This window comes from Pseudomonas sp. GW821-FHT03E01 (assembly GCF_059420765.1).
Genome location: NZ_JBWKUI010000001.1, coordinates 340,522 through 398,192 on the forward strand (window position 1 = coordinate 340,522; position 57,671 = coordinate 398,192).

At 58.1% G+C, this 57,671-nt stretch carries 43 protein-coding genes, 1 tRNA gene and 1 pseudogene (2 of these 45 only partly in view); 15 read left to right on the forward strand and 30 right to left on the reverse strand.

Annotation, left to right across the window (positions count from 1 at the left end; all coding sequences use genetic code 11):
- Window positions 1-496 carry the 3' portion of a LysR family transcriptional regulator gene (locus AC07VO_RS01650; RefSeq protein ID WP_495007466.1) on the forward strand. It extends 419 nt beyond the left edge of the window, so the window shows 496 of its 915 coding nt (coding positions 420-915); its start codon lies off the left edge, out of view; it ends in the stop codon at window positions 494-496.
- Between the two features lie 67 nt (window positions 497-563).
- On the opposite strand, the gene AC07VO_RS01655 is transcribed toward AC07VO_RS01650, so the two are convergent.
- The 4 genes from AC07VO_RS01655 to AC07VO_RS01670 form a co-directional block, all read right to left on the reverse strand.
- Window positions 564-1,865, reverse strand: coding sequence for a carbohydrate porin (locus AC07VO_RS01655; RefSeq protein ID WP_192350508.1), 1,302 nt, complete (start codon window positions 1,863-1,865; stop codon window positions 564-566).
- Between the two features lie 68 nt (window positions 1,866-1,933).
- Complete coding sequence (iaaH, locus tag AC07VO_RS01660; protein ID WP_018925931.1) at window positions 1,934-3,445, reverse strand: indoleacetamide hydrolase; 1,512 nt, start codon at window positions 3,443-3,445, stop codon at window positions 1,934-1,936.
- 98 nt (window positions 3,446-3,543) lie between these two features.
- Entirely contained in the window at window positions 3,544-4,263 is a 720-nt protein-coding gene (locus AC07VO_RS01665) for a helix-turn-helix transcriptional regulator (RefSeq protein WP_018925932.1), read from the reverse strand.
- A 700-nt stretch (window positions 4,264-4,963) separates the two neighbouring features.
- Window positions 4,964-5,881, reverse strand: coding sequence for a ketopantoate reductase family protein (locus AC07VO_RS01670; RefSeq protein ID WP_192350510.1), 918 nt, complete (start codon window positions 5,879-5,881; stop codon window positions 4,964-4,966).
- Window positions 5,882-6,299: 418 nt separating this feature from the next.
- Here AC07VO_RS01670 and AC07VO_RS01675 point away from each other — a divergent pair.
- The 3 genes and pseudogenes from AC07VO_RS01675 (at window position 6,300) to AC07VO_RS01685 (ending at window position 9,856) form a co-directional block, all read left to right on the forward strand.
- Window positions 6,300-6,778, forward strand: a pseudogene (locus AC07VO_RS01675) (hypothetical protein).
- 102 nt (window positions 6,779-6,880) lie between these two features.
- Window positions 6,881-8,434 carry a sensor domain-containing diguanylate cyclase gene (locus AC07VO_RS01680; RefSeq protein WP_225609190.1) on the forward strand — a complete coding sequence of 518 codons (1,554 nt, stop codon included), beginning with the start codon at window positions 6,881-6,883 and terminating at the stop codon, window positions 8,432-8,434.
- A gap of 555 nt (window positions 8,435-8,989) precedes the next feature.
- Window positions 8,990-9,856, forward strand: a complete 867-nt coding sequence (locus tag AC07VO_RS01685; RefSeq protein WP_086944291.1) for a patatin-like phospholipase family protein — start codon at window positions 8,990-8,992, stop codon at window positions 9,854-9,856.
- Window positions 9,857-9,932: 76 nt separating this feature from the next.
- Here the strand turns inward: AC07VO_RS01685 and AC07VO_RS01690 are convergent, their stop codons facing one another.
- From AC07VO_RS01690 to AC07VO_RS01720, 7 genes are all read right to left on the reverse strand, one after another.
- Window positions 9,933-11,351: an aldehyde dehydrogenase family protein gene (locus AC07VO_RS01690; RefSeq protein ID WP_018925937.1), complete on the reverse strand. Its 1,419-nt coding sequence runs from the start codon at window positions 11,349-11,351 to the stop codon at window positions 9,933-9,935.
- A gap of 12 nt (window positions 11,352-11,363) precedes the next feature.
- Window positions 11,364-12,404 (reverse strand): homoserine dehydrogenase, encoded by a 1,041-nt coding sequence (locus AC07VO_RS01695; RefSeq protein ID WP_018925938.1) that lies wholly within the window; start codon window positions 12,402-12,404, stop codon window positions 11,364-11,366.
- A gap of 115 nt (window positions 12,405-12,519) precedes the next feature.
- Window positions 12,520-12,957, reverse strand: coding sequence for an Lrp/AsnC family transcriptional regulator (locus AC07VO_RS01700; protein WP_018925939.1), 438 nt, complete (start codon window positions 12,955-12,957; stop codon window positions 12,520-12,522).
- On the reverse strand, window positions 12,954-14,342 hold the full coding sequence (thrC, locus tag AC07VO_RS01705; protein WP_192350512.1) for a threonine synthase: 1,389 nt from the start codon (window positions 14,340-14,342) through the stop codon (window positions 12,954-12,956). The genes AC07VO_RS01700 and thrC overlap by 4 nt, the downstream gene beginning before the upstream one ends.
- Before the next feature lie 18 nt (window positions 14,343-14,360).
- Complete coding sequence (locus AC07VO_RS01710; RefSeq protein ID WP_064617928.1) at window positions 14,361-15,251, reverse strand: LysR substrate-binding domain-containing protein; 891 nt, start codon at window positions 15,249-15,251, stop codon at window positions 14,361-14,363.
- 51 nt (window positions 15,252-15,302) lie between these two features.
- Window positions 15,303-16,739, reverse strand: coding sequence for an amino acid permease (locus AC07VO_RS01715; protein ID WP_086944287.1), 1,437 nt, complete (start codon window positions 16,737-16,739; stop codon window positions 15,303-15,305).
- 137 nt (window positions 16,740-16,876) lie between these two features.
- Entirely contained in the window at window positions 16,877-18,145 is a 1,269-nt protein-coding gene (locus AC07VO_RS01720; protein WP_192350514.1) for a cystathionine gamma-synthase family protein, read from the reverse strand.
- Between the two features lie 456 nt (window positions 18,146-18,601).
- Between AC07VO_RS01720 and wrbA the strand changes: the two genes are divergently transcribed.
- Both wrbA and AC07VO_RS01730 read left to right on the forward strand, forming a co-directional pair.
- Window positions 18,602-19,204 (forward strand): NAD(P)H:quinone oxidoreductase, encoded by a 603-nt coding sequence (wrbA, locus tag AC07VO_RS01725; RefSeq protein WP_064617932.1) that lies wholly within the window; start codon window positions 18,602-18,604, stop codon window positions 19,202-19,204.
- Window positions 19,205-19,726: 522 nt separating this feature from the next.
- Window positions 19,727-24,541: a M10 family metallopeptidase C-terminal domain-containing protein gene (locus AC07VO_RS01730; protein ID WP_310392285.1), complete on the forward strand. Its 4,815-nt coding sequence runs from the start codon at window positions 19,727-19,729 to the stop codon at window positions 24,539-24,541.
- Between the two features lie 180 nt (window positions 24,542-24,721).
- Here AC07VO_RS01730 and AC07VO_RS01735 read toward each other — a convergent pair whose 3' ends face one another.
- A complete protein-coding gene (locus AC07VO_RS01735; protein ID WP_018925946.1) occupies window positions 24,722-25,222 on the reverse strand; it encodes an Lrp/AsnC family transcriptional regulator in 501 nt (166 codons plus the stop codon).
- A 119-nt stretch (window positions 25,223-25,341) separates the two neighbouring features.
- Here AC07VO_RS01735 and AC07VO_RS01740 point away from each other — a divergent pair, with 119 nt between their 5' ends.
- From AC07VO_RS01740 to AC07VO_RS01755, 4 genes are all read left to right on the forward strand, one after another.
- Complete coding sequence (locus AC07VO_RS01740) at window positions 25,342-26,376, forward strand: histone deacetylase family protein (RefSeq protein ID WP_192350518.1); 1,035 nt, start codon at window positions 25,342-25,344, stop codon at window positions 26,374-26,376.
- A gap of 50 nt (window positions 26,377-26,426) precedes the next feature.
- Window positions 26,427-27,479, forward strand: a complete 1,053-nt coding sequence (gene ocd, locus AC07VO_RS01745) for an ornithine cyclodeaminase (protein WP_026286401.1) — start codon at window positions 26,427-26,429, stop codon at window positions 27,477-27,479.
- Window positions 27,480-27,654: 175 nt separating this feature from the next.
- Window positions 27,655-29,070 (forward strand): amino acid permease, encoded by a 1,416-nt coding sequence (locus AC07VO_RS01750; protein WP_064617938.1) that lies wholly within the window; start codon window positions 27,655-27,657, stop codon window positions 29,068-29,070.
- Between the two features lie 261 nt (window positions 29,071-29,331).
- Entirely contained in the window at window positions 29,332-29,982 is a 651-nt protein-coding gene (locus AC07VO_RS01755) for an MliC family protein (RefSeq protein ID WP_192350520.1), read from the forward strand.
- 141 nt (window positions 29,983-30,123) lie between these two features.
- Here the strand turns inward: AC07VO_RS01755 and AC07VO_RS01760 are convergent, their stop codons facing one another.
- From AC07VO_RS01760 to AC07VO_RS01770, 3 genes are all read right to left on the reverse strand, one after another.
- Complete coding sequence (locus AC07VO_RS01760; RefSeq protein WP_192350522.1) at window positions 30,124-30,465, reverse strand: YajG family lipoprotein; 342 nt, start codon at window positions 30,463-30,465, stop codon at window positions 30,124-30,126.
- A gap of 75 nt (window positions 30,466-30,540) precedes the next feature.
- Window positions 30,541-31,185 carry an ATPase gene (locus tag AC07VO_RS01765; protein WP_192350524.1) on the reverse strand — a complete coding sequence of 215 codons (645 nt, stop codon included), beginning with the start codon at window positions 31,183-31,185 and terminating at the stop codon, window positions 30,541-30,543.
- Between the two features lie 153 nt (window positions 31,186-31,338).
- Window positions 31,339-32,841, reverse strand: coding sequence for a sensor domain-containing diguanylate cyclase (locus AC07VO_RS01770; RefSeq protein ID WP_225609191.1), 1,503 nt, complete (start codon window positions 32,839-32,841; stop codon window positions 31,339-31,341).
- A 228-nt stretch (window positions 32,842-33,069) separates the two neighbouring features.
- Here AC07VO_RS01770 and AC07VO_RS01775 point away from each other — a divergent pair, with 228 nt between their 5' ends.
- The 3 genes from AC07VO_RS01775 (at window position 33,070) to AC07VO_RS01785 (ending at window position 36,035) form a co-directional block, all read left to right on the forward strand.
- A complete protein-coding gene (locus tag AC07VO_RS01775) occupies window positions 33,070-33,501 on the forward strand; it encodes a nuclear transport factor 2 family protein (protein WP_086944282.1) in 432 nt (143 codons plus the stop codon).
- A gap of 478 nt (window positions 33,502-33,979) precedes the next feature.
- The gene (locus AC07VO_RS01780; RefSeq protein ID WP_018925962.1) at window positions 33,980-34,633 is read left to right on the forward strand and encodes a hydrolase; all 654 of its coding nucleotides are present in this window, start codon (window positions 33,980-33,982) and stop codon (window positions 34,631-34,633) included.
- Between the two features lie 49 nt (window positions 34,634-34,682).
- Entirely contained in the window at window positions 34,683-36,035 is a 1,353-nt protein-coding gene (locus AC07VO_RS01785; protein ID WP_086944280.1) for an OprD family porin, read from the forward strand.
- Between the two features lie 18 nt (window positions 36,036-36,053).
- On the opposite strand, the gene AC07VO_RS01790 is transcribed toward AC07VO_RS01785, so the two are convergent.
- The 7 genes from AC07VO_RS01790 to fdnG all read right to left on the reverse strand — a co-directional run bounded on the left by AC07VO_RS01790 (window position 36,054) and on the right by fdnG (window position 45,184).
- Window positions 36,054-36,149, reverse strand: a tRNA-Sec gene (locus tag AC07VO_RS01790).
- A 6-nt stretch (window positions 36,150-36,155) separates the two neighbouring features.
- The gene (selB, locus tag AC07VO_RS01795) at window positions 36,156-38,075 is read right to left on the reverse strand and encodes a selenocysteine-specific translation elongation factor (RefSeq protein ID WP_192350526.1); all 1,920 of its coding nucleotides are present in this window, start codon (window positions 38,073-38,075) and stop codon (window positions 36,156-36,158) included.
- Window positions 38,072-39,520, reverse strand: a complete 1,449-nt coding sequence (gene selA, locus AC07VO_RS01800) for an L-seryl-tRNA(Sec) selenium transferase (protein ID WP_192350528.1) — start codon at window positions 39,518-39,520, stop codon at window positions 38,072-38,074. Before selA ends, selB begins: the two co-directional genes overlap by 4 nt.
- A 60-nt stretch (window positions 39,521-39,580) precedes the next feature.
- A complete protein-coding gene (gene fdhE / locus AC07VO_RS01805) occupies window positions 39,581-40,519 on the reverse strand; it encodes a formate dehydrogenase accessory protein FdhE (RefSeq protein WP_192350530.1) in 939 nt (312 codons plus the stop codon).
- A 4-nt stretch (window positions 40,520-40,523) separates the two neighbouring features.
- Window positions 40,524-41,177 carry a formate dehydrogenase subunit gamma gene (locus tag AC07VO_RS01810; RefSeq protein WP_310392306.1) on the reverse strand — a complete coding sequence of 218 codons (654 nt, stop codon included), beginning with the start codon at window positions 41,175-41,177 and terminating at the stop codon, window positions 40,524-40,526.
- On the reverse strand, window positions 41,174-42,118 hold the full coding sequence (gene fdxH / locus AC07VO_RS01815; protein ID WP_192350532.1) for a formate dehydrogenase subunit beta: 945 nt from the start codon (window positions 42,116-42,118) through the stop codon (window positions 41,174-41,176). The genes AC07VO_RS01810 and fdxH overlap by 4 nt, the downstream gene beginning before the upstream one ends.
- Window positions 42,119-45,184, reverse strand: coding sequence for a formate dehydrogenase-N subunit alpha (gene fdnG, locus AC07VO_RS01820; RefSeq protein ID WP_140393609.1), 3,066 nt, complete (start codon window positions 45,182-45,184; stop codon window positions 42,119-42,121).
- Window positions 45,185-45,419: 235 nt separating this feature from the next.
- Here fdnG and AC07VO_RS01825 point away from each other — a divergent pair, with 235 nt between their 5' ends.
- Window positions 45,420-46,568 (forward strand): MalY/PatB family protein, encoded by a 1,149-nt coding sequence (locus AC07VO_RS01825; protein WP_192350533.1) that lies wholly within the window; start codon window positions 45,420-45,422, stop codon window positions 46,566-46,568.
- A gap of 52 nt (window positions 46,569-46,620) precedes the next feature.
- Here AC07VO_RS01825 and AC07VO_RS01830 read toward each other — a convergent pair whose 3' ends face one another.
- From AC07VO_RS01830 to AC07VO_RS01840, 3 genes are all read right to left on the reverse strand, one after another.
- A complete protein-coding gene (locus AC07VO_RS01830) occupies window positions 46,621-47,529 on the reverse strand; it encodes a zeta toxin family protein (RefSeq protein ID WP_192350534.1) in 909 nt (302 codons plus the stop codon).
- A 128-nt stretch (window positions 47,530-47,657) separates the two neighbouring features.
- Window positions 47,658-49,937, reverse strand: a complete 2,280-nt coding sequence (locus tag AC07VO_RS01835; protein ID WP_192350535.1) for an ATP-dependent DNA helicase — start codon at window positions 49,935-49,937, stop codon at window positions 47,658-47,660.
- Window positions 49,934-51,601, reverse strand: coding sequence for a VRR-NUC domain-containing protein (locus AC07VO_RS01840; RefSeq protein WP_192350536.1), 1,668 nt, complete (start codon window positions 51,599-51,601; stop codon window positions 49,934-49,936). Before AC07VO_RS01840 ends, AC07VO_RS01835 begins: the two co-directional genes overlap by 4 nt.
- A 207-nt stretch (window positions 51,602-51,808) precedes the next feature.
- Between AC07VO_RS01840 and AC07VO_RS01845 the strand changes: the two genes are divergently transcribed.
- Window positions 51,809-52,033: a YgdI/YgdR family lipoprotein gene (locus AC07VO_RS01845; RefSeq protein ID WP_018925975.1), complete on the forward strand. Its 225-nt coding sequence runs from the start codon at window positions 51,809-51,811 to the stop codon at window positions 52,031-52,033.
- 68 nt (window positions 52,034-52,101) lie between these two features.
- On the opposite strand, the gene AC07VO_RS01850 is transcribed toward AC07VO_RS01845, so the two are convergent.
- The 5 genes from AC07VO_RS01850 to AC07VO_RS01870 form a co-directional block, all read right to left on the reverse strand.
- Window positions 52,102-53,181: a tartrate dehydrogenase gene (locus AC07VO_RS01850; RefSeq protein WP_192350537.1), complete on the reverse strand. Its 1,080-nt coding sequence runs from the start codon at window positions 53,179-53,181 to the stop codon at window positions 52,102-52,104.
- 24 nt (window positions 53,182-53,205) lie between these two features.
- Window positions 53,206-54,663 carry an NAD-dependent succinate-semialdehyde dehydrogenase gene (locus AC07VO_RS01855; RefSeq protein WP_192350539.1) on the reverse strand — a complete coding sequence of 486 codons (1,458 nt, stop codon included), beginning with the start codon at window positions 54,661-54,663 and terminating at the stop codon, window positions 53,206-53,208.
- 149 nt (window positions 54,664-54,812) lie between these two features.
- The gene (gene argE / locus AC07VO_RS01860; RefSeq protein WP_019578987.1) at window positions 54,813-55,970 is read right to left on the reverse strand and encodes an acetylornithine deacetylase; all 1,158 of its coding nucleotides are present in this window, start codon (window positions 55,968-55,970) and stop codon (window positions 54,813-54,815) included.
- Entirely contained in the window at window positions 55,967-57,136 is a 1,170-nt protein-coding gene (locus AC07VO_RS01865) for an NAD(P)/FAD-dependent oxidoreductase (RefSeq protein WP_018925979.1), read from the reverse strand. The genes argE and AC07VO_RS01865 overlap by 4 nt, the downstream gene beginning before the upstream one ends.
- A protein-coding gene (locus AC07VO_RS01870; RefSeq protein WP_064617981.1) for an FAD/NAD(P)-dependent oxidoreductase crosses the window boundary here: on the reverse strand, window positions 57,133-57,671 show its 3' portion. 853 nt of this gene lie beyond the right edge of the window; the window shows 539 of its 1,392 coding nt (coding positions 854-1,392); its start codon lies off the right edge, out of view — the gene reads right to left on this strand; the stop codon is at window positions 57,133-57,135. The genes AC07VO_RS01865 and AC07VO_RS01870 overlap by 4 nt, the downstream gene beginning before the upstream one ends.

The window sequence follows — 57,671 nt, forward strand, 5'->3', positions numbered from 1 at the left end:
GAACGACGGTCACATCGACGCGGCCATCTGCAGCCGGGTCATCAGCGGATCTGGGCTTGCATTCAAGAAGCTCGTCAGCGAGCGATACGTTTGCTTGATGGACGCGGATCATCCTCGGATTGGTTCAGAGCTGACAATGGAACAGTTTCTCGTAGAGCCGCACGTCTTGGTCACAAGGACATCGGGGCATGGCATGGCCGAAGACGTGCTTCAAAAACTCGGGGTCAAGCGAAGGATCAAGCTCAGGATTCCTCACTTTTCAGTCCTTCCAAAGGTAATACCGGGCACAGAATTGCTGGTGATTCTGCCGTCCCAGATCGCGGACAGCTTTTGTGAAATGCCACTGGCCAAGCCGCTTAAAATGCTTGAACTGCCCTTCGATGTACCGTCCTTCGAAGTGACGCTCCACTGGCACTCCCGGAGCACTCAATCAACGGGGCTTAACTGGTTCTTCGAACAAATTCAGGCCACGCTAGGCGAGCCCGGCGTGGCCTGACGGATCAAGCTGCTGTCGATGTCCGACCCCGAGCGGCTGAGATCTGATCATCGCCCAAGGCGAGCACTTAAAGGCCGAGTTGAGCGCCCAAGTTATAAACTATCTGCAATCCGACGACGGCTCCATCGCTGCTGACCTCGGCCTGTGGATTGTAGAAGTTGCTGGGGTTGAACACGTACTGCACGCTTGGCTGAAGTGCCAGATAAGGCGTCGCCTGCCACACCATATTGAGCTCTACTCGCGACTCTCCTTTTGACATTCCTTGGTCAACACCGGTGGCCAGCAGTCGCTGATCGTGCTGATATTGAACTTGCTTGTCCCCCAAACGCAGGTAGCTCGCTTTCAAGCTGACTGAATCCTGAGGGCGCCCGAATGGGCCAACGCGAGTTATACCTGCTTCCACGAAGTGTTCGAAAGGCTGCAGATCGTCAGCACTCCAAGTCCACGCGCCGAATACTTGCCACGCTTTGTCTGGGTTTCCGGCAGAGGAACCGCCTTCGCGAGATAGCGTTTGCATAAAGCGGTAGATTAAGCCGCTGCTACCACGCCGGGTCGAGCCATCCAATATGTCTGTCTGTTCGGAGGTATTGTAAAAACCATTAAGCTCGTAGTGATAGGCCAAGGGCGTCTGCGCGAAGCTTTTTTGAGCACCAACGCCTGCCAACCAAGTGATACCACTCGCGTCACCCGGATCCCAGTTCCAACCCTTGGTGCGTTTGATGTAATGGGCAGGATTGGACTCGAAAGCGCCAGCATGTATGTACTGACCGTTGTCGAATGAGTAACGCGAGTAACCGCCCCAGCTTCCGTATGGGTAAGGCAATATTCCGGTGGTGTTTTCAATGATGGGGTCATTGCAGGTAACCCAGTTCTCGCAGTTCATCATGTAGAAATGCTGCTTAGCATTGCTACGGCCAACGTCGAGCTCAAGATGGTTATCCAACAGCATTTGCCGATATTCAAACTTCGACAGATATCCCTTGTCGATGTCGTTATGCATAGGTGCGCCACCTAGCGCGCTACCTGTGGCTCCTTGCCAGGCGCCAGCAGTTGGCTGACCTTCATTGCGCATCCACGGGAAAAATGTGTATTCAAACTGGAACGTGCCGCCTGGCAACCCCATGAGCTTGGACATGTCAAAATCGGCGCCGGCGAAAATTGCGCCAGCGTTGGCGAATGTATGGGGACGAGGGCCAGTGTTAAGGTTCTCCAGCATCAGATCGGTAACGATCAGGTGCGCCTTGACTGGACTACTGTCTGTGGGCGCCGAATCGGCCCATGCCGAGCTCGCCATACTACCCAAAGCCACAACAGCGGTTACATAAAATCGGCGCGCAGAAGTACCTGCGACGAGTGGGATCGCGTTCATTCATTTAATCCGAGAAAGGTTTTTATTCGCGCAACCAGTGCAGCTGCGCTTAAGGTAAGAACGGCCGATCAGCGTGCGATGGGCGAAAGTGGGCCCGGCCCCCAGATCGACTCAAGCGTGCGACCGATTGCCAGAAGTTGGTCGTCCGTTCCAGGCAATCCGTCAATCTCCATACCTATAGGAAGTCCGGACTCTTTCCCAACACCTACGGGAATACTGAGACCCGGCATCCTCACGTTGCTGCTCGGGTCGGTGTTTCGAATAATCCGACCAAATTTTTGAGGCGTTCCGGCGTCAGGGCCGGTCTTGATTGCCACCTCTGGAACCGTGGGGAACAGAAGAGCATCGAGCTTGTTGTCCGCGAATGTCTTCTGATAGAGAGCTAGCAAGGCTGGGACACCCGTCTTGATCGCTTGCGCATAAGCCGGGCCGCCAGGAATCATCTTTCCATCAGCCCCTGGGACATTACCAGGCACGACCATGGCCGAGAAAATACCTTGGACGTCGGGACTCGAAATTTTGGCGGCCAGGGTTTCGAATGACACTCCGGTGGATTGTGATTTCAGGTAATCAGTCAGGGCCTTGCGCGCTTCCATGATCGCGACTGGCGTTGCCACAGCTGATGCCAATTGACCGATACCCGGCATGCTGACTGAGACGACCTCAACTCCTGAACTGCGGAGCTTCTCTACCGCGGCTTTGGCCTGTGTCGAGACTTCCGGCTCCAGATCTGCCCAGAAAAAATCTGGAATGCCCAGTCGAATTTGGTGGGCCGGTATTGGCTTCAGAGGCGAGACACCGCTAAGAATCGAATCCAGCAGCACGACATCTCCAACAGTATTGGCCATTGGGCCTGCCGTATCGCGACTGGTCGAAATGGGTGTGATGCCTACACCGCTATATCGACCAACCGTTGGGCGAAAACCAACACAGCCATTTAGCGCGCAAGGCTCACGGCTAGAGCCACCTGTATCTGTCCCCATAGCGATTGGAATCAAGCGAGCCCCCAGAGCGGCGGCACTCCCTGACGACGAACCACCGGCAATGCGAGAGTTGTCAAAGGCATTGCGCACACCGACCAGCTGTGGAAGATGAAAGGCGGTGTTGTAGCCGGTAGCGCCAAACGCGAGCTCATGCATATTGGTCTTGCCGACCACAATGGCGCCTGCGGCCTGGAGCCTATCGATAATCGGCGCATTGGCTTTCGGAAAGAAATTAGCGAGAGCTGGCGTGCCTGCTGTGTTCGTGAAACCAACGACCTGAATGTTGTCCTTGATTGCTATAGGGACGCCGCCCAAGGGAAGGCACTGCTCACCCTTAGCGAGGCGCGCGTCTGCAGCACGAGCTTCGCCCAAGGCTCTCTTTGGGTCTATAGAAATGAAGGCATTAAGCTCAGGATGCGTTTCAATACGGGCCAGCCAATAGCTGACAACCGATTCACTGGAAACCTTCTTTTCGCAGATGGCTTGTGCCATCTGCTCAGCACTCATCAAGTAGAAGTCTTTCGGTACGTTCGACGCCGATGCGCCAGCGCTTGCTGCCAAAAGGCCAATCGCTAAGCAGGAGAGTCTGGTCTTCACGGATATTCCTTGAGAATCAGTCGATCCCCACTGCAGGTCTCGATGATTCATTTACGCACATGGAAATATCCGGCAAACATCCTCATTAATGAGGAGGTTTAGTGTATTCCCACCCGCATGGCGAGCTCGGTTCGATTGCTCGAATTGGTCTTGGCCATGGCGTTTTTTAGATGGGTACGTACCGTTGTGAAGCCAATGGACATGAGGCGCGCGATCTCCTTGTCACTGCGCCCGGCCGCTACGAGCTCGACAACAGCACGCTCTCGCGGACTCAGGGCACCATTTAGAGGCAGCTCAACCGAGAGCGCGTGCTGGAAGTACGGTGTGAGGGCGTTCAGCAGAGTGAGCTCCCTGGGGCCAAACGCAGGTTGGTCAGCGCTGCGCCATATGCGTAGATCCCCCACATCCCGTCCCTGGTTGAAGAAGAAAACGTTCACTCCATGGTGCATCCCACACGGTCTGAGGAACTCGGCGTAATGCTCACTGCGCTCCAAGGTAGGCCGACTGATAACATCATCCACACAAGCAGCTTGCCGCTGGGCTCTTAACACCGGTGTTACGGTATCGTGCATGTGAATCTGCTCATCGTATTGCCGCAGCATACGTGCATCAATATTGACTGCAGCGCAACGCGTGGATCGCCCCCTTGAGCTATCCCAGAGGTAAGAGGCTCCGAAGTCAGATCGAAGCAGCTGGGTAACATCACCGAGCACCTGCTGACGAACTTCATCCCCCGCACCACCCGTGCGGAGTCGCCAGACGATCTGAGCAAAAAGGCCAAGCTCAGAATTCGTCATGTCCATTTGATTGATATGCATAGGCATGCTCCCGGTTTTCACGCGAGTCTCCGAGCAATTTCCGGGCCTGAATTCGGTGGTTTGTTCTGTTAAACGCCTCAAAAATACTGGTATCTATCGCTAAAAGTCGTTCAGAGGCAGGTGCTAGAGCACTCGAGATAGTGAACCTGTTCAGATAAAAAATCCGTCCGAGGTACTCTCTGCCAGGTACCAGATTGGTTGGTACCTCTACTAGATGGGTCGAATATTCACGGTGAGTATCGTAAAGACATTAGGGGCATGACTGAATCTGTAGCCGGGTCATCAGCGGCCCAAGACTAGCCTCCAAGAGACTTGTGAGCGAACGCTATGTTTGCCTGCTAGACGCAGGTCACCCTCGGATTCAAGATGATTTGTCGATGGAAAACTTCCTTGCGGAACCTCATGTCCTAGTCACAAGAACATCGGGGCATGGAATGGCCGAAGACGTACTCCAAAAGCTCGGTGCCAAGCGTCGAATCAAGCTCAGGCTTCCACACTTTTCCATGTACCAGCGTTTGAAGGCACCCTTCACTGGCACTCCAGAAGCATTCAATCAACTGGCCTCAGCTGGTTCTTCGAACAAACTCAAGCCACTCTAGGTGAGCCTGGAGTGACCTGATTTGATATGGCGATATTTATGGCGCCACGGCGGGTCAGTGCTTTACCTTCCGATCTTCTCGAGGTGATGATTTACCACTATTCAGAGATACGCGCCCTCAATGAGCTTGACCAAGCTGTGCAGCGATGAAAGCACAGGGGTGTCGATCCCTTGCTCGTTGGCTCGCTCAACAACGGCGCCATTGATGAAGTCGATTTCAGTTTTTCGCTTTGCCTCGACATCCTGCAACATCGACGGCTTGTGCTGATGATGATTGGCAAAGGCGTGATTAACGGCATGCTCTACCCGACTGGCTTGAGCATCCACTCCGAGAGCATTCGCGACCTCTACCGTTTCTCGGATAACACCTGCGGTCAAACTCCTACCATGCTCAGAATCCCCAACGCCTCCCACGGTTTGGCGTGTAATCGCGCAGACCGAGTTCAAGGCAGCGTTGAAAGCTACCTTCTCCCAGATGGCAATTTGAACCTCTGGGTCGGCCCGACACGGTAACCCGGCTTGCTGGAAGGTCTCTGCGATATCCCGTGCTACCGACTTATCCTCACCATTCCATGGCCAAAGATTTATATGGCCATCACCATGGCTGTGGACGACACCTGGTTCAACCAGATCAGCAGGCAGATTGGTCATACCCACAATAATGCGCTCTGCAGGTACGACTTTGGAGATCAGCTCGGCGTTGCCCAAGCCATTTTGAACAGATAGCGCCCAGGTCGTAGGCCCGACAAGATGTCGCACCGACTCAATAGCAATATCCGTGTGAAAGCCCTTAGTAAAAATAACTACCAGATCGAAGGTTCCAGCGAAATCCTTCGCCCGCCCAATAGGCACCATCACGCGCTCCGTTGCCGAAGGCGTCACGAGCTGCAGGCCCTTGCGCTGGATGGCCGCGATAGTGGCTTCAGAGGCTTCAACAAAGGAGACCTCTTGCCCACTCAGCGCTAGGCGCGCACCAAAAAGCCCTCCCATTGCACCAGCGCCGACAATTGCGATTTTCATGATTAATCCTCGACTAATAGCTGGTAACTGTAGAAAAAGGGCCAGCAATCACACAAATAGATACCAAGCCTACTCAAGATAAACGCCTTCTATGTTGGTGACATTCACATCAGTTGTGCTGACTGCTGACCTGCACGATGAAGAGGATAAAGATATGCATATGGATTGGTCAGACGCGCTTTGAGGATTGCGAGGTGGCGCGCTCGCAACTAACGGTTCGAATCAAGCAATCGATGTCGCGTCGAGCAGAATCTTTTTGTGTGCCAGGTAAGGTGACTGGGGGCATCAACAGGTTATCACTGGAGTCTATGCAGTCTAGCAATCACACCTGAAATTGTGGGTTACGTGTAGAAGACGCCACAATTTTCGCCCGCGCTGGCCACATCGAGCAGGGTCTAGCGCGGCGTAAAAAGCTCCCATGATGCAGCCGCTCTTTGATTTTGACCTCAAACGCGCCTCCCGCGAAAACTACATTACAGGGAAAGCCGCCATCAATTTCCCACATCCAGGAAGCACCACGGGTGGGTGGCATTTCCTTTCATATTTTGATCGGGAATCCGGCGTGGCCAACGTATCATTGGCAGGCATCCATTATCCTGACACCACCGACTACTTTGGCGACCTGGGCATCAGACTTCACTGATCAGCTAGTTGGCCGTGGCTGGGCTGTTGAAGGACGACGTCTGTACATGGCGGATCACTAAAGGGCTGCAGCGGACATGATCGTGAGATGGGCATTGAGCGAGTCCATACACTGCAGCGTTGAAATTGATGATTGGTTTCCCTCCCGAATAGAAAAAATAGCGACTGCTTGAGGTTTTAGATCTAGCAAAGTCAAAGCTTCTCGAGATTGGCAGATTGCAAAAAGTGGAAGCTTGGCTACGTACGCAAACCTGAAGATTGAGTAGATAGGTATCCGGGTCGCATAGCCTATAAAGATGTCGTCGGAAGTGCCGATAATTCGAAAGAATACTAGATGACCGCGCGTCGATTTTGGCGATGAGCAAGGAACAGGAAATGATGTCTTCTCGTCAGAACGCATTCAAAGCATCAGATGTGAGCCTCTGCGCTCTGGTGTTCCTAGCTGGTGTCGCCGTCACGGTCTTGGTACTGATTCTTTTCGTTGGGTCAGAGCAGCGCACCGTCAACGTTGCGTTCCAACTGGAGGTCGACGAACGATTCAGTCGCCTGCAACGACGCTTTAATACGCAGGTCTTAAAACTAGACGTTGTGAAGCGTTTCTTTATCAATGCCGACGATGTCACTGAAAAGGAGTTTCTGGGATTCGTCACACCTCTAGTTGGAGAGGACGAAGCCTATAGCTGGGTACCGAGGATTCTTGAGAAGGATCTACAGTCGTTTCGCGCGAAGGCGCTCCTCAACGGTACAAGTGATTTTTCATATCATGAAATTAATCCAGTCACCGGCGAAAAAATCCCCCTCTCCAGCAGGCCGGAACACTGGATATTGCTCTACCTATTGAAGCTCGATGACGTGAAGATCGTTCCTGGCATGGATGTCATGGCTCGCCCGGGTCGCCAGGTCTTGATGAGCAAGGCGAGAGAAACACATCAAATAGTCGTGTCGGAACCATTGAAAATGACTAATGGGCAGTCCGGGATTTTCTTCGTCGCACCCGTATTCCAGGACTACCTTAAGGTTCCATCTAAAGATGATGGTTTGCAGGGTTTCGTTGTCTCCACCGTACGCCTGGCGTCTTTGATGGAACAAGGCATTCCATCACCCAGTCTGCAACGGCTGAACGTGAGACTTTCACTTTTCGACACGCAGCATCAAGGGGAAACCATTTATCAGAGCCAGGCCCCCGCTGCCCCGTCAGAGCTGTACGCACAACGGCTGTTGAAAGTGGCCGACCAGAATTACCTGATGCAGTTTCGGCCCAGCTCAACTTTTCTGGTCGCCAACAGCAACGTCCTGTCCGTCAGTTTGATTGCAGTATTCGGAGTAGGATTGACGCTGCTGCTGACCTTGATGGTGTACTTGCTGATCACACAGCGCGCCCGCGCCCTCTCGCTGGTTGATGAGCGCACGCAAGACTTGCGTTTATTGAACATTACCGATCACCTGACCGGTGTCTATAACCGCCGGTATTTCGAAGATTTGATGGAGCGCCTGCTCATCGAGGCTGACGAGCACGACAAGCCTCTATCGCTGATCCTGTTCGACGTCGATCACTTCAAATGCATCAACGACCGCTGGGGGCATCAGTGTGGTGATAACGTTCTTAAGTCGTTGTGCGCACGAATACGTTCGGCAACACGCAATACCGATTTGCTGTGCCGAACGGGCGGAGAAGAGTTCGCATTGATCTGCCCGGACAGCGAATCGAACGATACGAGCCGGCTGGCAGAAAAGCTTAGAGTGCTGATAAGCGCCCTCCCATTTGACGAGGCAGGAGAGGTTACTTGTAGCTTCGGCGTTGCAACGTGGGTTCCATCGGAATCGTTTGACGCCTTCATTCGGCGTGCCGATACCGCTATGTACAGTGCTAAATCAAGTGGTCGTGATCAAGTCCAACTTGCGAATCCGTAACAAACTGACTATCGAGTTGTCACTACACAAGATTGTCAGTCCCCGCCACAAAACCACATGACGTACCCATTGCCATACATTAAGAAAATGTCTGGCCTGGCGTTCGGAAGCTGTGTTGTAACAGTACCGGGAACGCACCTTCCAAACTCCGAAGTCCAAGATTGATCACGGAAACGTTCACAGCGCCGACTAGCTGAGCGCTGGCCCCCTGCTTTTCTCAAGACAGTGATACTCATCAACTATGCCAGCCCCTGAGGCCTATAGGCATTTAACGAATGATATCGACACCGCCCATGTAGGGTTTGAGCACCCATCCTCATCGGAGCCGATTGGTACGCTAGCGTCCGATAGGTTGGGAACGGCCAGAACGATATCGTCCAGTTCTGCCTGAAGTCTCGCAGTAGAAGTACGCTCCGTTACGCATTGATCCCGTGGGATTCGGCATCGTCCGGAACTACAAGCTTACGACGGCTCGAGCATATGGCGAGCCGCCCAAAGCATCACCACCCCACCAGCTACACTCATTCGATACATTTCCACGCCGAGACTTCGACCATGGCGACCAGAACCGCAATCGTATTCGCTGGCGGCGGCAGCTTGGGTGCGGTCCAGGTGGGGATGTTGCGGGCCTTGGTCGAGGCCAATGTTCGATTCGACATGGTGGTTGGCGCTTCGGTAGGCGCAATCAACGGTGCCTACTTTGCCGCAAGGCCCGATTCCGATGGCGTCGAGGCGCTCGCCGGATTCTGGCGTGGGCTGAGTAAAACGGACATCTTTCCCCTCTCCTGGCTCGACACCTGTAGAGGACTGCTCAAACGGCGTGGTTTTCTGTTGCAGCCGGCGGCCTTGCACCGATTGCTGGGTCAGGCACTGCCCATTCATCGCATTGAGGATGCGGCGCTGCCCCTGCACATCGTCACCACCGACCTGCTCAGTGGCGCCGAGACGGTTTTGTCCAGTGGTGAACTTGAGCAGGCGTTACTGGCCAGCGCTGCCATCCCACTGGTGTTCCCCTGCGTACAGATCGCTGATCGGTTCCTGGTTGACGGCGGCGTGGCAAGCAATACACCTATTTCGACTGCCGTAGCCTTGGGAGCCAGCAACGTCGTGGTCATCCCCACCGGGGTGAGTTGCGCCCTGACACAACCGCCCCGAGGCCTGGTCGCCTTGGCCTTGCACACCGTCAATCTGATGAGCATGCGCCAACTGGTGAGCGACATCGAACACTTCCGCACGCTCACCAGCCTGCACATCGTCCCGCCCTTGTGTCCTGTGGATGTCTCGGTGTTCAACTTCGACCAGACCGAGTCTTTGCTGCAGCGTGCCTATGAGCAGACCCTCCGGTGGCTGGAACATGGGGGGCTCGAACGCACCAAGGTACCGGGTGCCCTGACCATCCATTCACATGCTCATGAGCATTGAGAAAAAACATCGGGTGTCACTGGACGAGCAACTTCACCCGATGTAACGGTCGACGGTAATTAGCTACTTTGATGGCTCAACCCATTTCATTGATGCAGACCACTTTAGGCTGCGTCATGTCCTCATAGGCAAACCGGACACCTTCTCGCCCCAGACTTCCGTACTTGAAGCCACCGAAAGGCATGGCATCAAAACGATAATCGGAAGAGTCATTGATCATCACGCCACCGGCTTGAATTTGCCGCGCCAATTTCAAGGCCTTGGAAAGATCACGTGTGAAGAGTCCCGCATGCAAGCTGTACTCCGGAGCGTTGGCCAGAGCAACAGCATCATCCAACTGGTCAAAAGGCTCCAGGATGACAACCGGCGCGAAGACTTCCTGCTGCCAGATACGACTGTTATGGCTTACACGCTCCAGCACGGTCGGCGCATAGCTTCCCACTTCGCGATGGTGCCCACACAGAAGAACGGCCCCCTCGGCCAGTGCTTCATTCACCAACTGTTCGGTACGACGGGCCGCCTGTTCTGTAATCATCGGGCCTACATCCGTTGCTCGCTGGTCAGGATCACCCACTACCAAGGCACGCGTTTGGCTGACAAACCGCTCACGGAAGTCCTCATAAATTGAACTATGTACAAGGATGCGTTGAGTGCCGATGCAATTCTGCCCTGCTGCCCAAAAGGCGCCAGACACACAGGACTCAACAGTCGGTTCGATATCGCAATCTTCAAGCACGAGAACCGGGGCATTTCCTCCCAGATCCATCGCTAGCTTCTTCAACCCTGCACTACGAGCGATGGCCTCACCTGTGGCAAAACCGCCCGTAAAGGAAATCATCCGAACTTCACGAACCTCCACCAATGCTTTACCCAGATCGACGCCACCGGTCGCCGGGGTTACCACAGACGGAGGCAGACCCGCTTCCACCAGGCACTCAACCAGCTTGAGAGCAGACAACGGTGCGAGCTCTGAGGGCTTCAGGATCACAGCATTACCACCGGCGATGGCCGGGCCAAGTTTATGGGCGACCAGGTTCAGCGGATCGTTGTAGGGGGTGATCGCGACGATAAGCCCCAACGGTTCCCGAGTGAACCAGCCCTGGCGCGATTCGGAGCCTTCATATGCCTCAAATGGAATCACTTCCCCGGCGTTACGACGAGCCTCTTCCGCCGAAAGCTTCAGCGTATTCACACAACGCTTCACTTCCTTCTCTGCTTGTCGCAGCGTCTTCCCCGCCTCTGCAACAATGAGTTTGGCAAACGCTTCAGCCTCAAGCTCTACACGCCGGGCCGCCTCCTCAAGGATGCGTGCACGCAGGTGACGAGGCATTGCCGCACTCTCACGCACGCCAATTCGCGCACGTTCCAGCAAGCCAGGAACTGCGGCGGCATCGAGGCAAGGGACACTGCCCACCAAGCGACCATCGAATGGACTGAACACATCAATCTGTTTGGCTTCAACAAGCTGGATACTGGCCATGCTGGATACGCTCATGACTATCTCCTGTTATTTGCCGTGGGCGGTGTGGATGGCGACGATGTCCGACAGCAATGCGAAGGCTGTTTCGATGCGCCCTGCCCCAGGCCCGGACACCGTGACAGCTCCCAGGAGTTCGGTCTTGAATGACACTGCATTCGTAGCGCCGTTGATTCCGGCAAGAGGATGTGAGTTCGACAGTAAGCGAGCCTCGACACTCGCTCGAACCGAGCCATCCGCTTCACGATCGGCTGAGCCAATCAGTTTCCAGCTCGCGCCATTGGCACTTGCCTGGGCAATGTCTTGTGCGCTGATATTGCTGATACCCGAGCACGCTACATCGCTGACATTCAGTCGTGCGTTGAGCAGTTCGTTGGCCAGGATCACCACCTTGAGGCGTACGTCAAACCCTTCCACATCGGCGGTTGGATCTGCCTCGGCGTAGCCGAGTTGTTGCGCTTGTACGACGGCATCGTTGAACGCCAGGCCGTCTTTCATCCGGGTGAGCACGTAGTTGGAAGTGCCGTTCAGGATGCCTTCGAAGCCTTGCACATTGGCACCCGCCAGAGCCTGCCTGGCCAGACGAATCACGGGGGTGCCACTCATCACCGCCCCCTCGTATTCGAAGGCGACCTGGTTGCGCCGGGCCAACGCTTTGAGCTCGGCACCGTGCAGCGCAATAGGCCCCTTATTGGTGGTCACTACATGAATGCCGCTTTCCAAGGCCCAGCGGCAAAAGGTAGTGGCGGGCTCGCCATCCACCGGATTGGTAAAAGTGGCTTCAGCGATGATGTCTGCACCGGAATGCTTGATCACGGTTTCGTTGAAGGCCTCAGCATTGCCGCCGGGCAGTTGAGCGAATGCGCCCTTCTCAACCGGCAGCGCCACCAACTGCTTTGCATCCAGACCGTCTTTGGCAACGATTGAGCCGAGGAACAGATCGGTGACACCGACAATTTTAATGGTGAAGCCGAGGGCCTCTTTCCACTCGGCATTACAATCGGCGACCAATTGGGCGAAGCCACGGTTCACGCCACCAAATCCTACCAAGGCAATTTTGTACTCAGTCATAAGCGCTGTTCCTATATTGATGTTGTTCGTTAGGAACATCCTAAGAGCCGGGCTTTGGCAGTTGAATATGGCAGAGTGCTGTATTAATTGAGCGTTTTGCCCAAGCACGATGTTGTCAAAACACCGCAGAAAGGACGAACGATGTCACGGTGTTTTCCACCCCCGGCATGGCCGCGATTTCCTTCCACACGAGATGGACGCGTTCAGGTGTGGCGGCATTCACACGCAGCATTAAATCGAACTCACCACTGAGTACTTCACATTGCACGACTTCGGGAATGGAGCGCAGCGCAGTCAGTACTTCTTCGCCACGCATGCGGTCGTAGCGGTAGACAAAGATCACCGCGCTGATAAGCGACGTAGGCCGCCGCGACTCACCGAGAAGAACCGTATAGCCCTGGATCGCACCGTCGCGCTCAAGACGCTCGATGCGCTGGCGCACCGCATTGCGCGACAAGTTGATCTTGGCACCCAGTTCGATATGGGCTATTCGCGCATTGGCGGTAAGTTCGGCCAGTATGCGTTCGTCCAACGGATCTAGAATGCGCTTCATGCAGACCTCTGCAGCGCCAGACGAAGAGCCTGGCACAGACCGTCAAGATCGCCCTTGGCCAGGTACGGTGGTTGCGCGCGCACCTCGACAGTGCTCGGAACGCTTGCTTGCCAGACGCCCAGTTCGGCCAACAGCGCCGCTGACTTGGCCGGCGCAATTTGCCCGAAGGTGACCATCGGCGCGCCCAGGCTGCGTCGATGAAGCCTGCCGGCCAGTACACCGACAGCGGTGTGAGGATCGATGGCCGAGCCTGTCTCTCGGAACAGTTCGACTACTTCATCGCGCACCTGGGATTCGTGTACGGCATAGGAATCGAAGAGTACTCGAGCACGTAGCCATTGCTGGTTGCCGATGCTCATTTCTCCGCAACTTTCAAAATGCTCCATCAGTGCTTTTGTTGAGCAGCCATCGTGCTCGTAAATCTCCCAGATAAACCGCTCCAGGTTGGAAAACAACGAGAAGTCCATCGCCGGCGACACGGTTCGATTAGTCATCCGGGTGGAGTAGCGATTGCAATGAAAAAACTGGTGCAGGGCATCATTGCTGTTGGTGGAAATGATCACCTGATTGATCGGTAATCCCATTTTCTGCGCAATGTAACCAGCGTAGATTTCGGCCGAGCTGGCAGCTGGAACGCTAAAGCCAACGGGACGCGAGCCACCGCCCAGTTGCAAGGCTGCGTGGAAGTAAAAAACGATCTGGGCCAGGACGCCGATCCAATTGGTCGAATTGAAACAGACCGGCAACACTCCATCCAATGGCCACTCACGCAAGAGTCGGGAGACCAGCGTCTGGCAATCATCGAAATTACCGTCAACCGGAAACAGCTGAACCCGCTGCGGGTCGGCTGCCTGCAAGGCACTGAGTTGCTCAGGTGCAAGCCCGTCGCGCGGATAAAGTATCGCCATGCGGGCGGCCGGGCAGTTAGCAAAGGCTTCAAGCGCCGCGACGCCGGTATCACCGTTAGTTGCACCGACCACCAACGCTTCTTTACCGATCTCCTTCAGGAAATGGTCGACCAGGCGCGACTGCAATTGCGCGGCGAAATCCTTGGAAGAACCGGTCGGACCATGAAACAGCTGGAGTATCCACTCGTTGTGCCCGATTTGCTCAAGCGGCGTAATAGCGCGGTGCTTGAATTGTTGATAGCTGTCACTGAGCAAGGCACGCAGGGTGCTTTCGTCTATGGAAGAGCCGACAAAAGGCGAAATCACTCGCCAAACCAACTCATCAAACGGCAGCCACGACCAGCCGGCAATCTGTTTCTCGGTAAAGACAGGCAAACTGGCTGGGACATAGAGACCAGCATTTTCGGCGAGCCCCGACAGAACCACACTGCGAAAATCAGCACGCATGTCGCCGCCGCGAGTGCTTACATAATCCATGGCAACTCCAAATCAGTTTTACAAAAGGCGATGGGCTTGAGCCACCAGCCAGGTAGAAAAATGTGCGGCATCAGGCGAGAGCGCTTCGTTCTGTTCGTGCACCAGATAAAAGGATTCGCTTGCCTCGATTCGGTGATTGAATGGCGCAACCAATTGCCCGCTCTTAAGCAAATCCTCGACCACGGAAGACCGTGCCAGCGCAACGCCCTGCCCCAATTCGGCCATGCGGATGGTGGAAATCAGCGTGTCAAACTGAAGGCCACGGGAGTAGTCGACGTCGTCTGCACCAACTCGTTTTAACCAGTAACCCCAACCTTCTTCGTACCCCAACACATGAAGCAGAGAATGGTTCATCAAGTCGCGTGGCTCATGTATGGGTGAGCTGGCCATGAGCTTTGGGGAGCAAACAGGCTGAAGGATGTCCCAAGTCAACCGCTGAGCGTGCAAGCCCGACCACTCACCGCATCCCCAGCGAATCTCCAGGTCATCCTCGCCGTCCGGTTCTTTCACCCAAATATTGCTGATGTATCGAATATCAATCTGGGGATACTCCCGACAAAAATCTGCGAGTCGGGGGGCCAACCAATAGTGAAGAAAGGAAAGGCTGCCACGCACCTTCAAATGTCTTCGATTGCGCTGGCCGAAAATCTCGTTTGTGCCGACTGCAAGGCGACTGATCGCGTCTTGTACGACAGGCAGGTACGACTGCCCTTCCTCGGTCAATCCAAGCCCTCGAGGTAAGCGCTTGAACAGCGCCACACCGAGGTGACTTTCTAACTGACGGATCTGCTGACTCACAGCCCCTTGAGTCAAATGGAGTTCTTCCGCCGCGTGGGTAAAGTTTAAACAGCGCGCCGATACTTCGAATGCCCTCAACCAGTTCAAGGGTGGTAGTGACTTTTGACTCATCGGCGCAACCTCATCAGGGCTTTATCTATGCTCAATCATTGCCTGAGAAACTCACACGGTGCCAGAGGAATGAACAGCGGCGGCTAAAGCCAATCGCTCTGCTCTCTTGTTTCGAGTGACCCAGTAAACGAAATAACACCACGCGATAAAGGGAAGGCCGAAGTAAAGCGCCACTCGCTGCTCAGGATCAAAAGCGATACCCACACAGGCCAGCAAGCAACACAACAGTGCACCGATAGGCACCCATGGATAGCCGCGTACACGGAAATGCAGGTCTTCAACTCGTCCGCCATTAGCAACGTATTGACGACGGAACGCGATCTGGCTGGCAGCAATGCTCATCCACACGACTACGACCGCCAGACCGGAAATGGACACCAAGGCCAAGTAAACCGTATCAGGGGCAAACACACTGCTGAGCAGAGAAGCCACTGCGCCCGCCATACTAAGAACGATGGCGTTCACCGGTGTGCCACGACTGGAGAGCCTGGCGTAGCGCTTAGGCATATGTCCTTGATCGCTCAATGTCCACAGCATGCGCGATGCTGCATACAGCCCCGAGTTAGCGGCGGAAATCAGTGCCGTAAGAATGACGAAGTTCATAATGTCGGCAGAGTATGGGATGCCAATCAGCTCAAACACCATGACGAACGGACTTTCTACGAGCCCCGCTTGCTCTCGTGGCAGTAACGTCGCAAGGACGAAAATGGTCCCCACGAAGAACAACGCCAAACGTACCACTGTCGTGCGGATCGCCTTGGGCACGCTAGTTTGTGGGTCTTGCGCTTCACCTGCCGCAATCCCGATCAGCTCAGTTCCCGAAAAGGCGAAGGAAACAGCCAGGAGGGTCATTGCAATGGGTAGAAACCCGGTGGGGAAAAGCCCCTCACGTGTGAAGTTGGAAAGTCCCGCACCCTGCAAACTCTGTACTTGAATAAGACCGAAAATTGCCGCTCCGCCGATCACAATGAATGTGATAACGGTCAGCACCTTAATCAGCGAAAGCCAAAACTCAGTCTCCGCAAACCACCGAACGGAGACAACATTGCTTGAGAACACTGCGATGGCAAATAGCGCGCTCCAAATCCAGACGGGTGTATCAGGAAACCACCGAACCATCAGAATGCCCGCAGCTGTGAACTCTGAACCGATAGCTACTGCCCAAGTGAGCCAGTATAGCCAGGCCACTGTATAGCCTGTGCCTGGGCCCAGGTATCGCGTTGCGTAACTACTGAAAGATCCGGTTTCTGGCATCTGTACAGCCAACTCACCGAGACAGACCATGACTAAATACACCATCACTGCACCGATGATGTAAGCAATCACTGCACCGAGTGGCCCTGCCTGATTAACCGTGTAACCGGAGGTAAGGAATAACCCCGTACCGATCACACCGCCCAGTGCCAACATAACGATGTGGCGTGTTTGCATTTCCTTTTTGAAACGCGAGTTTGGGTCGGACTGATGATCTTTAATATGCGTGGACATAGTTTTATTCTCATGAAATGTGCGGACAAGCGTCCTTGTAACTGGCGGTTGGGCAGTACAATTTAGTTGTCGCTGGATTTTATTATTTTCATTCTTCATGAAGGGCTTAAGATGAATCTCGAGCGTCCTGCCCGTATTCAGGTTTCTACTTCAATGAAACGTTGGGCACTATCAGCGTTAAAGCTCGTATCACCATGTTTACCTCGCACTAAAGCGAAAGCTTGTTTTAGGTCAGCCAATAAATCTGCTGAATCTTCAATACCTACGGATATTCGAACCAAACCTTCGGAGATTCCAAGTGCCTGACGTTCTTCCAAGGTATTTTCCACGTGACTGGTCGTCCGAGCCGGCCCATAGATGGTCTCGACAGCGCCCAAATTACCCGCCCGATGCGCATATCTGAGCAGCGGCAGCAAACGGGTCACTGTGTCCATGCCTCCTTTCAGCACGAAGCTGACGATGGCGCCGAATCCGTTCATTTGCGAACGAGCGATGTCATGACCTGGATGTTGAGGCAGCCCCGGATAGTTCACCGACTCAACCAGCGGTTCGGTACAGAGGTACTCGGCCAAAAGCTTCGCGCTCGCCTGTTGCTGGCGAACACGCAGAGCCAGAGTCTTGATACCTCGGATGATTAGATACGCCGAAAAAGGATCCAGCGAGGCACCATTGATTTCGCGGTAATGGCGAACTTGAGACATCAAATGCTCGGCGCCGCAGACCACACCACCGAGGACATCACCATGACCGGACAGGAATTTGGTCGCGCTGTGCACAACCACATCAACGCCTAAGGCGAGCGGATTCTGATTCAGAGGCGTCGCGAATGTATTGTCCGCAACAACCAAAGCGCCCACTCGCTTGGCCGCTGCCACAAGGCGCCGAATATCAACGATTTTCAGCGTTGGGTTCGTGGGTGTTTCCAGGTACAGGACGTTGCAGCCTTTAGCGATCTCCTGCTCAAGTGCCACGGTGTCGAGCGTATCGCAAAGGGTTACCTCCACCCCCATGCGTGGAAGAAACTCCTCGAAAATCTTGTTCGTACCACCGTAGCTGTCACGCGTAGATATCACACGCTGCCCAAAGGACAGGAAGGTGTGCAGTACACCGCTGATCGCGGCCATTCCGGTACTGAAAGCTACGGCCGACTCTGCGTTTTCGAGCTCACAGAGTTTATCTTCCAAGACGCAGACAGTGGGATTGCTCATCCGGCTGTAAATGAAGCCGGGCTCCTTTCCCAATGCCACGTCATACCACTTATCGATATCGTCATAGCCATAGGCAGCACTGACCACGATGGGTGTCTGCGTCGCATTGTAGGGATGTTGAACCTGCTCTCCTCCCCATACGACTCGAGTCCCCATCCCAATGTCTGAAGCCTGGACGGCGCGTTTCTTATTTTCCATAAAGTTCTCTCGCATCAAGGGAAACACAGCCGTGTTCCAAGTGGGCTTGGGAGGACTATATGGAAAGCTCATGCATGTGAAAAATCATGATATCCGGGAGTAAGGGGTACTTTTTTTAATGGCTGGGTACCGGGTGCCCTGACCATCCATTCACATGCCCATGCGCATTGAGTGAAGTGAATTACCTATGACAGATGCCCTCTTTGCTGCGCGCCCTTCCCCACTACACGTGCTGCCATCTGCCACCAATCGAATAGCTTCCCTGACTGCCCGGCAGGCAGCATACGGAACTGCTAGTGTTAATCCGCATGCCGTCAAAGTCCCTGCAGTCGGGTGGGTGTGAGCCGCCGTTTTGTTCATGACCGAGTGCTGCACCTGCCGCTGCTGTTCGTTGGCAGTGGTGTAACCCAAGATCTTCCTAATCCATCGAATGGCGCTTAATCCAGGAGAAAAATCATGGCGAAGGTACTGGTTCTCTATTACTCAATGTACGGTCACCTCGAAACGATGGCTGGAGCAGTGGCCGAAGGCGCACGATCCGTACCTGGCACCGACGTGACGCTCAAGCGTGTTGCTGAAACCATCCCGGCCGAACAGGCAGCAGCCATCGGCGTCAAACTTGACCAGAAGGCACCGGTGGCGACACCTGACGAGCTGGGCAATTACGATGCAATCATCTTTGGTACACCGACGCGCTTCGGCAATATGGCGGGACAGATGCGCACGTTTCTCGACCAGACCGGCGGACTGTGGATGAGCGGCGCGCTGGTCGGGAAAATCGGCAGTGTCTTTGCATCGACCGGCACCCAGCACGGTGGCCAGGAAACCACGATTACGTCGTTTCACAGCACACTCCTGCATCAAGGGATGGTCATCGTGGGTGTGCCTTACACCTGCGCAGGGCTGACCAACATGAGCGAGATCACCGGCGGTACGCCCTATGGCGCGACCACCCTGGCAGGCGCTGACGGTAAACGGCAACCGTCAAAAAATGAACTGGATATTGCGCGTTTCCAGGGGAAACACGTCGCTGAGCTTGCAATCAAGATCGCGGGTTAATGCAAGCACCTGAATGGGCGCGTATTGCAGGACACGAGCTAGCCTGTGTAAGGCCGGGGCGGACTTCACCACCGCGCCGCTGATACTCGCTGGTGGCTTGGCGATTCTAGAGAAAGCCTTGCGCGTCGGGGGTCATTGAAGACGACGTAAGCGTTGTTGGATTCAGAGGAGCGACGTTCCAGTGAGGTCGCTCCTCATTACACATATCGCTCATACACCTCCAGCTCAAGCATCGCGCGTACAACATTGCGGCAGCGCACCTGCGGGCTATCGATAGCACCTCGTAACACACCTCAATGATGAAAAACCGCTCCCACAGAGCCATCGCTCGCTACCGGAGTGAGCGTCAACAATCTGTTACTTTTTTGAAACACCTTCTCAACCGCTAATCAGTTAGTCCGGTTTTTTGACACATCCCCGATATGCGGTCATAACTTTTGCACTCCGCTGGGTCAAACCACGGTGGCTGTCGATGGAATATTGGCATCTTCCGAGGTTCTTGCCTGATACGGAGATAAGCTCATGATTTTCAATGTACAAAATTTTGGCGCCAAAGGAGATGGCATCACTGACGACACAGCGGCGATACAACGTGCAATTGATGCGGCGGCCGCCGCAGGCGGGGGGCAGGTTTACGTGCCGACCGGAACCTATATCGTTTCGGGAGGAGTGGAACCTTCCGACGGTTGCCTGATGCTCAAGAGCAACGTCTACCTGTACGGCGACGGCATGGGCGCTACCACCGTCAAGGTGGCTGACGGCTCCGACACCAAGATCACCGGAGTCATCCGCTCCGCCTATGGCGAGGAAACCCACGACTTCGGCGTCAGCAAGCTCACCATTGACGGCAACCGTGACAACACTACGGGCAAGATCGACGGTTGGTTCAACGGCTACATTCCCGGGCAAGCAGGCTACGACTCCAACGTCACCCTCGACAGCGTCGAGGTCAAGGACTGCTCCGGGTACGGTTTCGACCCCCACGAGCAGACCATCAACATGGTCATCAAGAACAGCGTGTCCCACGGCAACGGCCTGGACGGTTTCGTAGCTGACTTCCTGAGCAACAGCACCTTCGAAAACAACGTCGCCTACGACAACGATCGGCACGGTTTCAACATCGTGACCAGCACCCACGACTTCACGCTCACCAATAACGTTGCCTACAACAACGGCGGCAATGGCATCGTGGTGCAGCGCGGCAGCGAGAACATCCCCTCCCCCAGCAACATCACCATCACCGGTGGCGAGGTGTATGGCAACGGCGCCGAAGGGGTGCTGATCAAAATGTCCAGCGAGGTGACGGTCAGCGGCGTCGACATTCACGACAACACCAGCGCCGGGGTCCGTATCTACGGCAGCAACCACGTCGAGCTTATCGACAACACGCTCCACAGCAATTCCCTGGGCAACCCCGTACCGGAGATCATCATCCAGTCCTACAACGACACCCTGGGTGTGTCCGGCAAGTACTACAACGGCAGCGATAACACCATCCAGAGCAACATCATCACCGGCAGCAACCTGTCGACCTACGGCGTTGCGGAACGCAATGAAGACGGCACTGATCGCAACGCCATCATCGGCAACACCATCAGCCACACCAGCAACGGTGCGACGCTGGTCTATGGCGACGGCAGTTACGTCAGCGACACGGTCCCGATGATCACCGTGCAAGGCACAGCTGGCAACGACACCCTGCTGGGCAGCGCCGGCAGCGAGATTTTCTATGGCGGTGCTGGCAACGACACCATCAATGGCGGGGCCGGTGACGACATTCTGGTAGGCGGTGCAGGCATCGACAAACTCACCGGCGGTACCGGCGCCGATACGTTCCGTTTCACCACTCAGTCCGACAGCTACCGCAACGCAACCGCGAGCTTCGATGACACCATCACCGACTTCGATGTCACCCAGGACAAGATCGACCTCGCCGGCCTCGGTTTCACCGGCCTGGGCAATGGCCATGGCAGTACCCTGCAAGTCAGCTACAGCGCCAGCACTAACCGCACCTACATCAAGGACTACGATGCCGACGCCAGTGGCAATCGCTTCGAATTGATACTCTCGGGCAACCTCGCCAGCACTCTGACCGCGAGCAATTTCATCTTCAATCGTGTGCTCACCGGCACCAGCGGCAACGACTCGCTGCTGGGCAATGATTCGGCCGACACCCTGCTCGGCCTGGCGGGCGACGATAGTCTCAGTGGCGGCGCGGGTGACGACAAACTCGACGGCGGTGCCGGTATGGACACCCTCACCGGTGGCGCCGGAGCGGACACCTTTGTGTTTTCCAATCGCCTGGACAGTTATCGCAATTACAACACCGGTGGTGCCAACCTCGCCGACCTGATCACCGATTTTGATATCACCGCCGACAAGATCGACCTCTCGGCCATGGGTTTCACCGGCCTGGGGGATGGCAAGAACAACACCGTGTACGTGGTGCTCAACAGTGCCGGCACCAAGACTTACATCAAGTCCCTGACAGCCGACGCCGATGGCAACCGCTTCGAAGTGGCACTGAACGGTAACTACCTCGACAAGCTGACCAGCGCCAACTTCGTCTTCGCCACGTCGTCACCGACCAACCACGCACCGGTTCTGGCCACGCCGCTGCTGGATCAGAACGCAACCGAAAACGCCCCGTTCAGCTACGTGGTGCCAGCCACCAGCTTCACCGATGCGGACAATGACAACCTCAGCTACACCGCCACCCTCGCCGATGGCAGCGCCCTGCCCGCGTGGCTGAGCTTCAATGCCACCAACCTGACCTTCTCTGGCACACCGACCAGCACCGCGTCCGGCAATTACGACGTGCTGGTCAAGGCCACAGACCCGGCCGGTGCATCGGCCAGCGATAGCTTCGCCCTGGGAGTGGCCAACACTGTCACCGGCACCAACAATGCCGAAACCCTCAACGGCACGGCGGGTGCAGACCTGATCCTCGGCCTCGGTGGCAACGACACGATCAAGGCCGGCGCTGGCGCCGACACCGTCGACGGCGGTGCCGGACGCGACTCGCTGTATGGTGGCGACGGTGCCGACACCTTCCGCTATACCAACCTGCTCGACAGCTACCGCGACTACGACACGGGTGGTATCACGGCCACCGATACGATCTATGACTTCACCGCGGGCGTCGACAAAATCGATGTGTCAGGCCTGGGCTTTGTCGGCCTTGGCGATGGCCACAATGGCACGTTGTACATCACCCTCAACGCGGCGGGCGACAAGACCTACATCAAGTCCGCCGAAGCGGATGCCGATGGTAATCGTTTTGAAATCGCCCTCAGCGGCAACTACCTCAACACCCTGACCGCCAGTGACTTCGTGTTTGGCCAGCACGCCCAGCAGGACATCCTCTACCTGCCCACCCTCGGCCAATCCAATGCGCGCCTGCTGCGCATGACGGAGGACGACAATCAGTCCGGCACCTCGATGCTGGTCAACGACCTGGACCGCTACACCCCCTATGACGTGCGCAGCCAGTTCACCGATGCCGATGGCAACGGCATCGACATCGCGGTGGGCGGCAGCACGGTCACCGGCCTGTCGACGCTCAGCGCCGAGGAACTCAAGTTGTGCTGGTGGCTGACCGACACCGACCAACCCGGGGCTGCGCTGTTGCGCGCCGTGACGCTGCTGAGCGAACAGCGCTCCGAACTGCAATCGATCAATAACGTCACCATGGGCATCATTTGGGGCCAGGGTGAGGAAGCCGCTCAGGAGATCGCCCAAGCCACGGACAAAGCAGCGGCAGCAGCGGCCTACAAGGATGCGACCCTAAAGGTGTTTGACTACCTGCATGCCCAGTTCGGCAACTTCGACGTGTACATGATGGAAACCGGTCACTACGAGCAGGACGCGGCGCGCGCCCGTGGCTATTCGGAAGAGAAGATCGCCTCCATCGTCGAGGGGGTTGGCTATGTTCACGCCGCCCAGGAAGCCATTGCCGCCGAGCGCGCCGACGTCAAGCTGGCGGTGGACTACAACGACCTCCCCTTGCGACACGAAGTCGATCCGCTGACGTATCCCGACGACGTCTGGCACCTGCACGAGGAATCGGCGGAAATCGTCGGCCAGCGCCTGGCCGACTACATCGCCAATGACCTTGGCTTCCAGGGCAACCCCAACGACAACAACAGCGTGCAGGACATTTTCGACAACAACCGGAAGATGATTTCCGGTACCGACCAGGCGGATACCCTGGTGGGCAGCTCGGGTAACGACACGCTGGATGGCGGCCTGGGCGCCGACACCATGACCGGTGGCGACGGCAACGACATTTATGTGGTCAACAACGTGCTCGACCGCGTGGTGGAAAGCAACACCTCGACCTCGCAGATCGATACGGTACAGGCCTCGGTCAGCTGGACCCTGGGCGCCAATCTCGAGAACCTGGTGCTCACCGGCGTGTCGGGCATCAACGGCACCGGCAATGAGCAGCACAACTTCATCACCGGCAATGCCGGCAATAATGTGCTCGATGGTGCCGCAGGGGCCGACAGCATGAGCGGCGGCGATGGCAACGACACCTACTATGTCGACAACGCTGACGACGCCGTGATCGAGACCAACAGCAATGCGGCGTCCGGAGGGATCGACAGCGTGCACAGCAGCCTGGCGGCCTATACCCTCGGCAACAACGTCGAGCATCTGTATATCGATAGCACTGGCGCCGCCAATGGCACGGGCAACGCGTTGGACAACACGCTGTTCGCCGGAGCCGGCAACAACGTGCTGGACGGACGCGAGGGCAATGACACGGTGTCTTTTGAACGCGCCTCGTCTGGCGTTACCGTCAACCTCTCGACGTCAGCTCAGCAAAACACCGTGGGTTCCGGGCTCGACACCGTGAAGCTCTTCGAAAACCTCACGGGAAGCGCCTACGCCGACACTCTGTCGGGTAACAGCGGCGCGAACGTTCTGAACGGTGGTGCGGGCAACGATACGTTGGTGGGCGGTTCGGGCGATGACCGGCTGATCGGCGGCGCCGGCACCGACAACCTCACCGGAGGCACTGGCGCGGATACCTACGTGTTTGATGCGCTGTCAGACATGGGCGCCGGCGCTTTACGCGATGTGATCAACGGTTTCAAGAGCACCGAGGGTGATCATCTGGACTTCTCCGGCCTGGACGCCAACCCGCTGACCACTGCTATCGACGCCTTCACCTTCATCGGCGCCAACGCCTTCGACCCTGCCGACGCCACCGGCCAACTGCGCTTTGCCGATGGCATTCTCTATGGCAGTGTCGATGCCGACGCCGCCCCCGAGTTCGAAATCACACTGGTGGGCGTCACGGAGTTGCACGCCAGCGATTTCACAGCCTGAGTTACGCCCAAAAGGGATTTGCAGTGCTCGAAAAATCGAGGACAGCCACAGGTCAAAATGCAGGAGCGGGCTTGCCTGCTCCTGCATTTTGCATTCTGGTACGGGGGCAGGCGTCAATTTCGCCAGCGAGAAAAAACTCGGTCAAGGTAGGTTTTGGAAAGGTGATCCAACCCCTGCCCTTCAGTCCTTGCTCGATTTGGGTATCGCAATACGGCTACTGGTCTTGACCTCGCGTAATGCCAGGCTGGACTGGATGGAGGCAATACCCACCTGGCGCCTGAGCACCTGCTCGATAAAGTCACTGTAGCTGTCAAGATCCTCTGCCAACACTTGCAGCACGTAGTCGGCATCCCCGGTGATCTTGTGGCAGGACAACACTTCGGGCAACTGCGCAATCACCGCCTCGAAGTCGTCGGGGGCGTGATCGGCGTGGGTGGAAAAACGGATGTGCACGAACGCCATGATGTCCAGCCCCAGCATTCGTCGATCAAGGTTAGCCTGATAGCCCTTAATCACTCCCGCCTCCTCCATTCTCTTACGCCGCCGCCAGCAAGGCGTAAGGCTTAACGACAGGCGCTCACTGAGCTCGGCGTTGGAGATACTCGCATCCTCCTGCAGCAATGCGAGAATCGCCAGGTCGGTGTCGTCGAGACTGATGCGCTTGGATGTTTTTTTCTGCATTACGCCATTCCTGAGTAAAACCTCCCGTAATATCTACCAAACACCGAAAACAAAGCAAAGAAATCGCATCCGTACCAGAACAAAATATTTGTACTGGCTCACATCAACGGATGCGCACAATGTTTACAGTTTTCAGTGATTCCCACCGTTTGCACCACGGCACCGAATTGAAAGACGGCGTACTCAAGCCGTCCTTCGAACAGCCCAGTCGGGCCGATACCGTCCATCATCGGGTCAAGCAGGTCGGGCTTGGTCAGGTCATCGAACCGCGAGCCTTTGACCGGTCGTGCTATGTCAACGCGCACAGCGAGCGCTACGTAACCTTTCTTGAATCGGCCTGGTCTGAATGGAGCGCAACCGGACGCACCCACGATGCCTTGCCGCTGGTATGGCCAGTGCGCGATCTGGCTAACGAGCATGTGCCGACTTACATCGACGGCAAGTTGGGTTTCTACGCCATGGACGCCGGCTCCCCGATTACCGCCACCACATGGCAAGCGGTAAAAACCAGCGCCGATATCGCGCTGACCGGGCTGGCGCTGATCGATGAAGGCCACGACAGTGCTTTTGCCCTGTGCCGTCCGCCCGGCCATCACGCAGCACGTGAATACATGGGCGGCTATTGCTATCTCAACAACGCCGCCATTGCCGCACAGCACGCCATTACCCAAGGCGCCAAACGTGTCGCGGTACTGGACGTCGACTTTCATCATGGCAACGGCACCCAGAACATCTTCTACGGGCGCAGTGACGTCATGTTTGTCTCGCTGCACGGCGAACCGACGGTGTCCTATCCGTACTACTCAGGCTACAGCCACGAAGTCGGCGCCGGCCACGGCGAAGGTTACAACCTCAACTACCCGTTGCCGAAGAACACCACCTGGGAAAGCTATCGCAACGCCCTGCTCCACGCCTGCAAGAAACTTCAGCAATTCGCCCCTGAAGTGCTGGTTATTTCACTCGGCGTCGACACATTCAAGGACGACCCCATCAGCCACTTTCTGCTGGAAAGCGACGATTTCATCGGCATCGGCGAGCTGATAGCGGGCGTGGGCTGCCCCGCCCTGTTCGTGATGGAGGGCGGCTACATGGTCGATGAAATCGGGATCAATGCGGTCAACGTGCTGCATGGTTACGAGAGCAAACGCACCTGAGTCATCCCCTGAATCGCAGCGCTTCAACTATTGAATCGGAGAATAAAAACATGACTCTTTTTATAGACGTCGATCATGCCGCACGCCTGTTCGCCAAGGTGGGAATCCGTCGGGCAATACGCGAAATGGCGGCTTACATCGAAGCTGACTACTCACGCTGGGCGCAGTTTGATAAGTCGCCGCGCACCGCCAATCATTCGGCCGATGGTGTGATCGAGTTGATGCCGACCGACGATGGCCAACAGTACTCGTTCAAATACGTGAACGGTCACCCGGACAACGGTCAAAGCAATTTGCTGACGGTCATGGCCTTCGGTGTCCTGGCCGACGTCCACAGTGGCTATCCAACCTTGCTCAGCGAACTGACATTGACCACCGCCGTGCGCACCGCCGCGACCTCCGCCCTGGTCGCGAAGTCCCTGGCGCGCCCTGATGCAAACATCATGGCAATCATCGGCAATGGCGCCCAGAGCGAATTTCAAGCCATCGCCTTCTACGAAATGCTGTCCATCAAGGAAATCCGCATTTTCGATATCGATCGCGACGCTTCACTTAAGTTGAAGCACAACCTAGCCGCATTCCCGGATATCGAGGTGATTCTGGCCAACTCGGTACAGGACGCGGTCAAGGGTGCGCACATCGTCACCACGGTCACTGCAGACAAGGCCTATGCAACGATTCTGACGCCCGAGATGATCGAGCCCGGCATGCATATCAATGCCGTCGGCGGTGATTGCCCTGGGAAAACCGAACTGCACGCCGACATCCTGCGCAATGCCCGGGTCATCGTTGAGTTTGAACCTCAAACCCGGATTGAAGGCGATATTCAACAACTGGAGGCCGACTTTCCCGTCGTCGAATTCTTCCGGATTGTTCAAGGTGAAGTCGCGGGCCGTGAGAACGACGCCCAGGTCACGGTTTTCGATTCCGTGGGTTTTGCACTCGAAGACTTTTCGTCACTGCGCTACGTGCACGACCTTGCGCGGGAGCATGCCATCGGTGAGCGCATCCATCTGGTGCCGACGCCTGCCAACATAAAAAACCTCTATCAACTGCTTGATCAGCAGCCAGCAGTTCCCTCGCGCCTGCGCACAGTCAGCTGATCGCCATAGGTGAGGCCTCCTGAGCAAAGTGCCAAGGGGCTACTCACCGTGTGACCGGACGAGAAACCCTGCCACACGCAAACCACCACCGTCAGTAGCCGTTGCATCTCTAACAAGAACGCTAGACACCCACTTTCTGCCAAAACTCAAAAACATAAAATCAAGAGGTTTTGTAATGAAAACGACTCCGTCCGGGCTGCCTGAACAGCCCGCGCTGCAGCGCACCCTCAGCAATCGTCACATTCAGTTAATGGCCATGGGAGGCGCCATTGGTACAGGGCTGTTCATGGGCTCCGGGAAGATCATCGCCCTTTCCGGCACGTCGATCATCCTCATCTATATGATCATCGGCTTGTTCGTCTACTTCGTCATGCGCGCCATGGGCGAACTGTTGCTCTCCAACTTAAACTTCAAAAGCTTCGCGGATTTTGCCGGTGCCTACCTTGGCCCGCGAGCGGCATTTTTTCTCGGTTGGTCGTACTGGCTGAGTTGGAGCGTCGCGGTAGTGGGTGATGCCGTGGTGGTCGGCGGCTTCTTTCAATACTGGTTCCCTGATGTACCCGCCTGGATCCCGGCCATCGGTATGCTAATGACGCTGTTTGCCTTGAACGTGCTGACGGTCAGGCTTTTCGGTGAAGTGGAGTTCTGGTTCGCGATCATCAAGATCATAGCCGTCGTCACCTTGATTGGCGTCAGCGTGGTGCTGATTGCCAGCTCCTTCGTCTCACCCAATGGCGTCACTGCCTCCCTGAACCACCTGCTGGATAAACAGGCAGCCTTCCCCAACGGCCTGTTTGGTTTCTTTGCCGGTTTCCAGATGGCGATCTTCTCCTTTGCCGGCACCGAGCTGATTGGCACTGCAGCCGCCGAAACCCGTTCCCCCGAGAAGACCCTGCCTAAAGCCATCAACTCGATTCCGCTGAGAATCATCCTGTTTTATGTGCTGGCACTGGCCTGCATTATTGCGGTGACCTCCTGGCAACAGGTTTCGCCCAACAAGAGTCCTTTCGTCGAACTGTTTCTGGTTGCGGGATTTCCCGCAGCAGCAGGTATCGTCAACTTTGTCGTGCTGACATCTGCCGCCTCATCGGCCAACAGTGGCGTATTTTCATCCAGCCGCATGCTGTTTGGGCTGGCCAGTCACGACAATGCACCCGGGATTTTTCGGCGTTTGTCGGGCAATAGCGTGCCTCTGCTGAGCCTGGCGTTCACCACACTGTTGATGCTGGTGGGAGTATTGTTGCTGTTCATCGTTCCGGAAGTCATGACAGCGTTCACCATCGTCTCGACCGTGTCGGCGATCCTGGTGATTTTCACTTGGTCGACCATCCTCGCGTCGTACATTGCCTATCGCAGAAGCCGGCCCGACCTGCATGCGCAATCGGCCTACAAGATGCCTGGCGGCGTGCCGATGGCCTGGTTCTCCTTGGCGTTCCTGGGCTTTGTTCTCTGTTTGCTGGCATTAAGACCTGACACCCGAATTGCTTTAATGGTCATGCCAGGGTGGTTTATATGGTTGGCAATTGCCTATCAGCTGACCCACACCTGGAGGCCCAAACCCGCAGCTGGATCGATAAGTCAGTACAACTGATTTTACCTGAAGCCTTTGGGGGCGCCCTCTAGAGTGACGTGGCATTTGTGGGGCACCTGCGGGTCGAATAGCTGCAGGCGAAGGCCGTCAAATTTCAGTGGCGGCCAACTCGCTCCTGCAACCCAACCACCGCCGAGCGGTATGGCAAGTTCTGAGCACTGACTTACACTGCGATACACCAATGCGAACGAATAACTATTCAACGCATCGATCAATCCCACGGCAATCCGGGCATCACGTAATGATCTGGGTGAAGCCAACATGAAAACGGTCACGGCCCTTTTCACCTGTCTACTCGCTGCCAGCGTATGCGCGGCGGCGAGCACTTGTGTTAATGCTGCACCAACCTTCAAGACCAGCTTCGACTGTGCCGAGGCAAAGGCGTCCGTCGAAAAGCTGATCTGTCGCGATCCGCAGCTGGCGCAGATGGATATCGAACTGACGCGTCTTTATCGCCTGGCGCTCACGGATGAACATTCAGTGCCGCGTCCGGACAAAATCATGATCGACCAGCAGTTCTGGATCGATGCCCGCAATCAGTGCGCCTCCACACCTGTACCCAAGACGTGCACAGTCCGCAGTTATGCCGAACGCGCGTACCAGCTGCGCCAAGGCTCGGCCATCGTGAGAACCAAAGACCCATACAGACTCACCGAGGGCCCCCTGGCTTTTCGTTGTACAGGGCTTGACCCGCTGGTTGCCGCCACCTTCTTCACCACGCAGCCTGGTGTCGTGTACCTGAAATGGGCGAACACCTCGATCGTCCTGAACCAGGAGCCGAGTGATTCGGGAACCCGATACACAGGCAAGGACTCCCAAGGGAATTACAGTTTCTGGCAAGACGGCGACGTGGTGCTATTCCAGAAGCCAGGCTCAGGGCCAATGAGTTGCAAGGCCGAGCCGGTCGGTTGATGTCTCTGGCGCAAGTACCGGCGCCCTGCTCCCAGCCCCAAAACCTGCACGCAAAAAAAGCCCCGAAACCACATAAGGTACGGGGCTAAAAATTGGTTGGTTGCGGCCAACCAAAGGAGCATTTTTCAAAGCGGTTAAGGGTTACAGGCAATCCTGCGCGGCACGTTCGAAACTCGAAGGCATGAAGTTCGACGCCAGCAAGTGGCGCTCATACAAAAACACCTTGCCGCCGTTCGGCGCTTTGTAGGCTTCCAGAACGTTGTCTGCGGCGACTTTGCTCGGCACCACGATCCGGTAGCTGCGCTGGGTTTGCGAGACCGTCGGGTTCAGTGCGTTGCCCTGCAACTTCGGCACCACGCAATCGGCGTACTCGGCAGGCGTTTTTTTCGTCTGCAGGATCAGCGTCGGGTCGTTCGGCGCAGTGGCACAACCGGCCAGCAGCAAGGTGGCGAAAGCCATGGCAGGAACAAATAAAGGGCGCATCGGTGCAAGTCCTGAAGTAAAAAATCTGTTTCGTTGCGCAACGGGTCACTGTCGTTGCGGTTATGGTCCGGGTGTTCAGCCAGCAGTCACCAGGGTTTTGAGCGAGTCATCGAACTGCTTCAAGGCGCTGAGTTGCAGGTCGCGTTGTTGATCAATCAGGGCGGCAATCTCGGCTGCCGCTTTACGGTGTACCCAGACCGAAGGCATTTGTTTCTCGACGGCGCCTTCGGCCTTGCCGATGTATTGCAGGTTGGCATCGTAGAACCGTGCGGCGAAACGCGCTTCGACCTGACTGTTGCGTTGGGTCAGCAGACGGTTATGCGTATCGAGCATCACCACCACATCCGGATGGGCCTGCAACAACGCATCGAGGTTGTTGTAGACGGTCACCGACAGGAACTGCTGCTGTAACGAACTCATCAGCCAGTCGATTGCCAACTCTGGGTCGGAGCTGTTGATGAACGCGTCGCGAATCCGCGCATCCAGCGCATCGCGCGCGCCGTTCACCGCCACATCGTGGTAACGCTCGAGGTATTGCAGGTTGTCCAGGGTGTTTTCGCTGTACAGCACACCGACGGTTTGCGAATGCTGCAACCCGGTACTGGCGCCGGCGATGGGCAGAAAATGGCACGACTGGGCGTCGTCTGCGTAGGCGGTTGCAGCAGTAACAACCCCGCCCATCAACAGGGCGACAATTGCCAGTCGGGTCAATGTCTTCATCGCGCAAATTCCTTGAGCTGCGTCTTCGATGGAGGCGATTTTCCGCCTTTACCCGATCCAGCAGAACTTGCGTTTCTTGATTGTCACTATCACTTGAACCGATAGTTGCGCCGCGTGCCGATAGTTCGCTCTTTCCTCCAAGTGCCTGCTCGATCACGCGACGCTCAGCTGATTTCTCCCCTGCGACTTTGCCGCATAAAGTGCGCGGTCTGCACGACCGATCAGTGCCTTTTCATCAGGGTCGCTGCCGTCGGCGACATATGTCGCCAACCCCAGGCTGACGGTCACGATACCTAACGGGCTCGACAAATGCGCAAGCTGCTCGGCCGCAATACCCGACAGGATCGCCTCGGCCACCTTGCGCGCTCCTGATTCGTCCGTATTGGGCATCACCACGGCGATTTCTTCCCCGCCATAGCGAGCCGCCATGTCTCCCGGGCGACGTACACAGTGTTTGATCGCCTGACCAATGATCCGTAGACATTCGTCTCCAGCGAGATGGCCGTAGTGATCGTTGTAGCGTTTGAAAAAGTCCACATCGATCAGGATCAGTGACAACGGGCTTGCGAGTCGCTTGGCGCGTTTGAGTTCGACCTCCAGGAACTGATCGAAATGCCGGCGGTTGGCGAGGCCGGTGAGTTTGTCCTCGCTGGCGAGAACTTCCAGCGTCTGGTTAAGCTCGATCAGTGCGGTTTGGGTGGCGAGCAATTTTTCCTCCGCCCGAATACGCCGGCTGATGTGGGAAATCAGCCTGCGCCCCAGTGCGACCAGGAGCCCCAGCAACAGCAGCACCACAGCGACAGATTGCTTTGTCTGACTGAGCCACGCTTGCATTGCCTCGGCCTGCCCCACCGCAACCGTCGTGACGACAGGATATTGATCGTTTCTCTTGAACGCGTAGAGGCGATGGATGCCATCGACATTCGACGCAAAATCCACGGTGCCCGATGAGCTGTTGCGCAAGTATTCGGAGAATATCGGTGCGCGCGACAGATCACGGCCGATGTCTTCCACTTGAAAGGGATACCTCACCAGCAGGCGCCCTTCGGATGAGGTCAGGCTGATCGCGCCGAATTGCCCCACATGGATGCTTCGATAAAGTTTGAGGAAGTGTTCAAGGCTGATGGTCGCGGCGATTACCCCGGCAAAACTTCCATCAGGGTGATCGATGCGTCGGCTGACCGAAATCACCCAGGCGCACGTGGCCCGGCTGAGAATCGCCGGGCCGATATAGATACCGCGATCCGCGACATCTCGGTGATGCTTGAAGAACGCCCGATCTGCGTTGTTGCTATTGGATGAGATCAGCATGTTGGTCGAGAATAGCCAGTCCCCTTGGGCGTCATACAGCACCACACTATTTAATTGCGGGAGCGCATCCATCTGCTGGGCAACCAACTTGCTCAGCCGTTCGAGTTGCTCCGGGCCGGTGCCGTCTTTCTCGATCCTTTCTGTCAGGCCCAGCAACAGCACTTCACTTTGCTTGAAGGTGCCCTCGGTGTAAGTGTTGAGCGCGTGAGTCAGGTTCAATGTATCGGTATTGATGTCGCTCAAGGTGTTCTGTCGGGCTGTCCATGTCTGCCAGGCCGTCAGCAGCACCACGGAGACACACACCAGAAAGATCAGAAAAGTGGCAAGTCGAAGATCGCGTTTCAAGGAAATACCGGGCTGTTGAGTACACTGGCGTCAAAGGCTGCGCATTATAGAAGGCTTTTGGCCAGCATTGCTGATGCATATGGATAGGTCAGCCCTGCGCCGGGAATGTTTCCAGGTCGGCAAGCCATATCTGCGTCAATTGGTAAAAACCTGATATGTTGTACGATGACAGATGAGTTGACGTAATCCATCTGTCGTCCTCGCACCTATAACAACAAGGAATTACCCATGAAAAAAGTGAAACTGATTATCGGTTTTCTATGCCTGTTCAGTGGCTACGTGGCGGCCTCCCCCGCATCGAGCGAGAAGGATGTTGCCACTGCGGTAGACCATCTGACTCAAGCGATGCTGACCAAAAACGTCCCACAACTGAATGCGCTCACCGCTGAAAACCTGACCTACGGGCATTCCAGCGGGAAAGTCCAGGACAAGAAAGAGTTCATCGCCGACATTGAAAGCGGAAAAAGCGCTTTCAAGACGCTGGAGATGCAGAACCAGAAAATTACCGTATCGGGTGATGTGGCGTTGGTCCGCCATCATTTTTCGGCGCAGGCCATCAAGGGTACCGAGATTGTTCCCACGGAAATCGAGAACTTTCAGATCTGGCAAAAACAGCAAGGCAAATGGTTACTGGTAGGACGACAAGCGTTCCGGCTCTGACCTGGCGAGGGGTGTCAGGCAGTTGCAATGCTGGATGTGCCGGCCTCTTCGCGAGCTAGCCCGCTCCCACACTGGATTTTCTGTGAGCACATTATTTGTGCACGCCAGCGATCACTCGTGGGAGCGAGCCTGCTCGCGATCGCGTCCCTTGCTACACCGCTAAACAGCGGCCTTGAACCCCTCCCTCCTCCCGCTGCAACGCCCGAGCCTGAATCACATCCAGCACGGCACAGCCTTCGCGCGTCAGTAGATGCACCGCCCGGGTGACGCGGGTCAGGTCGCAATCAGAAATGCCTTTGAGGTTTCGGGGCCGAACGCGGAGCGTCCATTGAGGCGTTCCTTTGTATGCTCCGCCGCCCCACCTTCGTGCCGATGCGCCTTGAATCAAAAACAGCACATCGACTCAATATCCGCATCGAAATCTACGCAACCATAGGCCTTGTGAACCAACCCACAATCCACTTGCAAGGACATCATCATGGCCATCGCAAAAGCAGCACCTGGCAAAACCCTGCTGAACCCGACCGACCACACCCTGATCATGATCGATCACCAGTCGCAAATGTCCTTTGCGACCAAGTCGATCGATGCCGTCACCCTGCGCAATAACGCCGCACTGGTAGCCAAGGCAGCCCGGGGCTTCAAGGTGTCGACCATCCTCACCACCGTCGCCGAGAAAAGCTTCTCCGGCCCGATCTTCGACGAAATCAAATCGGTGTTCCCGGAACACAAAGTGATCGACCGTACCAGCATGAACACCTGGGAAGACGAGCGCATTGCCGTTGAAGTCAACGCCATCGGCAAACAAAAAATCGTCCTGGCCGGCCTGTGGACCTCCGTGTGCATCGTTGGCCCGGCACTGTCGGCCCTCGACCAAGGCTTCGAGGTGTACTTCATCTCCGATGCCTGTGGCGATGTCTCCATCGAAGCCCATGAAATGGCCGTGCAACGCATGATCCAGCTCGGTGCCCGCCCAATGACTTCGCTGCAATACCTGCTTGAACTGCAGCGCGACTGGGCACGCACCGAGACTTACGACGAGACGGTGAAAACCTCCATCGCCAACGGTGGTGCTTATGGTCTGGGCCTGATCTACGCCAAGACCATGTTCCATGCCTCTGAAGGCCATTGAGAATAAATAGCGACTCTTCGGAGTCGCTATTTCAGGCGGGAGATCAATCATGTTTTCTTTACAAACCCTCCCGCGCATTTCCGGGCGGAAGGACGTACCCAGGGCGTCCTTCTGGCTCTGCGTGTTTTTTGCCGGAACAGCTCTGGCGGATGAGGCACCGGATTCCGCGCAAGGATTTCTCGAGGGCGGGAAGCTTGAGGTGCTCAGTCGAAATTTCTTCCTCAACAGCGACTACCGCTCACCCCAGCCTTCGGGCAAGAACTACAAACAAGAGTGGGCTCAAGGCTTTATCGGCTCATTTGAATCCGGATTCACCCCCGGCACGCTAGGTTTCGGCGTCGACAGCCACGCGTTTATGGGGCTGAAGCTCGACGGCGGCAAAGGGCATTCGGGAACCGGGTTACTGCCGCTGGACAGTGACGGTCGCAGCGAAGACAACTATTCCAGTGCCGGTGGCGCGCTGAAAATCAGGGCCTCCCGAACCACCCTGGCCTTCGGTGAAATGACCGTGGAAACCCCGGTGTTCGACACCTCCGACAAACGCCTGCAACCGGAATACGCCACGGGCTTTCTGTTGAACAGCAACGAAATCGACAACATGAAACTGGTGGCTGGTCATTTCACGGCGTTCAAGAATCAGGACAACACAACAAGCAAGGGCAACTTTTACGGCTACGGCGCCAACACCGAAGCTGGTGGCATCACGTTTCTGGGCACCGACCTGTTCACGAACAGTCCTGTCGGCGGCGCGTTGTACGCCTCCGAGCTGAGCGACACCTGGCGCCAGTATTACGCCAACCTGCACCTGAAACAGTCCGCCGTGTTCCTCGACGCCAACCTGTATCGCACGCAGGACACCGGCAAGGCACTGGCCGGTGCCATCGACAACACCGCTTATAGCCTCTCGGGCAAATACACCCTGGATGCCCATGCCTTCACCCTGGCCTGGCAACGCATCAATGGCGACACACCGTTCGACTTCGTCGGTGGCGACTCGATTTACCTGGCCAACTCGATCAAGTACGCCGACTTCAACGGCGCCCATGAACGCTCCTGGCAGGCACGCTACGACCTCGACCTCGGTGCTTATGGCATCCCCGGCCTGAGTTTCATGACGCGTTATGTCCGGGGCAGCGACATCGACGGCACCCGTGCGCCCAAGGGTGGGGCCTACAACCCGTTCGACCCGACCATCGGCGAGTACGTGCCTCAACAGGGCGATGGCGGGCGGCATTGGGAGCGCGACATCGACCTGCGCTACGTCGTGCAGTCAGGCTCCGCCAAGGGGTTGTCACTGCAACTGTCCCATGTGTCTCATCGGGCCAACACCGCTCAGGCGGGTGATGACATCGACAGGGTTTACGTTGTCATCCAGTACCCGCTGACCTTCGGGCACCTGTGATCGAGATCACCATGGAAATGGCGGAAGGCAGCCGGAGTCGAACCTGCCCGGGAACGGATGCCGTCCCCAACCGGGTTTGAAGCCCGGCCGCGCCACCGGGCGCGATTGCCTTCCTTGAAGTCAGACTGCGGTTTGTTGGGCCAGTGCATTGTCGAGCCGGATATGGCGTCGATCGCCAAAGCGGCGGGTCAGGCCGAGCCGGTCGAAGTATTCAAGAATCTGAATACTGCGCTTGCGCCCCAGGCCCACGGCATCGCGAAATGCGGCGACCTGAATCACCGGGTTATCGCTGGCCAGTTGCACCAGCATAGCCGCCAATCGGCGCACCAGTGTTTCGGTGTAAAACAGGTCAAGGACGATTTGATGCAGCAGTCCCAACCGGGCCATCTTGCGCAGCAGCAGGCGCACGGCAGCCTCGTCATGGCCAGTGGCTTTGGCCAGATCACGCACCCACGGCGGATCGAAACCCGCCTGTTCGAACAACGGCTGCAATTGTTGCCACAGGGTTTCGTCGTCCTCGCTCAAGCGCACCTGGTGATCGGGTAAATGCAGCCATGGGCCGCTTGCCGTCATTGCACCACTGGCCAGTAATTCGTCGAGCAGGCTGATAAAGGTCGACCGTTCCAGCACGCTGCCGGCGAAGCGACGCAGGCGATCCCGGTCCGGTCCCATCTGGTCCGGTTCGAGTTGATGAAAGCGTGCGAGGTGTTCCAGCAGCGGCGCTTTCAGCGCTTCCCAACGCACCCCGCTGAACAACAATGGCCCCTGCCGCGTATCGATGAGACGCACGTCATCGGGCAATTCCCAAGTCTCGCGCGAACGGTTGAACTGACGCTCCAGGCGCTGCGGATCGAGCCCGGTGTCGCTGTTGGCCAGCAGCGCTGGCAGTGCCGTTTCCAGGCTATTGGTGGTGGACAGCGCCTGTAGCTGCGCCAATCGCTCAGGGCTGCGACGATGTCGGGCCGGGGCGAACGGGTCCAGCACTTGGCCACCGCCGAGGGTGCGCTGAGCACTTTGGTCACGCAGGATCAAGCGGTCGCCCTTCACTGCCAACACCGGTGCATTGACCAGCAGTTGCGCGAACATCTGCTCCCCCGGGGCCAGGCTCGCGCCCTCCAGCAAGGCCACTCGCCCCGTGATGTCCCGAGTGCCGAGATGCACATGCACCGGTTGAAAGTGTTCGAAGCTTCGCGCTTCGCTGGCTAACACCGTCATCTCGATATCCAGGCGCTGAGTGGGCGCATGCAGCCATTCGGCCACCAGCCAATGGCCACGGTGGATCTGCTCCAGGGCCAGACGCTCGGCACTCAGGTTCAGCGCGACCCGCTGCCCAGCCGTTGCGCGGTCAGCGGCCTGGTTTTGCGCATGCAGGCCACGTACTCGCACCGGTTTGCCCTGCGGGCTCAACATCAGCGTATCGCCCACTGTCACCTGACCGGACAACGCCGTACCGGTCACCACGATGCCGGCGCCGGCCACGCTGAAGGCCCGATCAATCGCCAGACGAAAACCGCCGCCGGTGCTACGTTGAAGCACTTCACGCTGTGCCTCCAGCAAGGCCAGACGCAGTGTCTCGATGCCCTCGCCAGTGATACTCGACAGCGGGATTTGCGGCGCACCGTAATACGGGCCGGGCGCCAGTAATGCTTCGATCTGCTCACGAACAGCCTGCACCCGAGCCGGGTCAACCCGGTCGCACTTGCTGATTGCAATCAGTGCCCGAGGGATGCCCAGCAACTCGACAATCGCCAAATGCTCACGGGTTTGCGGCATGACGCCGTCATCGGCCGCCACCACCAGCAACGCCAGATCAATCCCCTGAGCACCAGCCAGCATGTTGTGGGTGAAGCGCTCATGGCCGGGCACGTCGATAAAACCGGTCAGGGCGGCGCCCGGTTCCAGCGCCGCATAGACATAGCCCAGGTCGATGGTCATACCGCGTTCGCGTTCTTCGCGGCGACGATCACCGGCCTGCCCGGTCAGAGCCTGGAGTAAGGAAGTCTTGCCGTGATCGATATGCCCCGCCGTGCCGACAATCACCCGTCCCGGCCCTCCTCCTGCAGTTGATCGAATTGCGCCAGCTGATTGAGCTGCGCCAGCCACGCGGCTTCGTCGTCGAGTTGACGCAGGTCGAGCCACAAGGCGTCATCGTCAATGCGACCGAGCACTGGAATGGGCAGTTGCCGTAATGCTGCCTCCAGCCCTAGCAATCGACGCCCACGCAGGCGTTTCGAAACCTTTGGCCGCAGGCATAACGCCGCGCTGGGCAACCGGGCCACGGGTTGGCTGCCACTGCCGATCATGCCCAGTGCCGGCACCGCGCTGACGCTCCAGCCATCGCCCAACACCTGCGCCAATGACGGTTGCAAGCGTTCGGCCTGGGCGAGGATGTCGGCTTGGGGCCGGGTCAATAGACGCAGACTTGGCAGTCGTTCGGCCAATCGATCGGGATCGCGGTACAGCGCCAATACGGCTTCTAGGGCGGCCAGGGTCAGTTTGTCGACTCGCAAGGCACGCTTGAGCGGGTTCTTTTTGATCCTGGAGATCAGGTCTTTGCGGCCGACGATCAATCCGGCTTGAGGCCCGCCGAGCAGTTTGTCGCCGCTGAAGGTGACGATGTCCGCGCCATCGAGCAGTGCCTGGCGCACCGTCGGTTCGGCGGGCAACCCCCAGCGTGTCAGGTCCAGCAGGCTGCCGCTGCCGAGGTCTTCGAGCAAGGGCAGTCCGTGGCTGTGAGCCAGCTGCGCCAATTCCGCCGTCGGCACTCTCGCGGTGAAGCCTTCGATGCTGTAATTGCTCGCGTGTACGCGCATCAGCAGACCACTGCGCGGGCCGATGGCGGCCTCGTAATCGCGCGCATGGGTGCGGTTGGTGGTGCCCACCTCATGCAACCGCACCCCGGCGCGGGCCATGATGTCGGGAATGCGAAACGCGCCGCCGATTTCGATCAGCTCACCTCGGGAGATGATCCCTTCCTTGCGTGCACCCAGGCTGTTGAGCGTCAGCAACACGGCGGCGGCATTGTTGTTGACCACCGTCACCGCTTCGGCGCCGGTCAGTTCGCAGATCAAGCCTTCGATCAAATCATCCCGGTCGCCGCGCTTGCCGCTGTGCAGGTCGAATTCCAGATTGAGCGGATAGCGCGCAGCCCGTTGCACCGCTTCAATGGCTTCTTCCGGCAACAACGCGCGACCGAGGTTGGTGTGCAGCACCGTGCCTGTGAGGTTGAACACCCGGCGGATCTGGCTGCGATGCTGAATTGCCAGACGCTCACCTGCCCTCCCCGCTAATACGTCGGGGGCGATTTCAATGGCGGCGAGTTCACCGTTGTGCACCGGCTCGCGCAAGTCATCGAGCAATTGCCGCAGGCCGGCCAGCAGTGCGTCGTGTCCGTAACGCTCGGCCAACGGTTGGCAGGCGGGATGGCGTAGCAGGCTGTCGATGGAAGGCAGCCGCAAGGTTTTGCCGGCGAGGGTTGCGGGCATCAGAGGCTCCCGGAAGCGAGTGACCGTCGCGTCTGAGTGTAGCCGCTGGGATCGATAAGCTCAGTCGCCTCCGGGCGCCAGCAGCAGATTGGGCGCTGGCCGCTGATAGCCTTCCTGCTCCAGACGCATGTCCAGCATCAGGCTGGACAGGTCCGCCGACAGGGCTTCGGCTTCGGCGTCGTTTTCCAGGTAGATCAGTTTCAGGTAGCTGTTGCAGCCGGGACAGACCTCCGCCCGCAGCGGTGCCTGATTGGCGGCGTGGCGATCATCCTCGAAGCTGACGTATTCAAGCCCCTTGCTCTGTTCGCAATACACACATTTGACCCGCACCACATGCCATTCGCAGGCACACAGCGAGCACACCAGATAACGCAAGCCGTTGTATTTGCCGCGATGACGAATCACCCCGGCCATCGCCGGCGAACCGCAGGCCGGGCATTGGCTGAGGCTGTCGCCATGCTGGTGCTGTAGATGGAGTTCAAGGTTGGGCGTGTTCAGCAGCCAATAACTCCAGGCCGCTTGCAGCGCGGCACCGAGAAACGGCACCAGCGCTGCCGGCAGCATTGAGTACTGGCCGCTGACCAGGGCAATCGCCCACGCCTTGAGCAGCCCAGGGTTCGCACTGCGCAACGTCGCCACGGCGTTTTCTACCGCCGAGTGTGGCAATGGCTGATAGCGCTGCAACAAGGCCTCGAGGTATGGCAGCCAAACGTTTTCGCGCACCAGACTGTCGGCGGCGAACGGCGGTAAGCCATGTTCTACGCACAACCGCAGGCGTTCGGGGTCGGGCATGGTCGCCACGAGCGGATCATCCATCAGCTGCTGCTGGACATGACACAACCCCGCGATCAAACGCAGATAGTCCGCCATGGGATGGCCGTCAGCCAAACGTTCCAGGCGCAACGCGCGCAGGGTGAACAGGTTGTTCGGCGGCAGGTACAAAAACGGCGGTGAACTCGCCGCCGCTTCTATTTGCCCGGGCTCGAGGATTGTGGCCAAGGGATCATCCTTTTTTGCTGATCGGTGGCTCTGGCGTTTCGTCGCCGGTCACTTCCCGGTACCAGAGCTCATGGTGTTTTCTCGCCCAGGCGCGGCTGACCCGGCCACGCACCATGGCGTGGACCGAACCACGAATCCAGATACCAGCATAGACGTGGACGATGATGCTCAACACCAGGATGAACCCTGCCAGTGCATGCAGCAGCATCGCCCAGCGGATGCTGGTGATGCCGAAGTACGCACTGAACCAGGCACGCCAGATCACCAATCCGCTGAATAGCAGCACCAGCATGCAGATCAACAATACCCAGAACAGCAGCTTCTGCCCCGGATTGTATTTACCGATGGGCGGCACGCCCTCCTCCTCGTTACGGATCACATGCCCGACACGCCTGAGCCACAGCCGGTCGTTGGTGATGAAGTAGTTCGCCCGCCAGAAACTGCACACCAGGCCGAGGAACAGCACAAACATCGTCACGCCCAGGTACGGATGCAGAATGCGCGTCCACGAACCGCCGCCAAACAGGTTGCTGAGCCAGAACAGCCCCGGATGGAACAAGGCCAGCCCCGACAGCGCCGCCATGAGAAACAGAATTGCCACCAGCCAGTGATTGGTGCGCTGGTTGACGGTGTATCGCACGATTGGTTTGTCGTTCATGGCCTGTCCTCCCCGCCGGGTTTGCTTGGATCGAAGGTGTGCACCGACGGATCGAACTCATGCACGGCAGGGTCGACGGTGGTCGGATGTTCGTCCTCCTCGACCAGTTGTGGCCCGACGCGCACGTAATGGAAGAACCCGGCCAGCACCGCCGCGCCCATGGCCAGCAACGCCAGGGGTTTGCTCAGGCCTTTCCACAGGTCCACCAGCGGACTGATCGCCGGGTGATCCGGCAAACCGGCATACAACCTGGGCGTGTCGGCATGGTGCAGCACATACATCACGTGAGTGCCGCCGACGCCCGCGGGGTCATACAAACCGGCGTTGTCGAAGCCGCGGCTCTTGAGGTCGACGATGCGTTCGGCGGCGTGTTCCTTCATGTCTTCCTTGGTGCCGAACACGATGGCGCCGGTCGGGCAGGTTTTCACGCAGGCCGGTTCCAGCCCCACCGCCACCCGGTCCGAACACAGCGTGCATTTATAGGCCTTGTGGTCCTTTTGCGAGATGCGCGGAATGTTGAACGGGCAACCGGTGATGCAATAGCCGCAGCCGATGCAGTGGTCCTGATCGAAGTCGACGATGCCGTTGGCGTGTTTGATGATCGCGCCGGGGCTCGGGCATGCCGCCAGGCAGCCGGGCTCGGCGCAGTGCATGCAGCCGTCCTTGCGGATCAACCATTCGAGGTTGCCGGCGTCGGTTTCATGCTCGGTGAAGCGCATCAGGGTCCACGTGTCTGCGCTGAGGTCGTGAGGGTTGTCGTAGGTGCCCAGGTTGTGACCGACATCGTCGCGTAGCTCGTTCCATTCCGAGCAGGCGACCTGGCAAGCCTTGCAGCCGATGCATTTGGTGGTGTCGATCAGCTTGGCCACTTCCCCTTGGGTACGCACCGAGGGCGGCACGGTGGTGGTGGCCGAACGGGCGATGATGTCTTGGCTGGCCATTTAGACTTTCTCCACGTTGACCAGGAATGACTTGGATTCCGGGGTCTGAGTGTTGCCATCGCCGAGGAACGGCACCAGGGTGTTGGTCAGGTAACCGTGGCGGGTGGCGCCGGTGAAACCCCAGTGCAACGGGATACCGATCTGGTGCACCACCTGATTGTTGACCTGCAGCGGACGAATCCGCTTGGTCACCACCGCCACCGCTTCGATATGTCCGCGCTTGGAACTGACCCTAACCCGGTCGCCAGCGGCAATCCCCTTCTCCTTGGCCAGCGCCTCGCCGATCTCGACGAACTGCTCGGGCTGGGTCACGGCGTTGATCGGGCAATGCTTGGTCCAGAAGTGGAAGTGTTCGGTCAGCCGGTAGCTGGTCGCCGCATAAGGGAAGTCCTTGGCCTGGCCCAGGGTGTCCCAGACCGAATCGAAGATCCGCCCGGCCGGGTTGCTGGTCGCCTGTTTGTTGTTGGGGTGCATCGGGTTGATGCCGATGGGCGTCTCGAACGGTTCATAGTGTTCGGGGAATGGCCCTTCGTTCATCTTGTCGAGGGCGAAGAACCGCGCCACGCCTTCGGGGTTCATGATGAACGGGTTCATCCCGGCTTCCGGCGGCACATCGACCTTGTAGTCGGGCACGTCGGTGCCGGTCCAGACCTTGCCGTTCCACCACACCAGGCGCTTTTTCGCATCCCACGGTTTGCCCTGAGGGTCGCACGAGGCGCGGTTGTAGAGAATCCGTCGGTTCGCCGGCCAGGCCCAGGCCCAGCCGAGGTTCTGCTTCATGCCGTAAGGATCACTGTTGTCACGACGGGCCATGTTGTTGCCCTGCTCGGTCCAGCTGCCGCAGAAGATCCAGCACCCGGACGCCGTGCTGCCATCGTCCTTGAGCTGGGCGAAACCGGACAGCTGCTGACCGGCCTTGACCACCGCGCCCGAAGCGTCGGTGACATCGGCGATGGCGTAGCCGTTGAATTCCCGGGCCAGTTCTTCCGGCGTCGGGTCATCCGGTACTTTGTAGGGCCAGTCGAGCTTGAGGATCGGCTCGGCCCAGGCGCCACCATTGGCCTGATAGCGCTGGCGCAGGCGCATGAACAGCTCGGCCATGATTTTCACGTCAGTGCGCGCCTGTCCCGGGCCGTCGGCCCCCTTCCAGTGCCATTGCAGCCAGCGGCCGCTGTTGACCAGCGAGCCGTTTTCTTCGGCGAAACAGGTGGTGGGCAGACGGATGACTTCGGTCTGGATGTCGGCCGTCTGCACATCGTTGTAAGGTCCGACGTTGCGCCAGAACTCCGAGGTTTCGGTGGCCAGCGGGTCCATCACCACCAGCCACTTGAGTTTGGCCAGTGCCTTCATCACCCGGTTCTTGTCCGGCAAGGCGGCGATCGGGTTGAAGCCCTGACACATGTAGCCGTTGACCTGGCCCTTGCCCATCATGTCGAACATTTTCAGGATGTCGTAGCCGGGAATATCCAGTTTCGGCAGCCAGTCATAGCCCCAGTGATTCTCGGCGGTGGCATTGGCGCCGTACCAGGCTTTCATCAGGCTGACGTGGAACTTGCCGTAGTTCTGCCAGTAGGACATCTGCCCGGGACGCAGCGGTTTGAGGGCGCGCTTGGCGATGTAGGCGTTGTAGTCCTGTTCGCTTTCGGATGGCAGAGTCAGGTAGCCGGGCAGCAGGTTGGACAGCAAGCCGAGGTCGGTCAGGCCCTGGATGTTGGAGTGCCCCCGCAAAGCGTTGACGCCCCCGCCGGGCATGCCGATGTTGCCCAGCAGCAGTTGCACCATCGCCGCGCTGCGGATCATCTGCGAGCCGATCGAGTGCTGGGTCCAGCCCAGGGCATAGAGAATCGTCATGGTCTTGCCCGGTTGCGCACACGTGGCAATCTCTTCCCAGATTTTCTTCATCGCGTCGGTGGGCATGCCACAGACCTGACTGGCCAGCTCCAGGGTGTAGCGGCTGTAATGCTGCTTCATCAATTGATAGACGCAGTGTGGGTCCTGCAAGGTCGGATCGACTTTGGCAAAGCCGTCCTCGCCGATCTCATACCCCCAGCCGGACTTGTCGGTGTAGCTGCGCTTGCTCGCGTCGTAACCGCTGAACAAGCCGTCCTCGAAACCGTAGCCGGCCTTGACGATGAACGACACGTCCGTATAGGCCCGCACGTATTCGTGCTGAATCTTGTCTTCGGTCAACAGGTAATTGATCAGCCCGCCCATGAAGGCGATGTCGGTGCCGGTGCGGATCGGTGCGTAATAGTCCGCTACCGAGGCCGTACGGGTGAAGCGCGGGTCGACCACAATCAGCCGCGCCTTGTTGTGGGCTTTGGCTTCGGTCACCCATTTGAAACCGCAAGGGTGTGCTTCTGCTGCGTTGCCGCCCATCACCAGAACCAGATTCGCGTTGGCGATATCGGTCCAGTGGTTGGTCATGGCACCACGGCCATACGTCGGGGCAAGACTTGCCACCGTCGGGCCATGTCAGACACGTGCCTGGTTATCGAACCCCAGCATGCCCAGACTGCGAATGACCTTGTGGGTGATGTAACCCGCTTCGTTGGACGAGGCCGAGGCCGCGAGGAAACCGGTGGTCAGCCAGCGGTTCACCGTTTGCCCCTGGGCGTTCTTCTCGATGAAGTTGGCGTCACGGTCGGCCTTCATCAGGTCGGCGATACGGTCCAGCGCTTCATCCCAGGAGATCCGCGTCCACTCCTTGGTGCCGGGCTTGCGCACTTGCGGGTATTGCAGACGGCTGGGGCTGTGAATGAAGTCGAGCAGGCCTGCGCCTTTTGGGCAGAGGGTGCCGCGATTGACCGGGTGGTCGGCATCGCCTTCGATGTGAATGATGCTCTGGGCGACATTCTTCGCATTGTCGCCCTGGCTGTACATGATCAAGCCGCAGCCGACCGAGCAGTACGGGCAGGTGTTGCGGGTTTCATGGGTATGGGCGAGCTTGAAATGACGCACTTGTTCGGCGAAGGCTGGCGTCGGGGCCATGCCCAGCGCGCCAAGGGTGGATCCTGCAAGGCCGAGACCAGCGACCTTGAAGAACTGACGACGGTTGAGGTCCATCGTGCACTCCTGATCAGGTGGAAGCCCGGTGCGTTGGCCGGGTTTTTCTGGACGATCACGGTGACGGCAACGGAACTACCGCCAATTAGAACTTTAGACAATGTTGTGCTGCGCGGTCTGAAAACCGACCGTCGGCGGCTTGCCGGTCATGCCCTGTTGCACAACTCGCCAGCAGTGAAGGTTGGCGCTTATCATGGCCGCCGGATTACCCCCTCTGCCTTTTATGAGACTGAGCATGACTTTCGATTTTGATCAGGTGTTCGACCGCCATGGCACCGGCAGTACCAAGTGGAGCCGCTACCCGGCCGACGTGTTGCCGATGTGGGTCGCCGACATGGACTTCGCCGCACCGCCGGCGATCATTCAGGCCCTGCAAAAACGCCTGGAACACCCGATGCTCGGTTACAGCGTGGCCCAGAATGACTTGCGTGACGCCATCGTCGCCGACCTGTGGGACAAGTACGCCTGGCGTGTGCAGCCCCAGGAACTGGTGTTCCTGCCGGGTATCGAATCAGGCTTCAACATGGCCCTGCATGCACTGGTTCAGCCGCAACAGAACGTGGTCGTGCAGACACCCAACTACCCACCACTGCGCCATGCGCCGGGCCACTGGCAGCTGAACAAGGTCGAACTGGACTTCAACGTGCTGGCCGATGGCACGTACGCCACGCCACTCGATGCCTTGCGCCAGGCTCTGCAAGGCGGTGGCGCGTTGCTGCTGAGCAACCCGCATAACCCGCTGGGCAAGGTCTTCCCTCGGGAAGAACTGCAAGCGGTTGCCGACATCTGCCTGGAACAGGATGCGTGGATCATCTCCGACGAGATCCATTCCGAGCTGTGCTTCGATGGGCGCGTGCATATTCCGACCGCCTCGCTCAGCCCGCAGATCGCCAAGCGCACCATCACCTTGATGTCGGCCAGCAAGGCCTACAACATCGCTGGCCTGAAGACTGCGTTCATGATCATTCAAGACGCAGCGCTGCTCCATCGCGTCAACCATGCCCGCTGCGGCATGGTCGACAGCGTCAACCCGCTGGGCCTGGAAGCCACCCGCGTCGCCTACAGCGAAGGCCGCCCATGGCTGACCGAACTCATGGCCTACCTGCAAAGCAATCGGGACTATCTGGTGGAGGCCGTTCGCACGCGGTTGCCGGGCGTGACCATGAACGTTCCCCAGGGCACTTATCTGGCGTGGCTCGATTGCACGGCACTGGGGCTGGACAACCCGCAGCAATTCTTCCTCGAACAGGCCAGAGTCGGGCTGAGCGCCGGGCTGGATTTCGGCGATCACGCCCAGCAATTCGTGCGCTTGAACTTCGGCTGCCCACGGGCGTTGCTGGAAGAAGGGATTGCGCGGATGGAGCGTAGTTTGCGCAACCGCTGACTCGTGCGGCAACCACGGATCAACTGTAGGAGCTGAGCTCCTACAGCGCGGATTATCGGTACACGTATTTGACGATGTAGGCGTACAGCTCGTTGTAGACGAAGTTCGGGACATAGCGGGCATGGGTCCGGGACTTATGCAACGCCACATGACACTCTTTGACCATTTCGTCCCGGTCGGTCATCGCGAAGACATGCTTGTCGATGATGCCGGAATAGACGCCGTGCGAAAAATGCGTGTTGAGTGTCGTCGAATCGATCGTTCCGTTGGCGGCCTTGGTGTAGGTGCTCTGAGCGCGCAAGACACGGTCTTTCAAACCACCAAACCCACGTTCGTACAAGATGATTTGCGAGCCGCTGATCGCCTTTGCGGCTGTCTCGAAGGCCGGGATGATCGCTTGTGCGTATCTCATGCTGGCCTCCAGCTTTGATGCCGGGAGAAATCTTTCCATTTCCTGATCTTCCAGGCTTTTCAGTGCTCTTTTGATGCTCGATACATGAGCGAACTCCTGATTGCAGGCGACGATGTGAGTTTCGAACTGGTAGCCGGCAGCCGTCGCCGTCGGTGGGAAAGCCGCGAAATCGATGCTGTCGAATGCACATTCCATGATGATGTTGTATTTGTTTTTAAAAGCCTCGGTGAAGATCTTCGTGCTCACATCCCGGACAAAAGCCTCCGTATGTTCATAAGCGTGCAGGACACCGAGTTTGATCATTTCTGCGTATTGAGGGTGTTTTTTTCGGTATTCGGGCAAGTACAGCCGGACATAATTGGCATAGCGGTTGGTGGGCAAAAGGCTTTTTTCCAGCAGATAGGTTTTACCCGAGCCCTGTACCCCCGCGACAATCAGCATCTTGGGGAGTGTTTCGGCGGTGATGCCACTGAATAATGTGGTGGTGATTTCAGTGAACGCTGCGGTGACTTGTTCTGGCGTGTAAGCGTAATTCGGTGCTACTGACATACCTTGATTTCCTTATCAAAGATTCGCTTGAAAGTGATTGCCTGCCCTTTGAATAAAGCGGTGTTTCGTTGTTTGTTCAAACGAGCGTGTCTTTCAAGATATGTCACTGTTTTACAAGGTAAAAACTCCTACAAACCAGAAGGAAATTGCGTCAGCTCAACGGACCACCAACGCGGCAGCAATTGCTTGACCTTACTCTCCCCAAACCGGTCGTCGATCAGCATCACCACCCCTTGATCCTCTCGTGTACGGATCACCCTTCCTGCCGCCTGCACCACTTTCTGCAGACCTGGAAACAGGTAGGTGTAGTCATAACCGGCACCGAAAATCGCCGCCATGCGCTGTTTCAGCTGTTCGTTGACCGGATTGAGTTGCGCCAGCCCCAGGGTGGCGATGAAGGCGCCAATCAAGCGGGCGCCGGGCAAATCGATGCCTTCACCGAACGCGCCACCCAGCACCGCAAAGCCGATGCCCTGCCCGTCGGCGGTGAACTGGTCGAGAAAGTCCTGACGCTGCGCTTCCCCCATGCCCCGGGACTGCGACCACAGCGTGATCTGCGGATACCGCTCGGCCAGCAACTGCGCCACTTGCTGCAAATAGTCGAAGCTGCTGAAAAACGCCAGGTAGTTGCCGGGGCGTTGACTGAACTGTTTGGCGATCAGCTCGACGATGGGCGCAAGGGAGGCCTGACGGTGGACGAACCGCGTGGATATCTGGCTGACGATGTGCACTTGCAGCTGATCGGCGTGAAATGGCGATTCCACATCGATCCATACCGTATTCGCCGGAGTGCCCAGCAAGTCGGCGTAGTAATGCCGAGGGCTCAGGGTCGCGGAAAACAGCACCGTGCTGCGCGCAGCAGTCAGGCGCGGGCGGATGAAACCGGCGGGCATCACATTGCGCAGGCACAGCTGCGACAGATTGCGCTTGCGCTCGAGGTCACGCTTGCTGATGTCGAACAGGAAATGCTCGTCGAACAGTTCAGCCACGCGGCCGAATTGCAGCATGTCGAAGTAAAAATTCTGCAACCCGCTGTCCAGGCCCTGAGGATGATCATTCAGGTAGTCGCCGATGCTTGCGCAGCACAAGGACAAGGCCTGAAGCAGTTTTTCCGGGGCTTTGTCGTAGGCCTGATAGGGGCCGAGTTGCTGATCGTGCAAGGCATTCCATTCACGATTGACTCGCTGCAAGGATCTCTTCAACGACTCGGGCGCGGTTTTTCGTACGCCGTTCAAAGTCGCCTGGTCGAGGCTGGCGCTGTACATTTGCCGGCCGCGCTCCACCAGGTTGTGGGCTTCGTCCACCAGCACCGCGACGTTCCAGTTATTGGCCTGGGCCAACCCGAACAGCAACGCGCTGAAGTCGAAATAGTAGTTGTAGTCAGCGACCACCACGTCCGCCCAGCGGGCCATTTCCTGGCTCAAGTAATAAGGACAAACCTCGTGCTGCAGGGCAACCTCGCGCAAGGCACTTTGGTTCAACAGACTCAATTGACTGGCGGCCTGACGCGCGTACGGCAGACGATCATAAAAACCCTGGGCCAACGGGCAGGATTCGCCATGACAGGCCTTGTCCGGGTGCTCGCAAGCCTTGTCCCGGGCGATCATCTCGAGCACTCGCAACGGCTGTGCATCGGCACTGTCGAGGATGACCTGAGCAGCGTCCAGCGCCAATTTGCGCCCCGGGGTTTTCGCCGTGAGGAAAAACACCTTGTCCAGTTGCTGCGGCGCCAGGGCCTTGAGCATCGGGAACAGCGTGCCAATGGTCTTGCCGATACCGGTCGGCGCCTGGGCCATCAGACAGCGGCCGGTGCTGACTGCCTTGAACACCGATTCGGCCAGATGCCGCTGGCCAGGGCGAAAATCGGCATGGGGAAAGCTCAGCTGTCGAGCCGCCAGATTGCGCCCTTCGCGATGGGCCATTTCCTGCTCGGCCCAGTGCAGGAACAACCCGCAGTGGTGCTCGAAGAACAGCTGCAAGTCGGCGGCGCTGAAGGTCTCGACCAGACAGGTTTCCTTCTCGCTGACGATGTCGAAGTACACCAGCGCCAGGTCGATCTGCGCCAAATCCAGTTTCTGGCACATCAACCAGCCATAGACTTTCGCCTGCGCCCAGTGCAACTGCCGGTGGTTGGCCGGCTGCTTGCTCAGGTCGCCCCGGTAGGTTTTGACTTCTTCGAGGCAGTTTTGCCCCGGATCGTAGCCATCCGCCCGGCCTTTCACGCTCAAGGTTCGATATTGGCCCTCAAGTGCGACCTCGTTCTGGTAACCCTCGCTGCGTCGTGACGCCACGGTGCGATGGCCGACAATGCCTTCCAGCGCGGTTGGCGACGGGGTGAAACGCAGGTCGAGGTCGCCGACCTTGGCGGTGAATTCACACAACGCCCGCACCGCGATGCTGTAGCTCAAGCGCCCTGCTCCACCCATTGCACGTAGCAAACGGCGATGGGCATCTGGTGCTCGTGACAGAACTCCAGCCAGCGCAATTGGTTGTCTTGCAGGCGATCGCCGGGGCCTTTGACTTCGATCATTCGGTAGGTTTTGTGTTGCGGCCAGAACTGGATCAAGTCCGGCATGCCGGCGCGGTTGGCCTTGATGTCGAGCAGCAGTCGATTGAACCAGTGCTTGAGGTGTTCGGCGGGCAGACAGTCGAGCGCCTGCTCCAGCAGTTCCTCGCTCAGCGCGCCCCAGAATACGAACGGCGACTGCACGCCCCACTTGGCGGTGTAACGCTCGCGGATGGTCTGGGCGTAACGCCCGTCATCGAGTTCGGCGAGGCAGGCCTGGAACAGATCCGCGCGCCGCGCATGAAAGTCTTCGTTGTGCAGGTCCACCGGGCCGCGCTGGAATGGGTGAAAAAACGCCCCCGGCAACGGGGCGAAGATCGCCGGCCAGCACAGCAACCCGAACAGCGAGTTGATCAGGCTGTTCTCGACGTAATGCACCGGTGCCGACTCGTCCGCCAGATGCGCCTGAACGTAATACTCCACCGACAATGCCGGGTCGTGCCTGGGCAATTGCAGGTCCAGGCGCTGCATGGGCCGCGGGGCTGGCCGCTTGATCGGCGGCCCGCCCAGTTTGCGCCGCAGCCTGGGCAGCACACGCAATAAATGCTGATGTTCGGTGGCGCTTTCCGGGGTTTGCTCGGCGTGGCTCGCCAAATCCATGGCCAGTTGAAATTCACCACAGCGCTCCAGCACGCGAATCAGCCGCAGGCGTGCGCCGGGGTAGGCGCAATCGCGGTAGAGGCCCAGGGCGGTGGAAAAATCCGCCATGCGTTCGCAGTGCTGAGCGATCTGGAACAGCAGCTTGGCCCGACGTCTTTGCAGCCAGGGATTGGCGAGTTCCAGCCTGTTGATCTGCTCGACAACCACCGCCACCTCTTCACCGGCCTCGAAATGCTGCTGACAGCTGTGCAGGAACAGGCAGGCGTCGACGTCTTCGCGGCTGCGCAAGCCTCGGGACTCGGCGCAAAACTCGACTTTTTCGTAGGTGTAGATGCCCAGGTCAGCCAGAACGAATTCCGACCAATCCTGGTAAAGATTGCCGAAGAACATCAGGCGCAACCGATCGCACAGGCCCATGACGGTCAGGCTGAACAACCGGTCATCCAGTGCCGGGCACCACTGGGCAAAACTTTGCTCTTCAGGAAACTGCTCGCTCAGGGCCGGCAGCCAATCGCTCTTTTTGCCTTTCGGTTGATCGATCGCATCGCCAAAACACTGGAGAATCTCGGCCTTGAGCAGCACCTCGAACACCTCCTCGACAGGCAGCGGCGACTGTTCGTCGATCCAGCCCAAAGCCAGTAGCGGCGCCGCGGCGCTGGCGATGTCGCCGATTTCGACGTAACTCAGTTTGCCGACCCTGAAATGCACGCCCTTGCGCATCACCAATCTGACCAGCAAAGCCTGGGACTCGCGGGGCAGTCGATTGAAGTCGCGGATGAAGTCCTGCTCTTCGATGCTGAGTACATCGGCATAACGATGCTCAAGCCAATCAAGCACTTGCATGAAGTTGTTCAAGTAATAGAACGGGTCGTCGAGGGGATTTACAATCACGGGCAATCGGGCCATGGCAAGCGAATACTGGTTATGCGTACAGATACCAGCTATGCCCCACCCGGTGCAAACGGAAAAGGATAAGTGGCGACGCAATCGGACAATTTTCGGGTGACCATCGAACTTTCTGCCATTCCATCGCACCAACCGCGTTAGAAGCACAGTGAGGATTGATCTCGAACGAGGCGTTCGCACTGTTTTTATTGAGTGATGGAGGTGTGTATGAATATCAAGACTCTGGGTTTGCCTCTGGCGGCAGCGGCCTTTCTGGCCCTGACCGGTTGCTCGACGCCAACGGTCGTGACCCTGCAGAACGGCACCCAGTATTTGACCAAGGACATGCCGAACACCAAGGGCAAGGATGGCTTCTTCGAATTCGAAGATATTTCCGGGGCGAAAGTGAAAGTCCGCGCCGATGACGTGGCCACGATTCGCAAGGAAGACTGATCCCCTGCGTTCGGCCGTAGCAGCCTCGCAAGCTCGACAGCTGCTACACAAGGAGTGCGTCGCAGGCTTTAAAGCGCTTGCGCAATCGCCTTGCCGACCTCCTGAGTCGAGCCCTGCCCGCCCAGGTCCGGGGTGATTGGCCCTTCTGCAATCACCCGTTCAATCGCCCGCAGAATCCCGTCGTGCGCGGCGCGATAGCGCTCATCGCCGTTGCCCAGAAAATCCAGCATTAACGCGCCGGACCAGATCATCGCGATCGGGTTGGCGATGTTGCGCCCGTAGATGTCCGGGGCCGAGCCGTGCACCGGTTCGAACAGCGATGGAAAACGCCGCTCGGGATCGAGGTTGGCCGACGGCGCAATGCCGATGGTGCCTGCGCAGGCAGGTCCCAGGTCGGACAGAATGTCGCCGAACAGGTTCGACGCCACCACTACATCGAACCGGTCCGGTTGCAGTACAAAACGCGCGCACAGGATGTCGATGTGCTGTTTGTCCCAAGTGATGTCCGGGTACTGCGCGGCCATCAATGCCGTGCGTTCGTCCCAGTACGGCATGCTGATGGAAATCCCGTTGGACTTGGTCGCCGCCGTCAGGCGTTTGCGCGGTCGGGTCTGGGCCAGGTCGAAGGCGAACTTGAGAATCCGGTCCACGCCGCGCCGGGTGAATACCGACTCTTGCAGCACGAATTCATGCTCGGTGCCTTCGAACATCTTGCCACCGACCGAGGAATACTCGCCTTCGGTGTTCTCGCGGATCACCACGAAATCGATGTCCCCCGGTTTGCGCCCGGCCAGCGGGCACGGCACGCCGGGAAACAGACGTACCGGGCGAATGTTCACGTATTGGTCGAAGTCGCGACGAAACTTCAGCAGTGAGCCCCACAAAGAAATGTGGTCTGGCACCTTGTCCGGCCAGCCGACGGCGCCAAAGTAGATCGCATCGAACCCCTTGAGCTGGTCGAACCAATCGTCGGGCATCATTTGCCCGTGTTCCAGGTAGTAATCGCAGTGAGCCCAGTCGAGCACTTCGATGCTCAGCTCCAACTGCCACTTCTTCGCGGCTTGCTCCAGTACCCGCAACCCTTCCGGCAGGACTTCCTTGCCGATGCCATCGCCGGCAATCGCGGCGATTCTGAATGTCTTGCTCATCAATCGTGCCCCCGTGTCCGTTAATTACAGCCCGCCGATGTGGAAAGCTTTGACTTCAAGGTATTCATCCAGCCCGTACTTGCTGCCTTCACGGCCCAGCCCAGACTGCTTGATGCCGCCGAACGGCGCGACTTCCATGGAAATGAGCCCGGTGTTGAGGCCGACCATGCCGAACTCCAGCGCCTCGCCGAACCGCCAGGAACGGCGCAAATCCTGAGTGAAATAGTAGGCGCCCAGGCCGTAAGGCGTGGCATTGGCCAAGGCCAGCGCTTCGGCCTCAGAGGTAAACCGCATCAACGGCGCCACCGGGCCGAAGGTTTCTTCGTTGGCCAGCAGCATGCCGGCGTGGGTGTCGCCAAGGACGGTCGGCTGAACGAACTGGTTGTCGCCTTCAGGAATGCCGCCGCAGAGCAAACGCGCGCCCTGGCTCAGGGCATCGTCGATGTGCCGGGCGACCTTGCTCACCGCCGCCGGGTTGATCAGCGGGCCGATGGTCACGTCGGCGTCCAGGCCATTGCCGACCTTGAGTTTGCCCACCTCCTCCACCAGTCGCTGGGCGAAACGTTCGTAGATGCCATCCTGCACCAGAATGCGGTTGGCGCAGACGCAGGTCTGCCCGGCGTTGCGGAATTTGCTGAGCATGATCCCGGTTACCGCCTGCTCCAGGTCGGCGTCGTCGAACACAATGAACGGCGCGTTGCCGCCCAGTTCCAGGCTCAAGCGCTTGATGTGCTCAGCGCTCTGACGCATCAGCAGCCGACCGACCGCAGTGGAGCCGGTGAAGGAGATCTTGCGCACCGTCGGATTGCCGGTCAGTTCTTCGCCGATGCCGGCGGGCATGCCGGTCAGCACGTTGAACACCCCGGCCGGAATGCCGACGCGTTCGGCGAGTACTGCCAGGGCCAGGGCCGACAGCGGGGTCAAGTCCGAGGGTTTGACGATGATCGGGCACCCGGCGGCCAGGGCCGGCGCGCACTTGCGGGTGATCATCGCGTTGGGGAAATTCCACGGGGTGATCGCGGCGCACACGCCGACCGGTTGCTTGAGGGTCAGCAGGCGGCGGTCGCCGCTGGGGGCCGGTATGGTTTCGCCGTAGACCCGGCGGGCCTCTTCGGCGAACCATTTGACGAACCCGGCACCGTAGCGGATTTCACCCTTGGCTTCGTTCAGAGGTTTGCCCTGCTCGCAGGTCATGATCAAGGCGAGGTCGTCGAGGTTATCGATCATCGCCTGATACCAGCGCTCCAGCAGCGCCGCCCGTTCTGCTGCCGGGCGTGTGCGCCACGCCGGCCAGGCCCGTTCGGCGGCCTCGATGGCGCGCCGGGTTTCCGTGCCCTGCATGGCCGGCACCCGGGCGAGTAACTGGCCGGTGGCCGGGTCGATGACGTCCAGGGTCGCGGCGTTATCGGCGCCGATCCACTGCCCGTCCACATAAGCGAGTTCTGCCAGAAGGCTGGGGTCTTTCAAACGATTCTTGAGCATGGTCGAGTCCTGATCCGAGACAATTCCAGTCTAGGGAGGTGCCACGGATAAGGATGCTGAAAGCGTTTGATGGGCAGTGTTGGATGCTGAAATTCGCGGTGGGACGGCAGGCTCTACCGGCAAGCACAAATCAAAAGATCTTGACGATCTCAAAGTTTCAGGGAGCCCAGCAACCCCTCCAGAAACCGCTCCCCAGCCTGCATCTGGCTGATCTCGATGAACTCGTCCGGCTTGTGCGCCTGTTCGATCGAGCCCGGGCCGCAGACCACCACCGGTACGTCCAGACGCTGCTTGAACAACCCGCCCTCGGTGCCGAACGAGACTTTGGCGGTGCCGGTGTCCGGCGCGGCGAAGTTTTTCAGGAAGCGCACCGCTTCAACGCTCGGATGGGTATCGAGGCCCGGATAGACGTTGAGGGTTTCGATCTCGATGTCTGCCACGCTGGACAGCTTTTTCGCCTCGCGCACGATCACTTCGGCACGCTCGCGCATCTGCTCCAGGAACTGATCCAGATCGTCCGCCGGCAAGTTACGTACCTCGAAATCCAGGGTGCACAGGTTCGGCACGATGTTCAGCGCCTTGCCGCCGACAATCTGCCCGACGTGCACGGTGCTGTAAGGCACGTCGTAATCGGCATCCTGTGCGCCCTGCTCTTGCAGTTGCTGCTGGCTCTGACGCAGAGCCGCGATGAAATCGCAGGCCACGTGAATCGCATTGACCGAACGCGGCGCCAACGAGGAATGCGCTTCCAGGCCACGGCAATAAGTGCGGTAAGACCCCTTGCCCTTGTGCCCCAGCACGAACTGCATGTTGGTCGGCTCACCGATCAGGCACAAAAACGGCCGTACCGGCGCCAGGTGCAGCACGTCGAGTAAACGTCGTACACCGACGCAGCCGGTTTCTTCGTCATGGGACAAGGCGATTTGCAGCGGTCGGCTCAACGAATGGTCGGCGGCATCGAGCATGGCGTCGATGGCCAACGCGATAAACCCCTTCATGTCGCAACTGCCGCGCCCGTAGATCCGCCCGTCCTGCACCGTCGCCTCAAACGCCGGCAAGGTCCAGGCCTGCCCCGCCGCCGGTACTACGTCGGTGTGGCCGGACAACAGAATGCCCGGTAACTCTTTAGGGCCGGTGCTGGCGAACAGGTTGGCCTTTTTACCCGTTTCGTCCTTGACGATCAGTGACTCGATGCCCTTGGTCAGCAGCAAGTCGCGTACGTACTCGATCAGGGCCATGTTCGACTCCGAAGACACGGTGTCAAAGGCCATCAGGCGTTTGAGAATATCCAGTACACGGGGTTTCATGAGGCCCTGCTCCTTTGCTCAGTTGTCCGTTGCTCGGCTGAAGGGGTGAACCGGCGGATCGAGAACGGCTCAATCGAAGTGCTGGTGCTGCCGGTGCTGATCAGTTCGGCCATCACGTCGCCGACACCGGGGCCGAGCTGGAAGCCATGACCGCAGAAGCCGAACGCGTAATACAAACCGTCAACGTTGCCGCTGGGGCCCATCACCGGCAGGGAATCGGGCAAGTAGCCTTCAATGCCGCTCCACACGCGGATGATGTTCAGGTTGCCGACGCCTGGCAGCAGGCGACGCATCTGGTCCATCTGATTAAGAATGCTGCGCGGCTCGACATAGGCGCGGCGGTTGAGCATGTCCGGTTTGCTGCGGTAGCCGCCACCGATGATGATGTTGCCGCGCGGGATCTGGCGGAAGTAGATCACTTCTTCGGGGATCTTGGTGTACACGCCGATCACCGTTGGCAAGGCGTACGGCACCGGTTCGGTCACGGCCATTTGTGGGCCGTTGGTATCCAGCGGCACCGGTTCGCCGAACTGCGCCGAGAGTTTCTGGCCCCAGGCGCCGGCGGTGATCAGCAAGCGCTCGGCGCCGAACTGGCGACCGTCGGTGGTGGTCACCGTGAACTCGCCGGCAATTTTCTGCACTTCAGCGACTTCAGTCTGTTCCTCGATCCGCGCCCCGAGGCGGCGGGCAGCCCGGGCAAACGCCGGTGCGGCCAGACGCGGGTTGGCGTGGCCATCGTGGGGCGCATAGGAGCCGCCCTTCACGTCCGGCCCGAGAAACGGAAAGCGCTGGTGCAGCTCGGCGCCACGATAGATTTTCAAATCCAGCTGCGCCGCCTCGGGCGCTGCCGCATAGGCTTCCAGTTCGGGAATTTCATCCTCGCGGTAACACACGCGCATGTGCCCGCTGGCGATGAACTCGAGGTCGTCGTCGATCAGCTCTGGCAAGCGTTTCCACAGCGCCCAGGAACGGTTGGCCAATTCCAGTTGACCGAGGAAGCGTCCCTGACGCCGGACGTTGCCGAAATTGACGCCGCTGGCGTACTGACCAATCTGGTCGCGCTCCAGCAGAATCACCGACTGCCCGCGCTGGCGCAGGAAAAACGCCGCCGCCGAGCCCATCAGGCCGCCGCCAACAATCACTACATCGGCTTTGTGTAGCGTCATGGCGACACCTCCTCGGTGAGCATCGAAAGGGGTTTGACCGGTGCCTGTCCACGCTGCCGACCGACCTGTTGCACGCTGACGCCTGCCGCCGCCGCGATCACTTCGGCCCCGGCCTGGGAGCAATAACGCCCCTGGCAGCGGCCCATGCCGACCCGGCTGAAGGCCTTGGCCCGATTGACTTCACAGGCCCCCTTCTCGCTCACGGTACGGCGCAACTCGCCGGCGCTGATCATCTCGCAGCGACAGACGATGGCTGAGTCCGGCAAGGCTTTGGCTTGATCCGCCGGCCAGGGAAACGCCTGGGCCAGACCGAGGCGAAACTCATCCATCACCGCCAGCGCGTGGCGTTGTTCGTCACGCAAGCCGGCGTTCACCGGTTGCTGCAGATCCTCCAGCAACGCCATCGCCGCCAGGCGCCCGGCGTGCTCGGCGGCATCGGCGCCGCGAATCTTCGAACCGTCCCCGGCGGCATACACACCGTTGACCGAGGTGCGGCCCTCTTCATCGACGGCCAGCCACCACTGGCTGGAGGCCT

Coding starts and splice junctions, on each gene's coding strand:
- AC07VO_RS01750 (WP_064617938.1), top strand. CDS start 27,655: ATGAAAACGACTCCGTCCGGGCTGCCTGAACAGCCCGCGCTGCAGCGC.
- fdxH (WP_192350532.1), bottom strand. CDS start 42,118: ATGGCCAGCCAAGACATCATCGCCCGTTCGGCCACCACCACCGTGCCG.
- AC07VO_RS01690 (WP_018925937.1), bottom strand. CDS start 11,351: ATGAGCGTATCCAGCATGGCCAGTATCCAGCTTGTTGAAGCCAAACAG.
- AC07VO_RS01785 (WP_086944280.1), top strand. CDS start 34,683: ATGTTTTCTTTACAAACCCTCCCGCGCATTTCCGGGCGGAAGGACGTA.
- AC07VO_RS01810 (WP_310392306.1), bottom strand. CDS start 41,177: ATGAACGACAAACCAATCGTGCGATACACCGTCAACCAGCGCACCAAT.
- AC07VO_RS01825 (WP_192350533.1), top strand. CDS start 45,420: ATGACTTTCGATTTTGATCAGGTGTTCGACCGCCATGGCACCGGCAGT.
- AC07VO_RS01715 (WP_086944287.1), bottom strand. CDS start 16,739: ATGTCCACGCATATTAAAGATCATCAGTCCGACCCAAACTCGCGTTTC.
- AC07VO_RS01760 (WP_192350522.1), bottom strand. CDS start 30,465: ATGCGCCCTTTATTTGTTCCTGCCATGGCTTTCGCCACCTTGCTGCTG.
- AC07VO_RS01855 (WP_192350539.1), bottom strand. CDS start 54,663: ATGCTCAAGAATCGTTTGAAAGACCCCAGCCTTCTGGCAGAACTCGCT.
- wrbA (WP_064617932.1), top strand. CDS start 18,602: ATGGCGAAGGTACTGGTTCTCTATTACTCAATGTACGGTCACCTCGAA.
- AC07VO_RS01730 (WP_310392285.1), top strand. CDS start 19,727: ATGATTTTCAATGTACAAAATTTTGGCGCCAAAGGAGATGGCATCACT.
- AC07VO_RS01755 (WP_192350520.1), top strand. CDS start 29,332: ATGAAAACGGTCACGGCCCTTTTCACCTGTCTACTCGCTGCCAGCGTA.
- argE (WP_019578987.1), bottom strand. CDS start 55,970: ATGAAACCCCGTGTACTGGATATTCTCAAACGCCTGATGGCCTTTGAC.
- AC07VO_RS01830 (WP_192350534.1), bottom strand. CDS start 47,529: ATGTCAGTAGCACCGAATTACGCTTACACGCCAGAACAAGTCACCGCA.
- AC07VO_RS01720 (WP_192350514.1), bottom strand. CDS start 18,145: ATGGAAAATAAGAAACGCGCCGTCCAGGCTTCAGACATTGGGATGGGG.
- AC07VO_RS01700 (WP_018925939.1), bottom strand. CDS start 12,957: ATGAAGCGCATTCTAGATCCGTTGGACGAACGCATACTGGCCGAACTT.
- AC07VO_RS01695 (WP_018925938.1), bottom strand. CDS start 12,404: ATGACTGAGTACAAAATTGCCTTGGTAGGATTTGGTGGCGTGAACCGT.
- AC07VO_RS01765 (WP_192350524.1), bottom strand. CDS start 31,185: ATGAAGACATTGACCCGACTGGCAATTGTCGCCCTGTTGATGGGCGGG.
- AC07VO_RS01865 (WP_018925979.1), bottom strand. CDS start 57,136: ATGACGCTACACAAAGCCGATGTAGTGATTGTTGGCGGCGGCCTGATG.
- AC07VO_RS01735 (WP_018925946.1), bottom strand. CDS start 25,222: ATGCAGAAAAAAACATCCAAGCGCATCAGTCTCGACGACACCGACCTG.
- selA (WP_192350528.1), bottom strand. CDS start 39,520: ATGCCCGCAACCCTCGCCGGCAAAACCTTGCGGCTGCCTTCCATCGAC.
- ocd (WP_026286401.1), top strand. CDS start 26,427: ATGACTCTTTTTATAGACGTCGATCATGCCGCACGCCTGTTCGCCAAG.
- AC07VO_RS01740 (WP_192350518.1), top strand. CDS start 25,342: ATGTTTACAGTTTTCAGTGATTCCCACCGTTTGCACCACGGCACCGAA.
- AC07VO_RS01655 (WP_192350508.1), bottom strand. CDS start 1,865: ATGAACGCGATCCCACTCGTCGCAGGTACTTCTGCGCGCCGATTTTAT.
- AC07VO_RS01840 (WP_192350536.1), bottom strand. CDS start 51,601: ATGGCCCGATTGCCCGTGATTGTAAATCCCCTCGACGACCCGTTCTAT.
- AC07VO_RS01775 (WP_086944282.1), top strand. CDS start 33,070: ATGAAAAAAGTGAAACTGATTATCGGTTTTCTATGCCTGTTCAGTGGC.
- AC07VO_RS01780 (WP_018925962.1), top strand. CDS start 33,980: ATGGCCATCGCAAAAGCAGCACCTGGCAAAACCCTGCTGAACCCGACC.
- AC07VO_RS01670 (WP_192350510.1), bottom strand. CDS start 5,881: ATGAAAATCGCAATTGTCGGCGCTGGTGCAATGGGAGGGCTTTTTGGT.
- AC07VO_RS01665 (WP_018925932.1), bottom strand. CDS start 4,263: ATGCATATCAATCAAATGGACATGACGAATTCTGAGCTTGGCCTTTTT.
- thrC (WP_192350512.1), bottom strand. CDS start 14,342: ATGGATTATGTAAGCACTCGCGGCGGCGACATGCGTGCTGATTTTCGC.
- AC07VO_RS01710 (WP_064617928.1), bottom strand. CDS start 15,251: ATGAGTCAAAAGTCACTACCACCCTTGAACTGGTTGAGGGCATTCGAA.
- AC07VO_RS01850 (WP_192350537.1), bottom strand. CDS start 53,181: ATGAGCAAGACATTCAGAATCGCCGCGATTGCCGGCGATGGCATCGGC.
- AC07VO_RS01845 (WP_018925975.1), top strand. CDS start 51,809: ATGAATATCAAGACTCTGGGTTTGCCTCTGGCGGCAGCGGCCTTTCTG.
- AC07VO_RS01680 (WP_225609190.1), top strand. CDS start 6,881: ATGAGCAAGGAACAGGAAATGATGTCTTCTCGTCAGAACGCATTCAAA.
- AC07VO_RS01685 (WP_086944291.1), top strand. CDS start 8,990: ATGGCGACCAGAACCGCAATCGTATTCGCTGGCGGCGGCAGCTTGGGT.